We start from the raw sequence: 57,349 nt of genomic DNA on the forward strand, positions 1-57,349 counted from the left end.
GCGGAGTTTCGCACGTCCGTTCGCGAGCACGTCGTCCGTTTCGGCGGCGAATCCCACCACGACCTGCCCCTCCCGGGCCCGGTCGGCGGAGACCTCCGCGAGGACGTCGGGGTTGCGCACGAGGGCCACCGGTTCGGGCTCCTGCCCGTCCTTCTTCTTGATCTTTCCGTCCGCGTAGCGGGCGGGCCGGAAGTCGGCGACGGCGGCGGCCATCACCACCGCGTCGGCCTCGGCGGCGGCCTTGAGGACCGCCTCCCGCAGCTGGAGGGCCGTGCCCACCCGTACGACGTCCACCCCGGCCGGGTCGGGCAGCGCGGTGTTGGCCGCGACCAGCGTGACGCGGGCGCCGCGGGCGACGGCGGTGCGGGCGAGCGCGTAGCCCTGCTTGCCGGAGGAACGGTTGCCGAGGAACCGGACGGGGTCGAGCGGCTCCCGGGTGCCGCCGGCGCTGATCACCACGTGCCGGCCGGCGAGGTCGGGTCCGGCGGCGCCGTCCGCGCGGCCGGCGCCCCGCAGGACGTGGCGGCAGACCTCGTAGATCTCCTCGGGGTCGGGCAGTCGCCCCTTGCCGGTGTCCTTGCCGGTGAGCCGGCCGACGGCGGGCTCGATGACGACGGCGCCCCGACGGCGCAGCGTGGCCACGTTCTCCTGGGTGGCGGGGTGCTCCCACATCTCGGTGTGCATCGCGGGTGCGAAGACGACCGGACAGCGCGCGGTGAGCAGGGTGTTCGTCAGGAGGTCGTCCGCGAGCCCGTGGGCGGCCTTGGCGAGCATGTCGGCGGTGGCGGGCGCGACGACCACCAGGTCGGCCGACTGGCCGATGCGCACGTGCGGCACCTCGTGCACGGTCTCCCAGACCTGCTGGGAGGCCGGGTTGCCGGAGAGCGCGGCCCAGGTGGCCTCGCCGACGAAGTTGAGGGAGGCCGCGGTGGGCACCACCCGTACGTCGTGCCCGGACTCGGTCAGCCGACGCAGCAGCTCACAGGCCTTGTAGGCGGCGATTCCGCCACTGACCCCCAGCACGACCCTCGGCTTGCCCACCACACACTCCCCTTCGCGGAACATCACTGACACCCATGACACACCACAGGCCCGACAGATGTTCTGCCGGGCCTGTGATGAAACGAATTCTCGGTGCTTACTGAGCCGGGGCCTCGATGGCCTCGGAGGTCAGCAGACCCGCGTTGATCTCGCGCAGCGCGATCGAAAGCGGCTTCTCGTGGACGTGGGTGTCCACCAGCGGGCCGACGTACTCAAGCAGGCCCTCGCCGAGCTGCGAGTAGTACGCGTTGATCTGACGGGCACGCTTGGCCGCGTAGATCACGAGGCTGTACTTCGAGTCGGTGGCCTCGAGCAGCTCGTCGATCGGCGGGTTGATGATGCCCTCGGGCGCAGTCATGGAAGAGGACACGCTCTACCTTCCGAAGATGGGTGAAGATTCAAACATCGATCGAAAGAACATCGATCAACGATCAGACAACTTCCATCAAGGCTAGCAGCTCGCGCGCCACGTCCTCGACGGAGGTGTTGACGAGGGTGGTGTCGAACTCCGATTCGGCAGCGAGTTCGACGCGGGCCGCGCCGAGTCGACGCTCGATGACCTCGGCCGACTCGGTCCCGCGACCGGTGAGCCGGCGGACCAGCTCCTCCCAGCTCGGCGGGGCGAGAAAGACCAGCTGGGCTTCGGGCATGGACTCGCGGACGAGTCGGGCGCCCTGGAGGTCGATCTCCAGCAGGACCGGCTCGCCGTTCTCCAGGCGTTCCAGTACCGCGCCGCGCGGTGTGCCGTAGCGGTTGCCCGCGAACTCGGCCCACTCCAGCAGCTCGCCATTGGCGATCAGCTTGTCGAACTCGTCGTCGTTGACGAAGAAGTAGTGGACTCCGTGTCGCTCACCGGGCCGCGGCTTGCGGGTGGTGGCCGACACCGAGAGCCATACCTCGGGGTGAACCTTGCGCATATGCGCGACGACCGTGCTCTTGCCGACCCCCGAGGGGCCGGAGAGCACGGTCAGCCGCGGACGAACCTCTGCTGCCATAGAGCGATTATCCAGCTTCTCGGGACTGCCTGAGAACGCCGGGAGAACTTCGTGCGAAGCCTCAGGCGGGCTTGCCGCCGAACTCACGCTCCAGAGAGGCGATCTGGTTGGAGCCGAGACCTCGAACACGTCGAGACTCGGAGATGCCGAGGCGCTCCATGATCTGCTTGGCGCGGACCTTGCCCACGCCGGGGAGGGACTCCAGAAGAGCGGAGACCTTCATCTTGCCGATGACGTCGTTCTCCTGGCCCAGCTTGATGACGTCATGGAGGGAGGCGCCGGAATGCTTGAGTCGATTCTTCACCTCGGCCCGCTCCCGGCGAGCCGCGGCGGCCTTTTCGAGCGCTGCTGCGCGCTGTTCAGGGGTAAGGGGCGGAAGAGCCACGCCTACGTCACCTCGGATGTCGAACTGTCGGATACGGACCGGCGGGATGCCGGAAGGCATCACACCAGGCGAGCCCCCGAACAGCGGTGGTGCTCGATCGCTGCTCGTTCACTCTGGTCGGAGACTAGCGGCCAAGGCCGCTCCCGTCAGCGAGAACGGACGAAAAGTCCTGGTCAGCCTTCGCCGAACCGTACATCACGGACAAACTACCTCGGTTTTGTCCGGTGAAGGACGTTCGAATTTCGTCAAGCAGTGCGACGTGTCCCGCCCACGGCTCCCCGAACGGCCCCGTTCCGCGCCCCGAGGCCGCCCCGTGGGCGGGGCCGACGTGATCCGCGTCACGTCGGCCCCGCCCACCGCCCCGCCGGGGTTCAGGCCGACGCCACCGCGGTCCGGACCTCGTCCGCGAAACGGGCCGCCGCGGCGCGCAGCGCACCCGCGTCGGGACCGTGCTTCAGCACGCCGCGCGACACGTTCGGCACGACGTTGCGCACGGCGGCCCCGAACACGCCCGGGAGGTCGGCCGCGGTCGCGCCCTGCGCGCCGATGCCCGGGGCCAGCAGCGGCCCGTTGATGTCCAGGTCGAAGGAGGACAGGTCCCCCAGGGTGGCGCCCACCACCGCGCCGAAGGAGCCCATGGGGGTGGCGCCCGCGTTCTCGGCCGCCAGGTGTCCCAGCATGGTGGCGCCGATCGTGCGACCGTCCTCGCGCACCGCGCGCTGGACCTCCGCGCCCTCCGGGTTCGAGGTCAGGGCCAGCACGAACAGGCCGGCGCCCGACGCGCGCGCCAGGTCCACCGCCGGGGCCAACGAGCCGTAGCCCAGGTACGGGGAGACCGTCAGCGCGTCGGAGAACAGCGGCGAGGACGGCGACAGGAAGGTCTCCGCGTACGCGGCCATCGTCGAACCGATGTCCCCGCGCTTGGCGTCCATGACGACCAGGGTGCCCGCCGCCCGGGCGTCCGCGACGGTCCGCTCCAGCACCGCGATGCCGCGCGACCCGAACCGCTCGAAGAAGGCGGCCTGCGGCTTGAAGACCGCGACCTCCTGCGCCAGCGCCTCGACGACCGTGCGGGAGAACTTCTCCAGCCCCGCGATGTCGTCGTCCAGGCCCCAGGAGGCCAGCAGGGCGGCGTGCGGGTCGATGCCGACGCACAGCGGGCCCCGGGAGTCCATCGCCGCGCGCAGGCGGGCACCGAAGGGGGTCACAGAGGTCACAGCGAGGCCTTCCGGGTCTCGGCGCCCACCGCGTCGGCGAGCGAGTCGTACGGGCTGTCCGCGAGGCGGGCGGCCAGGCCGCGGTGAATGGCGCGGGAGTAGAGCGGACCCTCGTAGACGAAGGCGCTGTAACCCTGGATCAGCGTCGCGCCGGCCAGGATCCGCTGCCAGGCGTCCTCGGCGTTCTCGATGCCGCCGACGCCCACGAGGACCAGGCGGTCGCCCACGCGGGCGTACAGCCGCCTGAGGACCTCCAGAGAGCGTTCCTTGACGGGCGCGCCGGACAGGCCGCCGGTCTCCTTCACCAGGGCGGGGGCGGACTTCAGGCCCAGGCCCTCGCGCGCGATGGTCGTGTTGGTGGCGATGATGCCGTCGAGGCCGAGTTCCAGGGCCAGGTCGGCGACCGCGTCCACGTCCTCGTCGGCGAGGTCGGGGGCGATCTTGACCAGCAGCGGGACCCGGCGGTCGGTGACGACCCGGTCCGCGGCCTCCCGTACGGCCGTCAGCAGCGGGCGCAGGGACTCGGTGGCCTGGAGGTTGCGCAGGCCCGGGGTGTTCGGCGAGGAGACGTTCACGACGAGGTAGTCGGCGTGGCGGGCGAGCCGCTCGGTGGAGGCGACGTAGTCCGCCGCGGCCTCCGCCTCCGGGACGACCTTCGTCTTGCCGATGTTCACGCCGACCACGGTCTTGAAGACGGGGTTGCGGGCGGCCAGCCGGGCGGCGACGGCCTGCGAGCCCTCGTTGTTGAAGCCCATGCGGTTGATCAGGGCGCGGTCGGGGACCAGCCGGAAGAGCCGCTTCCTGGGGTTGCCCGGCTGCGCCTGGGCGGTGACGGTGCCGATCTCGACGTGGTCGAAGCCGAGCATCGCCATGCCGTCGATGGCGACCGCGTTCTTGTCGAAGCCCGCCGCGAGACCGAAGGGGCCGTGCATGCGCAGGCCCAGGGCCTCGGTGCGCAGCTCCTTGTGGCGGGGCGCGAGCCGGCCGGCGACGAAGGTCCGCAGCACGGGGGTGCGGGCCGCGAGACGGATCCAGCGGAAGGCCAGGTGGTGCGCCTGCTCCGGGTCCATGCGCTTGAAGACGAGGTTGAAGAACAGTTTGTACATCGTCCGAAATATCCCTTGTGCGCTCATGAAAGGGGGGACACCGGTCGCTGTGCCGGTGCCCCCCTTTCGTACGGGCTGCTAGTCGCGGGCCGCGATCAGGTGTTCCGCGTGCTCCTGGAGCGAGCGCACGCCGACGTCGCCGCGGTTGAGCGCGTCGATGCCCTGGACGGCGGCGGCGAGCGCCTGGACCGTGGTCAGGCACGGGACGCCGCGCGCCACGGCCGCCGTACGGATCTCGTAGCCGTCGAGGCGGCCACCCGTGCCGTACGGGGTGTTGACGATCAGGTCGACCTGGCCGTCGTGGATGAGCTGGACGACGGTCTTCTCACCGTCGGGGCCCTCGCCCTCGCTGAGCTTGCGCACGATGGTGGCGTTGATGCCGTTGCGGCGCAGCACCTCCGCCGTTCCCGAGGTCGCCATCAGCTCGAAGCCGTGGGCGACGAGCTCGCGCGCCGGGAAGATCATCGAGCGCTTGTCGCGGTTGGCGACGGAGATGAAGGCGCGGCCCTTGGTGGGCAGCGGGCCGTAGGCGCCGGCCTGCGACTTGGCGTACGCCGTGCCGAAGACCGAGTCGATGCCCATGACCTCGCCGGTGGAGCGCATCTCCGGGCCGAGGACCGTGTCGACGCCGCGGCCCTGGATGTCGCGGAAGCGCGACCACGGCATCACGGCCTCCTTGACGGAGATCGGCGCGTCGAGCGGCAGGGTGCCGCCGTCCCCGGTCCTGGGCAGCATGCCCTCCTCGCGCAGCTCGGCGATGGTGGTGCCGAGCGAGATGCGGGCGGCGGCCTTCGCCAGCGGGACCGCGGTCGCCTTCGAGGTGAAGGGCACGGTCCGGGAGGCGCGCGGGTTGGCCTCCAGGACGTAGAGGATGTCACCCGCCATCGCGAACTGGATGTTGATCAGGCCGCGGACGCCGACGCCCTTGGCGATGGCCTCCGTGGAGGTGCGCAGGCGCTTGATGTCGTGCCCGCCGAGGGTGATCGGGGGCAGGGCGCAGGCCGAGTCGCCGGAGTGGATGCCGGCTTCCTCGATGTGCTCCATGACGCCGCCGAGGTAGAGCTCGTGGCCGTCGTAGAGCGCGTCGACGTCGATCTCGATCGCGTCGTCGAGGAAACGGTCGACCAGCACGGGGCGGGTCGGGGAGATCTCGGTGGACTCCGCGATGTACGACTCCAGGCGGGTCTCGTCGTAGACGATCTCCATGCCGCGGCCGCCGAGCACGTAGGACGGGCGGACCAGGACCGGGTAGCCGATCTCGTCCGCGATGGCCTTGGCACCCGCGAAGGTGGTGGCCGTGCCGTGCTTGGGGGCGGGCAGCCCGGCCTCCGCGAGGACCTGGCCGAAGGCGCCGCGGTCCTCGGCGGCGTGGATGGCCTCCGGCGGGGTGCCGACGACGGGGACGCCGTTGTCCTTGAGGGCCTGGGCGAGACCGAGGGGGGTCTGGCCGCCGAGCTGGACCACGACACCGGCGATGGGGCCGGCGAGGGACTCGGCGTGGACGATCTCCAGCACGTCTTCCAGCGTCAGCGGCTCGAAGTACAGGCGGTCGGAGGTGTCGTAGTCCGTCGAGACGGTCTCGGGGTTGCAGTTGACCATCACGGTCTCGTAGCCGGCGTCGCTGAGCGCGAAGGAGGCGTGGACGCAGGAGTAGTCGAACTCGATGCCCTGGCCGATGCGGTTCGGACCGGAGCCCAGGATGATCACCGCGGGCTTGGTGCGGGTCGCGACCTCGGACTCCTCGTCGTACGAGGAGTAGAAGTACGGGGTCTTGGCCGCGAACTCGGCGGCGCAGGTGTCGACCGTCTTGTAGACCGGGCGGACACCGAGGGCGTGCCGGACCTCGCGGACGACGTCCTCGCGCAGGCCCCGGATCTCGGCGATCTGGTGGTCCGAGAAGCCGTGCCGCTTGGCCTCGGCCAGCAGCTCGGGCCGGAGCTTGTCGGCGGCCGCCAGGTCGTCGGCGATCTCCTTGATCAGGAACAGCTGGTCGACGAACCAGGGGTCGATCTTCGTGGACTCGAAGACCTCCTCCTGGGTGGCGCCGGCGCGGATCGCCTGCATGACGGTGTTGATGCGGCCGTCGGTCGGACGGACCGCGGTGGCCAGCAGCTCTTCCTTGTCGCCGACCGGGCCGACGAAGGTGAACTGCGAGCCCTTCTTCTCCAGGGAACGCAGGGCCTTCTGGAGGGCCTCGGTGAAGTTGCGGCCGATGGCCATGGCCTCGCCCACCGACTTCATGGTGGTGGTGAGGGTGGCGTCGGCGAGCGGGAACTTCTCGAAGGCGAAGCGCGGGGCCTTGACGACGACGTAGTCGAGGGACGGCTCGAAGGAGGCCGGCGTCTTCTCGGTGATGTCGTTGGGGACCTCGTCGAGGGTGTAGCCGATGGCCAGCTTGGCGGCGATCTTGGCGATCGGGAAGCCGGTGGCCTTCGACGCGAGCGCCGAGGAGCGCGAGACGCGCGGGTTCATCTCGATGACGATGACGCGGCCGTCGACCGGGTCGATCGCGAACTGGATGTTGCAGCCGCCGGTGTCGACGCCGACCTCGCGGATGATCGCGATGCCGATGTCGCGCAGCCGCTGGTACTCGCGGTCGGTCAGCGTCATCGCGGGGGCGACGGTGATCGAGTCGCCGGTGTGGACGCCCATCGGGTCGAAGTTCTCGATGGAGCAGACGACGACCACGTTGTCCTTGGTGTCGCGCATCAGCTCCAGCTCGTACTCCTTCCAGCCGAGGATGGACTCCTCCAGGAGCACCTCGGTGGTCGGGGAGAGCGTGAGGCCCTGGCCGGCGATGCGGCGCAGTTCCTCCTCGTCGTGGGCGAAGCCGGAGCCGGCGCCGCCCATGGTGAAGGAGGGGCGCACGACGACGGGGTAGCCGCCGAGGGTGTCGACGCCGCTGATGACGTCGTCCATCGTGTGGCAGATGACCGAGCGGGCGGACTCGCCGTAGCCGATCTTGGCCTTGACGGCCTCGACGACGCCCTTGAAGAGCTCGCGGTCCTCGCCCTTGTTGATGGCCTCGACGTTGGCGCCGATCAGCTCGACGCCGTACTTCTCCAGCACACCCTGCTCGTGCATGGAGATCGCGGTGTTGAGCGCGGTCTGGCCGCCGAGGGTGGGCAGCAGCGCGTCGGGGCGCTCCTTCGCGATGATCTTCTCGACGAACTCGGGGGTGATCGGCTCGACGTACGTGGCGTCGGCGATCTCCGGGTCGGTCATGATCGTCGCGGGGTTGGAGTTGACCAGGATGACCCGCAGGCCCTCGGCCTTGAGGATGCGGCAGGCCTGGGTCCCGGAGTAGTCGAACTCGGCGGCCTGTCCGATGACGATCGGGCCGGAGCCGATGACCAGGACGGACTGGATATCGGTGCGCTTAGGCACGCTCGGCCTCCATCAGGGATACGAAGCGGTCGAAGAGGTACGCGGCGTCGTGCGGGCCGGCGGCCGCCTCGGGGTGGTACTGGACGGAGAAGGCGGGCTGGTCGAGCAGCCGCAGGCCTTCGACGACCTGGTCGTTCAGGCAGACGTGGGAGACCTCGGCGCGGCCGTAGGGGGTCTCGGAGACCTTGTCGAGGGGCGCGTCCACGGCGAAGCCGTGGTTGTGCGCGGTGACCTCGACCTTGCCGGTGCTGCGGTCCTGGACCGGCTGGTTGATGCCGCGGTGGCCGTACTTCAGCTTGTAGGTGCCGAAGCCGAGCGCGCGGCCCAGGATCTGGTTGCCGAAGCAGATGCCGAAGAGCGGGGTCTTGCGCTCCAGCACGGCCCGCATGACGGCGACGGGGCCGTCGGCGGTGGCCGGGTCGCCCGGACCGTTGGAGAAGAACACGCCGTCCGGGGAGACCGCGTAGACGTCCTCGACGGTGGCGGTGGCGGGCAGCACGTGGACCTCGATGCCGCGCTCGGCCATCCGGTGCGGGGTCATGCCCTTGATGCCGAGGTCCACGGCGGCGACGGTGAACTTCTTCTCGCCGATCGCGGGGACGACGTACGCCTCCTTGGTGGCGACCTCGGCGGAGAGGTTCGCGCCCTTCATCTGCGGGGCGGCCTGCACCTTGGCCAGCAGCGCCTCGTCGCGGACGCCCTCCCAGGCCTCGCCGGAGAAGATGCCGACGCGCATGGCGCCGCGCTCGCGCAGGTGGCGGGTCAGGGCGCGGGTGTCGATGCCGGAGATCCCGACGACGCCCTGCTTGACCAGCTCCTCGTCCAGCGAGCGCCGCGAGCGCCAGTTGGAGGGGACGCGGGCGGGGTCGCGCACGACGTAGCCGGCGACCCAGATGCGGGAGGACTCGGGGTCCTCGTCGTTCACGCCGGTGTTGCCGACGTGCGGGGCGGTCATCACGACGACCTGTCGGTGGTACGACGGGTCGGTGAGGGTCTCCTGGTAGCCGGTCATGCCGGTGGAGAACACGGCCTCGCCGAAGGTCTCCCCCACAGCGCCGTAGGCGCGGCCGCGGAAGATCCGACCGTCCTCCAGGACGAGTACGGCGGGAGCTTTGGCTGCTCCCCTGGTGGAGGTCGTCATCGTTCGGCGCCTTCCGTCGTGATGGATGAGTTCATGTGGTTGATCGCCTCGACCCAGGCGGCGTGTTCGGCCGCGCGGTCGGAGCGGAATCCGGAGTCGATCAGCTTGTCGCCGTGCGCCCATGTGACGACGAGCAGACCGCCCTCGGTGAGTACCTTGCCCGCGATTCCCTTGTCGAGGCGGGCGCCGCGCAGCCGCGCGGCCGGTACGAAGAAGTCGGTGGCACCCGGTCGGACCACGTCGAGGCCCGCGTCGGTGAGCGTGAGCTCCACCCGGCTGCGGACACCCAGGCCGTGGGCGACGATCCGGTCGAGCCACTGCCCGGCGGTGGTCGACCCGTGGTACCGGCCGGTCAGCGCCAGCCGGTGCTCGGGGAGACCGCTCGGGGCGGCGGGGAGTTCCGGCAGATCGCTCTGCAGGGCGCCGCGCCATTTCCAGCCCTGCCGCATCAGCCAGTACACGAACGCGATGAAGACGAGCAGACCGACGACCCACGAGATGCGTGCGCCCCAGTCCGTCACCTCCGCCGACTGTCGTTCGGCGGCCTCGGCGGCCAGTTGGATTACTGCAGGTGTCACGCCAGCGTCCCGTCCACGACCGTTGCCCGGCCCCGCAGGAATGTGTGAGTGACGCGCCCCGGCAGCTCGCGGCCCTCGTAGGGCGTGTTGCGGCTGCGGGAGGCGAAGTGTGCGGGGTCCACGACACCACGGTACGAGGTGTCGACCAAGGTCAGGTTCGCGGGTTCACCTGCCGAGACGGGCCGGCCGTGGTTTTCCAGGCCGCCGATGCGCGCCGGGGCGAAGGACATCCGCTGGGCGACGCCCGCCCAGTCGAGGAGTCCGGTCTCCACCATCGTCTGCTGGACGACGGAGAGCGCGGTCTCCAGGCCCACCATTCCCATGGCGGCGGCGGCCCACTCGCAGTCCTTGTCCTCGTGCGGGTGCGGGGCGTGGTCGGTGGCGACGATGTCGATCGTGCCGTCGGCGAGCGCCTCGCGCAGGGCCAGCACGTCGCGCTCGGTGCGCAGCGGCGGGTTGACCTTGTAGACCGCGTTGTACGAGCGGACGAGCTCGTCGGTGAGGAGCAGGTGGTGCGGGGTGACCTCGGCGGTGACGTCGATGCCGCGGGACTTGGCCCAGCGGACGATCTCGACGGAGCCGGCGGTGGAGAGGTGGCAGATGTGCACGCGGGAGCCGACGTGCTCGGCGAGGAGGACGTCGCGGGCGATGATCGACTCCTCGGCGACGGCGGGCCAGCCGCCGAGACCGAGTTCGGCGGAGACGACGCCCTCGTTCATCTGGGCGCCCTCGGTGAGGCGGGGCTCCTGGGCGTGCTGGGCGACGACGCCGCCGAAGGCCTTCACGTACTCCAGGGCGCGGCGCATGATCACGGCGTCGTCCACGCACTTGCCGTCGTCGGAGAAGACGGTGACGCGGGCGGCGGAGTCGTGCATCGCGCCGAGCTCGGCGAGCTGCTTGCCCTCCAGGCCGACGGTGACGGCGCCGATGGGCTGCACGTCGCAGTAGCCGGACTCCTTGCCGAGCCGCCAGACCTGCTCGACGACGCCGGCGGTGTCGGCGACCGGGAAGGTGTTCGCCATGGCGAAGACGGCGGTGTAGCCGCCGCTCGCGGCGGCGCGGGTGCCGGTCAGGACGGTCTCGGAGTCCTCGCGGCCGGGCTCGCGCAGGTGGGTGTGCAGGTCGACGAGGCCGGGGAGGAGGACCTGGCCCTCGGCCTCGATGACGGTCGCGCCCTCGGCGTCCAGGCCCGTGCCCACGGCGGCGATGGTCTCGCCGTCGATCAGGACGTCCTGCGCCTCGCCACCGAGTACCTTCGCGCCACGGATCAGGATCTTGCTCATTACTTGCTCTCCTCGGTACGGGAAGCGGCGGGGGCGGTGACGGCGGGCTCGGAACCACCGAGCAGCAGGTACAGGACGGCCATTCGGGTGGACACGCCGTTGGCGACCTGCTCGACGGCCGTGCAGCGGTCGGAGTCGGCGACCTCGGCGGTGATCTCCATGCCGCGGTTCATCGGGCCGGGGTGCATCACGATGGCGTGCTCGGGCATCTTCGCCATGCGGTCGCCGTTGAGCCCGTACCGGCGGGAGTACTCGCGCTCGGTCGGGAAGAAGGCGGCGTTCATGCGTTCGCGCTGCACACGCAGCATCATGACCGCGTCGGACTTCGGCAGCACCTCGTCGAGGCTGTACGAGACCTCGCAGGGCCAGCTCTCGACGCCGATCGGGACGAGGGTGGGCGGGGCCACCACGGTGACCTCGGCGCCCAGCGTGTGGAGCAGCTGGACGTTGGAGCGGGCCACGCGGCTGTGCAGCACGTCGCCGACGATGGTGATCCGGCGGCCGTTCAGGTCCTTGCCGAGTCCGGCGTCGCGGCCGACGAGTCGGCGGCGCATGGTGAAGGCGTCCAGCAGGGCCTGGGTGGGGTGCTCGTGGGTGCCGTCGCCGGCGTTGACCACGGCGGAGTCGATCCAGCCGGAGGTCGCGAGCCGGTAGGGGGCGCCGGAGGCGTGGTGGCGGATGACGACCGCGTCCGCGCCCATGGCCTCCAGGGTCAGGGCGGTGTCCTTCAGGGATTCGCCCTTGGAAACCGAGGACCCCTTGGCGGAGAAGTTGATGACGTCGGCGGACAGTCGTTTGGCGGCCGCCTCGAACGAGATCCGGGTGCGGGTCGAGTCCTCGAAGAAGAGGTTGACGACGGTCAGGCCGCGCAGGGTGGGCAGCTTCTTGATCGGCCGGTCCGCGACGCGGGCCATCTCCTCGGCGGTGTCGAGGATCAGGACGGCGTCGTCGCGCGTGAGATCGGCGGCCGAGATGAGGTGGCGCTTCATCCGGGTGCTCCGTAGGTCAGGAGGGCAGGCAGGTGGACTGACTGGCGTGCGGGCAGGGCGTACCGCGGCGTGGACCCCGTGGAGGGCCGCGCGCCGGTGTGGGCTACTGCTGCCCTGCTGCCGGGGCGGTCCGCTGGCCGAGCAGCACGGCGTCACGGCCGTCCTCCTCCTGGAGCTGGACCTTGACGGTCTCCCGCAGCGACGTGGGGAGGTTCTTGCCGACGTAGTCGGCGCGGATCGGCAGTTCGCGGTGGCCCCGGTCGACGAGGACGGCGAGCTGCACGGCGCGCGGACGGCCGATGGCGCCGAGGGCGTCGAGGGCGGCGCGGATGGTGCGGCCGGAGAAGAGCACGTCGTCGACGAGGACCACGAGGCGGCCGTCGATGTCGTCGTCGGGGATCTCGGTGCGGCCGATGGCCCGGGCGGGCTTCAGGCGCAGGTCGTCCCGGTACATGGTGATGTCGAGGGAGCCGACCGGGATCTTGGTGCCGGTGATCTCTTCGAGCTTGGCGGCCAGCCGGCGGGCGAGGTACACACCGCGGGTGGGGATGCCGAGGAGCACCACGTCGTCGGCGCCCTTGGCGCGTTCGACGATCTCGTGGGCGATACGGGTCAGGACACGTGCGATGTCCTGCGCGTCCAGTACGGGGCGCATGTCATCGGGGCTGTGCCGGGTGTCCGGGCTGTGCTGGGTGTCCATGAAAAGGACCTCCTTCTCCGCCTCACGGGACGGACCTTAAAGGACGTCTGATCTACGCGTTCCACGGTACCAGGGCGATTCGGCGCTCCTCGCGCCGGGCCCGGGCCGGGGCCCTTGCGAGGGGGCGACGAAGACCATTCGGCTTGACGCATCCAAGTAACGCTGCGTAACCTCACAGTGAGTTACCAGCCGCGCGGCGGAGCCGCACGTTGTCCATGTCGTCACAGCGTCACAGCGTCCGGGAGCGTTATGTCCAGCGAATACGCCAAACAGCTCGGGGCCAAGCTCCGTGCCATCCGCACCCAGCAGGGCCTTTCCCTCCACGGTGTCGAGGAGAAGTCCCAGGGCCGGTGGAAGGCCGTGGTGGTCGGTTCCTACGAGCGCGGGGACCGCGCCGTGACCGTCCAGCGCCTCGCCGAGCTGGCGGACTTCTACGGGGTGCCGGTGCAGGAGCTGCTGCCGGGCACGACTCCCGGCGGGGCCGCCGAGCCGCCGCCGAAGCTCCGTCTGGATCTGGAGCGCCTCGCGGGCGTGCCCGCCGAGAAGGCCGGTCCGCTGCAGCGCTACGCGGCGACGATCCAGAGCCAGCGCGGCGACTACAACGGCAAGGTGCTGTCGATCCGCCAGGACGACCTGCGCACCCTCGCCGTCATCTACGACCAGTCCCCCTCGGTCCTGACCGAGCAGCTCATCAGCTGGGGCGTGCTGGACGCGGACGCGCGTCGCGCGGTGGCGCACGAGGACATCTAGTCCCGGGGCCCAGGCCCAGCAGAAACGTACCGGCGGCCGCCGGGGTCCCCCTCAGGGGTCCCGGCGGCCGCCGTTTCCGTGTGCTCCCGCCCGTCCCCCGGCCGTGCTCCCGTCCGTCCCCCGGGCTCCGGGGTTCCACGGGGACGGACGGAAGGGCCCGCAGCGCGTGCGCTGCGGGCCCTTCCGTGTGTGCGTGGCCTGTGCGTCAGCTCTCGCTGCGGCGCAGGTTCGGCTTCAGGTCCTTGAACCGGCTCAGCAGTCCGTTCACGAACGAGGGCGACTCGTCCGTCGAGAACTCCTTGGCGAGCTGGACGGCTTCGTCGATCGCCACGGCGTCCGGGGTGTCGTCCACCCAGATCAGCTCGTAGGCGCCGAGCCGCACGATGTTCCGGTCCGCGACCGGCATGCGGTCGAGGTCCCAGTCCACGGCGTAGGTGGCGATCAGATCGTCGATGCGGTCCACCTTGTCGGCGTAACCCTCGACAAGATCCATCGTGTAGGCGTTGACCGGCGACTGGCGGTCGTCCGACCGCGCGTGGCGGATCCAGTCCGCGAGGACCTCGCGCACGGGCACACCGCGCTGATCGGCCTCGAAGAGGATCTGGAAAGCGCGCTTTCGCGCGTTGCTCCGGGCAGCCACGGTTAGCTGTTCACCCGGCCGAGGTAGTCGCTCGTGCGGGTGTCGACCTTGATCTTCTCACCGGTGCTGACGAAGAGCGGGACCGCGATCTCGTGGCCGGTCTCCAGCGTCGCCGGCTTGGTGCCACCGGTGGAGCGGTCGCCCTGGACGCCCGGGTCGGTGTGCTGGATGACCAGCTCGACGGCGGCCGGGAGCTCGACGTAGAGCACCTCGCCCTCGTGGCGGGCCACGGAGGCGGTGAAGCCCTCGATCAGGAAGTTGGCGGCGTCGCCGACGACCTTGCGGTCGACCATCAGCTGGTCGTAGGTCTCCATGTCCATGAAGACGAAGTACTCGCCGTCCATGTACGAGAACTGCATGTCGCGGCGGTCGATGGTGGCCGTCTCGACCTTGGTGCCGGCGTTGAACGTCTTGTCGACGACCTTGCCGGTGAGCACGTGCTTGAGCTTGGTGCGCACGAAGGCCGGGCCCTTGCCGGGCTTGACGTGCTGGAACTCGACGACGGACCAGAGATGGCCCCCGTCGAGCTTCAGCACCATGCCGTTCTTGAGGTCGTTCGTGGAAGCCACGGTTGCGGAATCTCCTGCACTGGAAGACCAGGAAGGCGCGCACGGTCCGGTTGGGCGGACTACAGCGCGAGCAGCTCCTTGGTCGTAATGGTGAGTAGCTCGGGACCGCCGTCCGCCTCGGGGCGCACGACGAGCGTGTCATCGATCCGGACACCTCCCCGGCCCGGGAGGTGAACCCCCGGTTCGACGGTGACCGGCACGCAAGCGTCCAGTTTACCCATTGCCGTAGGTGCAAGCTGCGGGTCCTCGTCGATTTCGAGACCGACACCGTGTCCGGTGGACGGAGCGAGGGCCTCGCCGTGGCCGGCCGAGCCCAGCACGGACCGCGCCGCGCGGTCGACGTCCCGGTAGGCGGCGCCCGGCAGGAGAGCCTCCCGACCGGCCCGTTGGGCCGCGAAGACCAGGTCGTACAGCTCGATCTGCCAGTCGGCCGGGGTGGTGCCGATGACGAACGTGCGGCCGATCTCGCAGCGGTATCCGCGGTAGTTGGCGCCCAGGCAGACGGAGAGGAAGTCGCCCTCCTCCACCCGGCGGTCCGACGGCCGGTGCCGGGAGCGGCCGGAGTGCGGTCCCGTGCCGACCGAGGTGGGGAAGGCCGGGCCGTCGGCGCCGTGGTCCACCAGGCGCCGTTCCAGCTCCAGGGCGAGGTGGCGTTCGGTCCGGCCGACCAGGATGGACTCCAGCAGCTCGCCGAGCGCCTGGTCGGCGATCTCGGCGGCGATCCGCAGACAGGCGATCTCCTCCTCGTCCTTGACGAGGCGCAGCTGTTCCACGGACGTCCCGAGGTCCGTGAGGCGCAGTCCGGGCGCGACCGAGCGCAGGGCCCGGTGGCGGCCGACGGTGATGTGGTGCTCCTCGACGGCGAGCGAGTCGGCCCGCGCGGAGGCGGCCATGTCGGCGGCGGCCACGGCGGGGTCCCCGCCCGGGGCGGAGAGCACGTTCAGCCGGAGTCGGTCGTCCAGGCGGCCCTCGTCGGCCTCCCCGGTGGGCGAGGTGCCGCAGAACAGCACGTCCTCGACGGGTCCGACCAGCAGGACGGCGCCGAGCGGGGACGCCCCGGCGAGGTAGCGGACATTGGCCGGACGCGTGATCAACGCGGCGGCGTTGCCCGCGGCGGCACAGCGGTCGCGAAGCCGGCCCCTGCGGGCCGCGTAGGCGTCTGACATGTCTTCGAGCCTACGAGCGCCCCGCCCATCCGGCCTGGCGAGCGGGTCCGTACGGGCCCGCGGTCCCGGTTCAGGCCTGCGGGGCCCCGATGACGCGGGCCAGGGTCTCGTCGAGCGCGCGGGCGGTGCCCTCGACGTCCAGGTGGGAGTTGTCGATGATCGAAAGCCCGGACCCGTACCAGCCCGCCATCCGCCCGTGGATGCGGGCGACTTCCTCGTCGGAGAGCCGCCGGTTGCCGGAGCGGGCCGCGTTGCGCTCCAGGACGATCTCCAGGCCGGGCAGCAGGACGACCGGCAACAGGGCCGGTCCGACGTGCCGTTTCCACCCGCCCAGGCCCACCACGGGCCGGTCCGGGAAGACCGCGTCGTCGAGGATGCAGGAGATCCCGTTCGCCAGGTAGTTGCGCGCGGCGAATCCGCAGGTGCGGCGGGCGAGCCGGTACTGGGCCTCGGAGTGCTCGTTCCAGCCCGCCTGCGGGTCGGCGAAGCCCGAGCAGACCCACTCCCGGACGTCGTCCAGGCTGATGTGCGCGGTGGGCACGGGCCGGGTGGCCGCCCAGTGGCGGGCGACGGTGGTCTTCCCCGCGCCCGCCGGGCCGATCAGCAGGACGGCGAGGGTGGCGCCGCCGGTGCCGGGGGCCACGGCCGGCGGCAGCGGGATGTGACCCGTCGTCTCCGGAACCGCCTGCTGGGGCGGGACCGGCGGGGGCGGCGGTACGGAACCCGGCCAGCCCTGCCCGGGGGGTATGGGCGGCTGCGAGGGCGTCGCCGGGTGTTGTCCCGACCCGCCCCAGGCGCCGCCTCCCACTCCTTGCTGCATCCGCTGCCACTCCGTCTCGTTCCGGCGACTGATGCGAGAACGTTATATGACCCCGGACCGCCGGCGTCCCACCCCTGCCGTCAGGCGGTCACTTCGTCCGCCAGAGCGCGCAACGCCAGGCGGTACGAACCGATGCCGAAGCCCGCCACGGTGCCGGTCGCCACCGCGGCGATCACGGAGGTGTGCCGGAACTCCTCGCGGGCGTACGGGTTCGAGATGTGCACCTCGATCAGCGGCGCGGTGCGCTGCGCCGCCGCGTCCCGCATGGCGTACGAGTAGTGCGTGAAGGCGCCCGGGTTGATGACCACGGGAATCCTGCCGTCCGCCGCCTCGTGCAGCCAGCGCACCAGCTCGCCCTCGTCGTTGGTCTCGCGGACCTCGACGTCGAAGCCGAGTTCCGCGCCGACCGCGCGGCAGCTCTCGACGAGCCCGGTGTAGGAGGTGGCCCCGTACACGTCGGGCTCGCGGGACCCGAGCCGGCCCAGGTTCGGGCCGTTCAGGACGAACACGCGCCGGCTCACGCCCCGACCTCGCCGTAGGCCGCGAACAGCACCGCGGGGTCCGGCCCCTCCAGGACGGTCGGCTTGGCCAGCCCGTCGAGGACGATGAAGCGCAGCAGGTCGCCGCGGGACTTCTTGTCGACCTTCATGGTCTCCAGCAGCTTGGGCCACTGGTCGCCGCGGTAGGTCAGCGGCAGGCCGACGGAGGCGAGGACCGCCTTGTGCCGGTCGGCCGTGGCGTCGTCCAGCCGGCCCGCGAGCCGGCCGAGCTCGGCGGCGAAGACCATGCCGACGGACACGGCCGCGCCGTGGCGCCACTTGTAGCGCTCGTTCTTCTCGATGGCGTGCGCGAGGGTGTGCCCGTAATTGAGGATCTCCCGCAGCCCGGCCTCCTTGAGGTCGCTGGAGACCACGTCCGCCTTGACCTGGATCGAGCGGGTGATCAGCTCGGCGGTGTGCGGGCCGGCGGGGGTGCGGGCCGCCTGCGGGTCCGCCTCGATCAGGTCGAGGATCACCGGGTCGGAGATGAAACCGGCCTTGATGATCTCGGCGAGACCGCTGACGTAGTCGTTGACCGGCAGCGAGTCCAGCGCCGCGAGGTCGCAGAGCACGCCGGCGGGCGGGTGGAAGGCGCCGACGAGGTTCTTGCCCTCGGCGGTGTTGATGCCGGTCTTGCCGCCGACGGCCGCGTCCACCATGGCGAGCACGGTGGTGGGTACGGCGATCCAGCGCACGCCGCGCAGCCAGGAGGCGGCCACGAAGCCGGCGAGGTCGGTGGTGGCGCCGCCGCCCACGCCGACGATCACGTCGGTGCGGGTGAAGCCGGACTGGCCCAGCGCCTTCCAGCAGTACGCGGCGACCTCGATCGTCTTGGCCTCCTCGGCGTTCGGCACCTGGATGGCGACCGCCTCGTAGCCCTGCGCGGCCAGGTCGTCCCGCAGCGCCTCACCGGTCGAGGCGAGCGCCTCGGGGTGGATCACCGCGACCCGCTTGGCCTTCGTGCCGATGAGGGAGCCGAGCTCGCCGAGCAGCTGCCGGCCGACCAGCACGTCGTACGCGTCGTGTCCGGCGCTCTCGCCGACCTGGATGCGCGTCACCTGGTCTGTCATACGTCCTTCAACTCCAGAGCGTCGAGGACCGCCTGCGCGACCTCTTCGGGGGTGCGGTCGTCGGTGGCCACGACGACGCGCGCGACTTCGGTGTACAGGTGGCGCCTGGCCTCCATCAGCTCGCGCCACTGGCGGCGCGGGTTGACGGCGAGCAGCGGGCGCGCGGCGCCCAGGCCGACGCGCCGGACCGCCTCCTCGACGTCCATCGACAGGTAGGCGACGGGCAGGCCGGCCAGCAGCCCGCGGGTGCCCTCGTCGAGGACGGCTCCGCCGCCGAGGGAGAGGACGCCGGTGTGCTCGGCGACGGCGGCCGCGACGGCCTGCCGTTCCAGCTCGCGGAAGTACGGCTCGCCCTCGTCGACGAAGAGTTCGGAGATCTCCCGGCCGGTGGCCGCGACGATGTCGGCGTCGGTGTCCCGGTAGGGGACGCCGAGGCCTGCGGCGAGGAGTTCTCCCACCGTGGACTTGCCGGACCCCATGGGTCCGACGAGGACGACCAGTGGCCCGGCGGTCACCGGATCTGCAGGTTGTCGAGGTACGAGCGGACGTTGCGGCGGGTCTCGGGGACCGAGTCGCCGCCGAACTTCTCGACGACGGCGTCGGCCAGCACGAGCGCGACCATCGCCTCGGCGACGATGCCGGCGGCCGGGACGGCGCACACGTCGGAGCGCTGGTGGTGGGCCACCGTCGCCTCCCCGGTGGCCACGTCCACGGTGGCGAGCGCGCGCGGCACGGTCGCGATGGGCTTCATCGCGGCGCGTACGCGCAGCAGCTCACCGGTGGTCAGGCCGCCCTCGGTGCCGCCGGAACGACCCGAGGTGCGGCGCAGTCCCTCGTCGGTGGACACGATCTCGTCGTGCGCCTGGGAGCCGGGCACGCGGGCCAGCTCGAAGCCGTCGCCGACCTCGACGCCCTTGATGGCCTGGATGCCCATGAGCGCGGCGGCGAGCCGGGCGTCGAGGCGGCGGTCCCAGTGGACGTGCGAGCCGAGGCCGACGGGCACCCCGTACGCGAGGACCTCGACGACGCCGCCGAGGGTGTCGCCGTCCTTGTGGGCCTGGTCGATCTCGGCGACCATCGCCTTCGAGGCGTCGGCGTCGAGGCAGCGCACCGGGTCGGCGTCGAGCTTGTCGACGTCGGCGGGGGTCGGGTAGACGCCGTACGGGGCCTTGGCCGCCGCGAGTTCCACCACGTGCGAGACGATCTCGATGCCGGCGACCTCCTTGATGAAGGACCGGGCGATGGCGCCCAGGGCCACGCGGGCGGCCGTCTCACGGGCGCTGGCGCGCTCCAGGATCGGGCGGGCCTCGGAGAAGCCGTACTTCTGCATGCCCGCCAGGTCGGCGTGGCCGGGGCGCGGGCGGGTCAGCGGCGCGTTGCGGCCGGTCTCCTTGAGCAGCGAGGGGTCGACGGGGTCGGCCGACATGACCGTCTCCCACTTGGGCCACTCGGTGTTGCCGATCATGACGGCGATCGGGGAACCCTGGGACAGTCCGTGGCGGACGCCGCCGAGGAAGGTGATCTCGTCCTGCTCGAACTTCATCCGGGCACCGCGGCCATAGCCGAGCCGGCGCCGGGCCAGGTGGTCGGCCACCAGCTCGGTGGTGACCGGGACGCCGGCGGGGAGGCCCTCCAGCGTCGCCACCAGGGCCGGTCCGTGCGACTCTCCAGCGGTCAGCCAACGCAACCTGCTCAACGATGCTCCTCATGCTCGCGCCTGGCACAGCGACGGCGCGATCGGGTGCGCGGCCCGGACCCGCCTCACCCGATCCTCCCATGTCCGCGGGGGTATCCCGGTGCCAGGTCCAGGTATCGGACGGGGGATCCGTCAGGTCCCCGCCCTTCGAGGGGGTGTCACGTCCTCACGGGCGGTCCCGGAGCGCCTCTTCGCCCGCAGCGCGCATGGCCGCCAACGGTCCGGGGGCACGGCCGGTCATCTGCTCGACCTGGAGGACGGCCTGGTGGACCAGGAGGTCCAGCCCGCCGAGGAGCGTGCCGCCGCGCTCCGTCCAGGCCGCCGCGAGCGCGGTGGGCCACGGGTCGTACAGGACGTCGAACAGGGTCCCCGCGCCGGCGGGCACCTCCCGGGCCAGCGCGTCGGTGGCGCCCGCCGGGGTGGTGGCGATCACCAGTGGTGCGCCGAGCGCCTCGGCCGCCCGTGACCAGTCGGCCGTGCGGACGTCGACGCCGAGCCGTTCGCCCCACTGCCGCATCTCGTCGGCGCGCTCGCGCGAGCGTACGTACGCGGTGACCTCGCCGGTGCAGACGCGGGAGAGCGCCGCCAGCGCCGAGGAGGCGGTGGCCCCGGCGCCGAGGACGGCGGCGGCGGGCACCTTCTCGACGCCGCGTTCGTGCAGTGCGGCGATGATGCCGGGGATGTCGGTGTTGTCGCCGAGGCGCCGGCCGTCCGGGGTGAGGACGACCGTGTTGACGGCCTCCACCGAAGCGGCGGTGTCGCTGATCCCGTCGAGTAGCGGGATGATCGCCCGCTTCAGCGGCATGGTGAGGGACAGCCCGGCCCACTCGGGGCCGAGGTCGGCGACGAACCCGGCGAGCGTGGCCTCGTCGATCTCGAAGCGGTCGTACGTCCAGTCGAGGAGGCCCAGTTCCCGGTACGCGGCGCGGTGCAGGACCGGGGAGAGGGAGTGCTCGATGGGCGACCCCAGCACCGCGGCCCGCCGTACTGTCGGCTGCAATTCCCTCGCCCCTCACCCACGATTGCGTCCGCACGCACGCGCGCGGGCGACCGGGCCGGTGCCCGGGCGCGAGAGACAGTACAGCAGCCCTTGGGGCGACGAGGACACCCGGTCCCCGCCGTCCGGGGACGGCGGGGACCGGGTGCGAAGGCGTCGCGAACGGTCGGACTACTGGCCCGACTTCTTGCGCTCCCTCTCGTATTCCTCGACGTTGACGTTGTGCTCGTCGTTGGTGACGGCGAACAGCGTCTTGTTCTCGTTGACGGACACGAAGTAGTACCAGGGGCCGGGTTCCGGGTTCGTCGCCGCCTTGAGCGCGTCGGCGCCCGGGTTGCTGATCGGACCCGCGGGCAGACCCACGATCTTGTACGTGTTGTAGGGGTCGGCGATCTGGCGCAGTTCCTTGACCGAACCGACGTCGAGGGTGCTCTGGCCCTTGATGTAGTTGATCGTGGAGTCGAAGTCGAGCAGACCGTTCGTCTCGGTGTTGCCCGGCTTGAGGCGGTTGTAGACCACGCGCGAGATCTTGTCGAAGTCGTGCTGGTACTTGCCCTCGGCCTGGACGAGGCTCGCGACGGTGACGAGTTCGAGGGGGTTCTTCAGGCCCATCTTCGTGGCCTGGCCCTTGACGTCGGCGTTCGCGTACTCCTGGCTCGCCTTGGCGACCATCTGCTTGAGCAGGGCCTCCGGCTTCATGTCCTTGCCCAGGTCGTAGCGGGCCGGGTAGAGGAAGCCTTCCAGCGGGTCCTTGATGTCCTTGTTGGAGTTGGCCCAGTCCGGCAGGCCGAGGTTCTTGGACTCCTTGGTCGCCACGTCCTTCGTGGTGCCGGGCTTGAGGGAGAGCTTCTTGTCGATCAGGGTGTAGATCTCGAAGTTGCGCTTGCCCTCGGGGATCGTGAGCACGTTCAGGGCCGAGGGGTCGAGCATGATCTCGACCGCGGACCTGGCGGACATCTCCTTCTTGAGGGAGTAGACGCCCGGCTGGATGGACTTGCCCTTGGGGTTGGCCTCGGCGGCGGCGGCGAAGGCCTCCGCGCTGGCCACGACGCCCGCCTTCTTGAGGAGCTGGCCCATGAGCATCAGGCCCGCGTTCTTGGGGATCTCCACGTCGACGGTCTCGTCGTTGCCCGTGCCGGCGAAGTCCGCGGCGGAGCTGAACTTGCCCTTGAGGTAGGTGTAGCCGTAGTAGCCGCCCCCGCCGACGACGCCCACGATCACGAGGGCGGCGATCAGGCACGCGGCGCCGCTGCGCTTCGTCGTGTCCTTCGAACGGCCCGACCTGCGCCCGCCGCCCGACCCGTCGGGGTCGCCGCCGGCGACGTCCTCCTCCTCGCGCTCCTCCGTCAGGAGGTCGCCGTCCTGTGCCTCGGCCCCGGGCTCGGGCTCCAGGTGCCGCCGGCCCGGCGGCCGCGGCGGCGGGTAGGCGTCGGGGGTGCTGTACAGGTCGGGGGCCTCGCCGGGGTAGGCGCCCGCGTTCTGCTGGGTGTACGGGTCCACGCCGGCGTACGGGTCCACCGTCGCGGGCCCGGGGACGTACTGGCCCTGGCCGGTGTCCCAGACCTGGTCGCCGTACGGCTGCTGAGGCCCCTGGGGCTGCTGCTGGTGGGGTTGCTGCGGGGGAAGCTGCTGCCCGCCCTGCTGCTGGGCGGGCTGCTGCTGGGGGTATCCCTGCTGCGGGTACTGCTGCTGGTTCGGGTACTGCTGCGGGTCCTGGTACTGCGGGTCCGGGTACTGCGCCTGCGGGTACTGCTGCTGCGCGTACTGCTGCCGGTACTGCGGATCCGCGTACGAGGGCGGGCCGGTCTGGGGGTCCGGATGCTGCGGCGGCTGCTGCTGGTACTGCTCCTGAGCGCCGGTGTCGTAAGGCGTCTGACCCTGTTGGACCGGATGCCCGGTCCACCCCTGGTCCCCGTACAGGGGGTCCTCGGGGTGCCACGGTTCGGGGGTGCGGCCCCGGCCATACTCAGTCATCGATCCCCTAGAGCCGCGAGACGGAGGCAGCGGCTTCGTTGCCGCGGCACCCGGTTCCGCCTCTGAAGTGGTGGGCGACGGCTGTTCGAATGCCGCCACATCGCGCGGAACGTTACCGTATCGCGATCAGACAACCACTTCGACGCACTCGCCGGGCGGATTACCCGATACCCGTTCGGTCTCAAGAGCGGTTTGCAGGATCACGACGGCGGCCGCCTGGTCGATGACCGAGCGCCCCTTCTTCGCGTTCTTCCCGGACGCCCGTAGCCCCTGGGCTGCGGTGACCGTGGTCATCCGCTCGTCCACGAGACGGACCGTCACCGGCTTGATGCCCTTGGCCAGTTCGTTCGCGAAGGCACGCACCTTGACCGCGGCCGGCCCCTCCCGCCCGCTGAGCGAGCGGGGAAGGCCGACCACGACTTCGAGGGGCTCGTACTCCGCGACGAGCTGCCGCAGCCGCCGGTGGGCGAAGGGGATGTCCCGTCCCGGCACGGTTTCCACCGGTGTGGCCAGCACCCCGTCGGGGTCGCACGAGGCAACCCCGATCCGGGCGTCACCGACATCGACGGCCAGCCGGCGGCCGCGGCGCAGTGTCATCGGGCGGTCTCGCCCACGAGCCGCTCGACGGCCGCGACGGCGTCGCCGATGGCGGCCGGGTTCTGACCGCCGCCCTGGGCGACGTCGGGCTTGCCGCCGCCGCCACCACCGAGGGTCTTGGCGGCGGTGCGCACCAGGTCACCGGCCTTGAGGCCGCGTTCGCGGGCGGCCTCGTTGGTGGCGATGACCGTCAGCGGGCGGCCGCCCGCCACGGTGAACAGGGCCACGACGGCCGGGCGGTCGCCCTGCCCCGGCGCCTGGGCGAGCCGGCCGCGCACGTCGAGGACGAGCTTGCGCAGGTCGTCGGCGCCGGTGCCGTCCGGCACCTGGCCGGTGACGAGCGCGACGCCCCGTACGTCCTGGGCGCCGGCGGCGAGACCGGCGGCGGCCTGGAGGACCTTCTCCGCGCGGAACTTCTCGATCTCCTTCTCGGCGTCCTTCAGCTTGCCGAGCATGGAGGCGATCTTCTCCGGCAGCTCCTCCGGACGGCCCTTGACCAGCTCCTGGAGCTGGGCGACGACCGTGTGCTCCTTGGCGAGGAAGTTGTACGCGTCCACGCCCACGAGGGCCTCGACGCGGCGCACGCCGGAGCCGATGGACGACTCGCCGAGCAGCTTCACCAGGCCCAGCTGGGCCGTGTTGCCGACGTGCGTGCCGCCGCACAGCTCCTTGGAGAAGTCGCCGATGGTCACGACGCGCACCCGCTCGCCGTACTTCTCGCCGAACTCGGCGATGGCGCCCTGCTTCTTCGCCTCGTCGATGCTCATGATCTCGGCGGTGACGTCCAGCTCGCGCGAGAGCACGTCGTTGATCTTCTGCTCGACGTCGGTGAGGACCGTGCCGGGGACGGCGTTCGGGGAGCCGAAGTCGAAGCGGAAGCGGCCGGGCGAGTTCTCGGAACCGGCCTGGGCGGCCGTCGGGCCGAGGGCGTCGCGCAGCGCCTGGTGCGTCAGGTGCGTGGCCGAGTGGGCGCGGGCGATGGCCCGGCGGCGGTTGACGTCGATGGCGGCGTACGCCGAGGCGCCCACCGTCACCTCGCCGACCTGGACGGAACCCTTGTGCACGGAGACGCCCGGGACGGGCTGCTGTACGTCGCGGATGACGACGACGGCGCCGGAGTCGAGCTTGATCCGGCCCTGGTCGGCGAGCTGGCCGCCGCCCTCGGCGTAGAAGGGGGTGCGGTCGAGGACGATCTCGACCTCGTCGCCCTCGGAGGCGGCGGGCGCGGAGACGCCGTTGACCAGCAGGCCGACGATCGTGGACTCGCCCTGGTTGGTGGCGTAGCCGGTGAACTCGGTGGCTCCGGCGCCGTCGGCGATCTCCCGGTAGGCGGACATGTCCGCGTGGCCGGTCTTCTTGGCCTTGGCGTCGGCCTTGGCGCGGTCGCGCTGCTCCTGCATCAGGCGGCGGAAGCCGGGCTCGTCCACGGAGAGGCCCTGTTCGGCGGCCATCTCCAGGGTGAGGTCGATCGGGAAGCCCCAGGTGTCGTGGAGCAGGAACGCCTTGTCGCCGGAGAGGACGGTGCCGCCGGTGGCCTTGGTCTCGCTCACGGCGGTGTCGAGGATGTTCGTGCCGCCCTTGACGGCCTTCAGGAAGGCGGCTTCCTCGGCGAGGGCGACGGTCTCGATGCGCTTGCGGTCGGTGACCAGCTCCGGGTACTGCTGCCCCATCGTGTCGATCACGACGTCCACGAGCTCCTGGACGACGGGACCGGTGGCGCCCATGAGGCGCATGTTGCGGATGGCGCGGCGCATGATGCGGCGCAGCACGTAGCCGCGGCCCTCGTTGCCGGGGGTCACGCCGTCACCGATGAGCATCACCGAGGTGCGGATGTGGTCGGCGACCACGCGCATCGAGACGTCGGTGCCGTGGGCGGCCCCGTACTGGACGCCGGTGAGCTCGGTGGCCTTGTCCATGACCACGCGCAGGGTGTCGGTCTCGTACATGTTCCGCACGCCCTGCAGGATCATGGCGAGACGTTCGAGGCCGAGACCGGTGTCGATGTTCTTCGACGGCAGGTCGCCGAGGATCGGGAAGTCTTCCTTCCCGTCGCCGGCGCCGCGCTCGAACTGCATGAAGACCAGGTTCCAGATCTCCACGTAGCGCTCGTCGTTGACGGCGGGGCCGCCCTCGACGCCGAACTCCGGGCCGCGGTCGTAGTTGATCTCCGAGCACGGGCCACAGGGTCCGGGGACGCCCATGGACCAGAAGTTGTCCTTCTTGCCCAGGCGCTGGATGCGCTCGGCGGGGACGCCGACCACGTCGCGCCAGATCGTCTCGGCCTCGTCGTCGTCGAGGTAGACGGTGATCCAGAGCTTCTCGGGTTCGAGGCCGTAGCCGCCGTCCGCCACGGAGCCGGTGAGCAGCTCCCAGGCGTACTTGATGGCGCCTTCCTTGAAGTAGTCCCCGAAGGAGAAGTTGCCGCACATCTGGAAGAACGTGCCGTGGCGGGTGGTCTTGCCGACCTCTTCGATGTCCGGGGTGCGGACGCACTTCTGCACGCTCGTGGCCCGCGGGGCCGGGGGCTTGGTCTCGCCGAGGAAGTACGGCTTGAAGGGGACCATGCCCGCGTTGACCAGCAGCAGAGTCGGGTCGTCCGCGATGAGCGACGCCGAAGGGACAACGGTGTGACCGCGCTCCTCGAAGAAGCTCAGCCAGCGGCGGCGGATTTCAGCCGACTCCATCAGTGGTCCTCATTCCGGTTGTACCCGGCCGCCGAGTGGTTCGTGCGGTGGGTGGTCTGGTCGTTCTCCAGGGCCCGCAGCCGTCGCGGCCCGGGGAGGGCGGTGACGTTGTCGGGCCGGTCGGGGTCCTGGTGGAGCCCCAATGCGTCGTTCAGCTCGTCCTCGCGCTGCGTCATTCCCGCCTTGACGTCGAGGGCGAAGTCCTTGAGGCGGTGACCCGCCTCCACCGCCTTGTCGGCGGCCTGCGCGGCGAGGCTCTCCGGTGTCAGCTTCTTCAGCTGTCGGTTGACCTTGGTGGTGGCCCACACGCCGGCGGCGGCGCCGGCGGTGAACCAGAAGGCTCGGCGGAACATCGGAGGTCTCAGCCCTTCTGCTTCCGGCGCCGGGGCGTCGGCACCGTACGGCCGACGATCACGGTACGTCGGGATGTCTTCTTCGGCGCGCCGTCCGTGTTCTTGCCCAGCGCCTTGCGGACCCCGTAGCCGAAGGCGGCGACCTTGACCAGGGGGCCGCCGAAGGTGGAGGCGACGGTCGAGGACAGCGCGGAGGCGTTGGAGGTGACTTCCTGGACGTCGCTCGCGATGGCGTCGACCCGGTCGAGCTGGGTGCGGGCGGAGCGGACGGTCGTGGAGGCGTCGGCCAACAGCGGGACCGCCTGTTCGGTCACGTCGGCCACCATCTTGGTGGTCGCCTTCAGGACCTGGGCCAGCCTCACCAACACCACGGCGAGGAAGGAGACCAGAATGGCCCAGAAGACGGCCACGAGGATCCCGGCCACCTCTCCACCGGACACTTCGCACCACTCTCTGCACATCGATCGCCACGTATAAAGGTCGTCGTCCGACCCTATCGCGCCGGAGATCCCCGCCCGTACCGGAATTCCGGAGCCTCGGAGTCCGCCTTGTACGGGGCGCGTCCGGACCAGTACTCTCCGTGTCCCATGCGACAGAGACCCCTTCGAAACAGGACCTGGGGCAATCTTCCCTCGGAGCTGAGCGAGTTCGTCGGCCGGGGTGACGAACTCGACGGGTTGGAACGGCTCCTCGGGACCTCGCGACTCGTGACGGTGACCGGGGTCGGGGGCGTGGGCAAGTCCCGGCTGGTGCTGGCGGCCGCCCACGAGCTGGAGGCGTCCGGAACCCCGGCCGAGCAGGAACGCTACTGCGACGGCGTGTGGTGGGCGGAGCTCTCCTGCGTGCGGGATCCGGCATACCTGGAGTTCACCGTCGCCGAGGCGCTCGGCCTGACCGACCACACCACCCGACCGCTGCGGACCGTCCTGACCGAGCACCTGGCGGAGCGCCGACTGCTGTTGGTCCTGGACGGGTTCGAGCAGCTGGTCGACGAGTGCGCGGTCCTGGTCCGGGAGCTGCTGCGCCGCTCCCCCGGTCTGCGGGTGCTGGCTGCGGGGCGACGTCCGCTGGAGGTGGACGGGGAGCTGGTCTTCCCGTTGGCCCCGCCGGTCGCCGAGGAGGCCTTGGCGCTGCTGGCGAGCCGGGCGTCGGCCCTCGACCCGGCCTTCGAGGTGACGGACGCCAACCGGGCGGCGCTGATCGGGCTGTGCGAGCGGCTCGACGGGATCCCGCTGGCGCTGGAGCTGGCGGCGGGCCGGCTGCGCGCGCTGGCTCCGGAGCAGGTGTCGGCCCGGCTGGCGGACCGGTTCGCCCTGCTGACGGGCGGGGCGCGCGGGGCGTTGCCGCGACACCGGACGCTGCGTACGGCGATCGGCTGGAGCCACGAGCTGTGCACGCCGCCGGAGCGCCTGCTGTGGGCGCGGCTCTCGGTCTTCGCCGGGCAGTTCGACCTCGACGCCGCCGAGTACGTGTGCGCCGGTCGGGACCTGCCGGTGGAGTCCGTGCTGGACCTGGTCGGGGAGTTGCTGACCCAGTCGCTGTTGGTGAAGGAGGAGACCCCGGCCGGGGTGCGCTACCGGATGCTGGAGACCGTGCGGCTGTACGGCGCGGGCTGGCTGGAGTCGCTGGGCGACGCCGGGCGGCTGCGGCGACGGCACCGGGACTGGTACATGGGGCTGGCGACCTGGTGCGAGCTGGACTGGTTCAGTCCGCGTCAGCGGGAGGTGGCCGCGCTGGTGGAGGCCGAGCTGCCGAACCTGCGGCTGGCCCTGGAGTGCTGCCTCGACGAACCGGAGGAGCTGCATCTGGGCCAGTACCTGACGGGCACCCTCTGGTTCTACTGGGCGGGCTGCGGCCGGCTCACCGAGGGCCGGCACTGGCTGGACCGCACGCTGGAGCACGTTCCGGGCCCGGAGTACGAGAACTCGCGGCTGAAGGCGCTCTGGGTGCTGGGGTACGTCGCCGCCCTCCAGGGCGACCCGGTGGCCTCGATGAGCGCCCTGTACGAGTGCCGGGACGGCGCGGCCCGCACCGGGAACCCGGTGGCCGCGGCGTACGCGGTGCACCGCCTGGGCTGTCTGGCCCTGGTCTCGGACGACATGACGCGGGCCCGGGAGCTGTTGGGCACGGCGTTGGAGCGCTACCGGGAGGCCGGTGAGCTGAACAGCAACGTGTTGATGTGCCAGGTGGAGCTGGCGATGTCGCTGGCCTTCCTGGGGGAGCCGGCCGGCGCGCTCTCGTTGTGCGAGGAGGTCCGGGAGATCTGCGAGGAGCGCGGGGAGCTCTGGACGAAGGCGTACGCGCTGTACGTGCTGGCGTACGCGGCGCTCGACGCCGGGGACACGGGGCGGGCGCGGTCACTGCTGACCGAGTGCGTGGAGATCAACCACGCGTTCCGGGACCTGGTGGGGTTGGTCCTCGCGATCGAGCTGCTGGCCCTGGTCACGGTGACGGAGGGGCATCCGACGGAGGCGGCGGTGCTCCAGGGCGCGGCCGAGCCGATGTGGGACGGGGTCGGGCTGCGGCTCTTCGGCTCGGGGTACTTCAACGCGCCCCGGCTGATGTGCCTGGAGCGCGCGGGCGAGCTGATCGGCACCGAGCACTACGCGGCCGGCGCCCGGCACGGGCGGGCCCTGTCCTCGGAAGCGCTGGTGGAACGGGCGTTGCGGGGGCCGCAGCCTGCTCCCGCGGCCGCGCTGCCGAGGCCTCGTACGATGCCCACCCGGACGGCGGGCCGCGCGGGGGCGGGCGCGGACAACAGGAAGCCCGCCGGCTCCCCCAAGGGGGAACCGGCGGGCTGACCAGCCTGTGAGGCTACGTCCGCCGAATCAGCGGGCGTAGTACTCGACGACGAGCTGCTCGTCGCAGATGACCGGAATTTCCTTGCGGTTCGGGTCGCGGTCCAGGCGGAAGGCCAGGGCCTTCAGGTTGACCTGCAGGTAACGGGGGGTCTCGCCCTCGCCTGCGTAGCCACCCTCGCGGGCAACCTGGAACGGAACCTTCTCGCGGCTGCGCTCGCGCACCGTGATGACGTCGTCCGGGCGGACACGGAACGACGGCTTGTCGACCTTGCCACCGTTGACCTCGATGTGGCCGTGAACGACCATCTGGCGGGCCTGGTAGATGGTGCGGGCGATGCCCGAACGCAGAACCAGGGCGTCGAGGCGACGCTCGAGCTCGACGACAAGCGCCTCGCCCGTCTTGCCTTCGGCCTTCTTGGCGCGGTCGTACGCGCGGGCCATCTGACGCTCAGAGATGTCGTACTGAGCGCGCAGACGCTGCTTCTCCAGCAGACGAACCTTGTAGTCCGAGTTCTGCTTGCGGCCACGGCCGTGCTCGCCCGGCGGGTAGGGGCGGGCCTCGAAGTACTTGACGGCCTTCGGGGTCAGCGCAATGCCGAGGGCACGCGACTTCTTGACCTTGGGTCGCTTCTGGTTCACGTGGAACCTACCTCCATGTAAGTTAGGTGAGGCTTACCTTAGCGAGGAGGACGTAATGTCTCGACCACATGGGATCCCCCTGCCCAGTGCGCGTCGAAGTTCAGATTCCAACGAAACGGAATCTGCTTTCGACGACGATAAGCAAGGTCAGCCGCGTCCCAGGGAAGGCGTTCGGCAGCTCACCGGAGCCGAACGCGTACGAACCCTCGTAGAGTCCAACGCCTCAGTATCCCTCACGCTCCCGGGTGCTTTCGACCAGGAGGAGTTCGGGACAGGGCTGCCGGCCGCTCGGACCGTCACCCCGGACGGGGACGTGATTCTCCTTGTTTCAGGGGAATCCGCGGCTGCCAGGGCAGCCGCTCACGCCCAGGACGACGACCTCACCGCCGTGATCGAGATCACGGATGTGGCGCCGGTGTCCGTGCCCCATCGTATCCGAGGCCGCGCGTGGCTCGCCGGGTGGCTGACGCCGGTGCGCGGGGACGACCGACCGGCCTGTGCCGCGCTGCTCGCGGAGCGCCGTCCGGTGGGCGAGCTGCTCGGCATGTCCGAGTCCCTGGACGCCCCGTACTCGGGCCGCCCGGCCTGGATGATGCTCCGCCTGGAGGTCGGCGAGGTCTCGGTGGACGACCTGTGGGGCGCGGAGCAGGTGGACCCGGACGACCTGGCGGCGGCGGAGCCGGACCCGATGGTCGCCCACGAGACGGAACTCCTCCAGCACCTCTCCGCCGCCCACGGCGACCGGATCGCGGACCTGTGCGGGCTGCTCGGCACACGCGAGGCGCAGGGCATGAAGGCGGTCCCGCTGGCCCTCGACCGGCTGGGGCTGCGCGTGCGCTTCGCGGGCGGCGACCCCTCCCGCGCCTTCGACGCCCGCTTCGACTTCCCGGAGCCGGTATCGGACATCTGCGGTCTGCGCCGGGCGATGCACACGCTCTTCTCGGCGGCCGGTCACCCCTGAGGGCAGGTCGCCAGCATCTCGACGAGGGCGGCCTTCTCCGGCGGGGTCACGGACAGCCCGTACGTCGCCTTGATGCCGGTGTAGCGCCGGGCGTACTCGCACCGGTACGCCCGCCGCGGCGGCTTCCACTTGTCGGCGGTCCTGCTGCCCTTGTCCTGGTTGGTCTGCTTGTCCACGGCGAGCAGGACGTTCAGGTCGTTGGCGTACTCCAGCCTGCGTCGCGGCGTCCACGCGTGGGCCCCGCCCCGCCAGGCGGCGCCCAGCGCGACGACGTGGTCCGTCTCGATCCCGGAGGCGCGGCGGTAGGTGTAGGGGATCTCCTTGCCGGTGTACGGGTCGTGCAGTACTCCGGAGAGCACCACACACGGGTTGCGGTCACCCTCCCGGAGTTCCTTGAGGTCCCGGCGCAGCACGTCGTCGCGGGTGTCGCAGCCGTTGCGGCCGCCGAGGGCGTCGGTCTCGTCCGACCAGTAGCGGCCGAAGTTCTCCCGCTTGTAGGTCTGCCAGTTCCTGCCCCACTCGACCTTGAGCCCGGCCAGCCGGTCGGCCGCCTCCCGCGCGGTCGGCGGGAAGCCGGGGCTCGTGAGCGGCGCCCCCGAGACGAGCGCCGCGATGCCGGCGGGGCTCTTCTCGCCGTCCCCGTGGTGGCATCCGGCGGCCAGCAGCACGGCCGCGACGGCGATGAGCGGAGCCCGACGTCCCATGCCCCGGAGCCTAGGCGGCTGCCCGGCGCGGCGACCGCTACGACCCGCGCAGGCGCTCGCGGACCTTCTCCACCACGTCCGCGTACCGCGCCTCTGCGCCGTACCGGGTCGGCTCGTAGTACCGCTTGCCGTGGATCTCGTCCGGCGCGTACTGCTGCGCGGCGATGGCGCCGGGAACGTCGTGCGGGTAGACGTACCCGACGGCGTGACCGAGCTTCGCCGCCCCCTTGTAGTGGCCGTCGCGCAGGTGCGTCGGGACGGAGCCCGCCAGCCCGGCCCGTACGTCGGCCAGCGCGGCGCCGATCGCGGTCGTGGCGGTGTTCGACTTGGGTGCCAGGGCCAGCGCGATCGTGGCGTGCGACAGGGTCAGGGCCGCCTCCGGGAAACCGATCATGGCCACGGCCTGGGCCGCGGCCACGGCCAACGGCAGGGCGGTGGGGTCCGCCAGACCGATGTCCTCGCTCGCGGAGATCATCAGGCGCCGCGCGATGAACCGGGGGTCCTCCCCCGCGTCGATCATCCGTGCCAGGTAGTGCAGCGCCGCGTCCACGTCGGAGCCGCGGATGGACTTGATGAGGGCGCTCGCCACGTCGTAGTGCTGGTCGCCGTCCCGGTCGTAGCGCACGGCCGCCCGGTCGACCGCCTCCTCGACGGTTTCGAGGGTGATCTCCTCCTCGCCCTTGGCGATGGCCGATCCGGCCCCCGCCTCCAGCGCCGTCAGGGCCCGCCGGGCGTCGCCGCCGGCGATGCGCAGCAGGTGGGCCTCCGCGTCGGCCGACAGGGTGACGGCCCCGCCCAGGCCCCGTTCCTCCTCCAGCGCCCGCTTCATCAGGGCGCTCAGGTCGTCGTCGGTCAGCGGTTCCAGCGTCAGCAGCAGGGAGCGCGACAGCAGCGGGGAGATGATCGAGAAGTACGGATTCTCCGTGGTGGCCGCGATGAGGGTCACCCAGCGGTTCTCCACGGCCGGGAGCAGGGAGTCCTGCTGGGCCTTGCTGAAGCGGTGGATCTCGTCGAGGAAGAGGACGGTCTCCTTGCCGTACCCGCCGGCCGCGCGTCGGGCGCCCTCGATGACGGCCCGGACCTCCTTCACGCCCGCCGTGATCGCGGACAGTTCCACGAACCGCTTCCGCGTCGCCTGACTGACCACGTACGCGAGGGTGGTCTTCCCGATGCCGGGCGGTCCCCAGAGGATCACCGACGAGGCTCCGGCCGGTCCCCCGGCGCCCTCGCCGACGAGGCGGCGCAGCGGCGAGCCGGGCTTCAGCAGGTGCTGCTGGCCGACGACCTCGTCCAGGGTGCGCGGACGCATCCGGACGGCGAGCGGAGAACTCGACGGGTCCTTCTCCTGGCGGTCCTCGGCTGCGGCGGTGAAGAGATCTGGTTCCACACGGGAAGCCTATGCGAGCCCACCGACACGGCCGTCGGGCTCAGGAGACCTCCGAGGGCTCAGGAGGTCCAGAAGTCCCACCAGCGGGTCAGGATCAGCATGCCGATGATCCCGACGTGCAGCACGGGCACGACCCACGTGAACTCGTCGAAGAAGGCCTTCAGCCACCCCGGGGCGGGCAGCAACCCCTGGCGGACGTTGTGGGAGGTGACGTACCAGAACATGACGATGGTGGCGACCCAGGCCAGGCAGCACCACAGGCACAGCGAGTTGATGTTGTACAGCGACTGGTACATCAGCCAGGTGCAGAAGACGACGCCGAAGAGGGTGCCGGCGTTCAGGGTGAGCCAGTACCAGGGCCGGAAGCGGGCCCCGGCGAGCAGGCTCATCCCGACGCAGATCACGATCGCGTAGGTGACCAGCCCCAGCATCGGGTTGGGGAACCCGAAGACGGACGCCTGGTCGCTCTTCATGATGTTGCCGCAGGAGACGATCGGGTTGAGGCTGCACCCCGGCGTGAAGTTCGGGTCCTCCAGCAGCTTGAACTTGTCGATGGTGATCACCCAGGCGGCGAGCAGTCCGGCCGCTCCCGTGATCACCAGAAGGAGCGCCAGGGCCCGGCTGCCGCCGTGGGTCCGGGCGGCGTCCGCGTCAGCACCTGTTGTCGTCATACCCGCCCGCTCCACATCTGCAAGGTCGTCAAGGACCGGCCATTGTGCCGTACGGGGCTGTGCGCCCACCGTTCGATGGGCGTAAGGAGGCCGGCCCGAGGGGCTCCGGGCCCTGCCCGCGTCCCGGGAACACACGAGGGGGCGGGGCCGGGGAAGCGGTCCCCGGCCCCGCCCCCTCGGGCGGCCTCGGTCAGGCCAGGCGCGCCCGGACGGTGTCGACGAGGTCCGCGACGGCGACGGCCGTCTGCTCCCCGGACTCCATGTCCTTCAGCTGGACGACGCCCTCGGCGAGGTCGCGCTCGCCGGCGACGAGGGTCAGCACGGCACCCGACCGGTTGGCGTTCTTCATGTGGCTCTTGAGGCCCTTGGATCCGTACGAGAAGTCCGCCGCGACGCCTGCCTTGCGCAGTTCGGTGACGGCCCCGAACAGCAGCTTGCGGGCCCCGTCGCTCAGGGCGACCGCGAAGACGCTGGTCGCGGGCGGGATGTCCAGCTCGATGCCTTCGGCCTCGAGTGCCAGGACCGTGCGGTCCACACCCAGCGCCCAGCCGACCGAGGGCAGCGCGGGACCGCCGATCATCTCGGACAGGCCGTCGTAGCGGCCTCCGCCGCCCACCGCCGACTGTGAGCCCAGACCGTCGTGGACGAACTCGAAGGTGGTCCGCGTGTAGTAGTCGAGGCCGCGCACCAGCTTCTCGTCGTCCTCGAAGATCACGCCGGCGGCGGTGATCAGCTCACGGACCTCCGCGTGGTACGCCTTGCACGCCTCGCACAGGTAGTCCCGCAGCAGCGGCGCGCCGACCAGCTGCTTCTGTACGTCCGCCCGCTTGTCGTCGAGGACGCGCAGCGGGTTGATCTCCGCCCTGCGCAGGGTCTCCTCGTCCAGGTCCAGCCCTCGGAGGAACTCCTGGAGGGCCTCCCGGTAGACGGGACGGCACTGCGCGTCGCCCAGCGAGTTCAGCAGGATGCGGAAGTCGCGCAGGCCCAGCGAGCGGTACGCCTGGTCGGCGAGGATGATCAGCTCGGCGTCCAGCGCCGGGTCCTCGGCGCCGATCGCCTCGGCGCCGACCTGCGAGAAGTGGCGGTAACGACCCTTCTGGGGGCGCTCGTAGCGGTAGTACGAGCCGGAGTACCAGAGCTTGACCGGCAGGCCGCCGGCCTTGTGCAGGTTGGCCTCCAGCGCCGCGCGCAGCACCGAGGCGGTGCCCTCCGGGCGCAGCGCCAGGTTGGCGCCGCCCTTGGTGGTGAGGGTGTACATCTCCTTCGTCACGATGTCGGTGGACTCACCGACACCGCGGGCGAAGAGGTCCACGTCCTCGAAACCGGGGGTCTCGACGTATCCGTAGCCCGACTTCCGCAGCGGGCCGGAGATGGCCTCGCGGACCGCCAGGTACTTGGCCGAGTACGGCGGGATCAGGTCGTACGTGCCCTTGGGGGCCTTGAAGGTGCTCACGAAAGTCTCGTCACATTCCTCGTCGTGGAGCGGCGGTGCCGTCTGCGCGGTCCGGGCCGCCGGCGGCGACTTCCCGCAGGTACGGGTTGGTCGCGCGTTCGCGCCCGATGGTGGTCTGGGGACCGTGGCCGGACAGCACCACCGTCGAGTCGTCCAGCGGCAGGCACACGCGGGCCAGCGACCGGAGCATCTCGGCGTGGGAGCCGCCGGGCAGGTCGGTGCGTCCGACGGAGCCGGCGAAGAGCAGGTCGCCCGAGAAGAAGACCGGCGGGATGTCGGCCGCCTCGGGCATCCTGAACGTCACCGACCCCTCGGTATGCCCGGGCGCGTGAGCCACGGAGAAGTCCATCCCGGCCAATCTCAGGGCGGCGCCGTCGGCCAGTTCCCGGACGTCGTCCGGCTCGCCGATGGTCAACTCGCCCATGAGCGGCATCCCGATGGACCGGCCGAGGGCCTTCTCCGGGTCGCTCATCATGTAGCGGTCGGCGGGGTGGATCCAGGCCGGCACGTCGTGCGCTCCGCACACCGGAACCACCGAGGCCACATGATCGATGTGGCCGTGGGTGAGGACGACCGCGACGGGCTTGAGCCGATGCTTCCTCAGCGTGTCCTCGACGCCCTGGGTGGCCTGGTGGCCCGGGTCGATGATCACGCACTCCTCACCGGCGGCGGGGGCGACCACATAGCAATTGGTCCCCCAGGCCCCGGCGGGGAACCCGGCAATCAGCACGTTCGTCCTCAATCGTCGTCCGATGGGAGCCACGGAAGCGGCCGCGGATGGAAATACCGCTGCTCAGAGCCTACCGGCGCCGCTCATTACACAGCGAACCCATATACGGTACGGCCTAGCCCAGCCCGGACAGCGGTACCAGAGACGTACAAGGAGACGACCGGTGGTCACGAGCGATCAGCGTCGGCGACAGCTCGCCAGGGAGAAGTACGAGCGCCAGCAGGCGAACCGGGCCGCGGCCCGGCGCAAGGCGCGCCGCAACATGGCGGTGATCGGTGCGGCGGTGGCCGTGGTGGCCGCCACGCTGATCGGCCTGGTGGTGGGAGGCGTCTTCGATTCGAAGGACACGAAGGCGACCGACCCGACGGACACTCCGTCGTCCTCGCCCTCGCCCAAGCAGTCGCCGCCGGCCATGGCGATCGACCAGAAGGCGAAGTACACCTTCGACCTGAAGACGAACGCGGGCGCCATCAAGTTCGAGATGGACGCGGCGAAGACCCCGCAGACCGTCAACTCGTTCAAGTCGCTCGCCGACAAGGGATTCTTCGACAAGACCAAGTGCCACCGCCTGGTGACCGGCGGGATCTTCGTGCTCCAGTGCGGCGACCCCGAGGGCACCGGGACGGGCGGCCCCGGCTACACGATCCCCGACGAGAACCTCGACTCCCTCGGCAAGCCGAATGCCCAGGGTCAGGTCGTCTACCCGGCCGGCACGGTGGCGATGGCGAACACGGGTCAGCCGGGCAGCGGCGGCAGCCAGTTCTTCCTCGTCTACAAGGACAGCCCGCTGGCTCCCTCGTACACGCCCTTCGGCAAGATCGACGCGGCCGGCCTGAAGGTCCTGGAGGGGATCGCCAAGGCGGGAACCGCCGACGGGGCCCAGGACGGGGCCCCGAAGAACGGTGTGACCATCGAGAAGGGCGTCGTCACCAAGAACTGACCGAGGACCGAGCGACGGCGGCCCGAACCCGGCCGGCCCACCGCCCGCGCGTCGATATTCCGTCGTGCGGGATGCGGACAGCCGGCCCGGCGGTCGCCTATGTTGGCGTTGTGCAGGGCGGGCGCGGCCCGCCCCAGGAAACTGTGGACGATGCCCAGGGGGTGAACCCCTCGCAAGGCATCAGGTGGAGGAGGCGCTGTGAGCAGCGACCCGTGGGGCCGAGTCGACGAGACCGGCACCGTGTACGTGCGTACCGCCGAGGGCGAGCAGGTCGTCGGCTCGTGGCAGGCCGGCACCCCTGAGGAGGCCCTGGCCTACTTCGAGCGCAAGTACGAGGGCCTGGTGGTCGAGATCGGCCTCCTCGAACGGCGGGTGCGGACCACCGATCTGTCCGCCAAGGACGCCCAGACGGCGATCGACCATCTGCGGACGCAGCTGGACGAGCACCACGTCGTGGGTGACCTCGACGCTCTGCGCGTCCGGCTGGACAAGCTGGTCGCGACCGTGGAGTCGCGGCGCGAGGAGCGCAAGGTCCAGAAGGCCCGGCAGGCGGACGAGGCCCGTGCGGCCAAGGACGCCCTGGTCGTCGAGGCCGAGGAGCTGGCGCAGAGCGACCAGTGGCGCAGTGCCGGTGAGCGGCTGCGCGCCCTGGTGGACATCTGGAAGGGCCTGCCGCGACTCGACCGCAAGTCGGACGACGAGCTGTGGCACCGCTTCTCCCACGCCCGCTCCGCCTTCTCCAAGCGTCGCAAGGCGCACTTCGCCTCGCTCGACGCGCAGCGCGAGGACGCCCGCAAGGCCAAGGAGAAGCTGGTCTCGGAGGCCGAGTCGCTGTCGAAGTCGACGGACTGGGGTCCGACGGCCGCGCGCTACCGCGAGCTGATGGAGAGCTGGAAGGCGGCGGGTCGGGCGCAGCGCGAGTCCGAGGACGACCTGTGGAACCGTTTCCGCGGTGCGCAGGACGTCTTCTTCGCCGCTCGCAGCGAGGTCTTCGCCGAGCGCGACGCCGAGCAGACGGAGAACCTGAAGCTCAAGGAGGAGCTGGCCGACGAGGCCGAGAAGCTCGTCCCGATCACGGACCTGAAGGCGGCCCGTGCCGGCTTCCGCTCCCTGAACGAGCGCTGGGAGGCCATCGGCCACGTACCGCGCGACGCCCGTCCCAAGGTCGAGGGTCGGATGCACGCCGTGGAGCGGGCCATCCAGGAGGCCGAGGAAGGCGAGTGGCGGCGTACGAACCCGGAGGCCCGGGCGCGTGCGGCCGGTCTGACGGGGCAGTTGCAGGCGGCGGTCGACAAGCTGCGCGGGCAGATCGACGCGGCGCGGGCCTCGGGCAACAACGCGCGGGCCGACAAGCTCTCCCGGGAGCTGGAGGGCCGTCAGGCGCTGCTGGACCAGGCACTCAAGGGCCTGGAGGAGTTCGGCGGCTGACGCCGGCTCGACACGTGGACACGGGCACCACCGGAATCCTCCGGTGGTGCCCGTTCGGTGTTCGGCCCCGGGCGCCGCGGGCTACGGCCGGCGGGCCGAGGTGACGCGGTAGACGTCGTAGACGCCCTCGACGCCGCGTACGGCCTTCAGGACGTGCCCGAGGTGCTTCGGGTCGCCCATCTCGAAGGTGAACCGGGAGGTGGCCACCCGGTCGCGCGAGGTCTGCACGGCCGCCGACAGGATGTTGACGTGCTGGTCCGACAGGACCCGGGTGACGTCGGACAGCAGTCGTGACCGATCCAACGCCTCGACCTGGATGGCGACGAGGAAGACGGAGGACTGGGTGGGCGCCCACTCGACTTCCAGCATCCGCTCGGGCTGCTGGGAGAGGGAGTCCACGTTGACGCAGTCCGCGCGGTGCACGGACACGCCGCTGCCCCGCGTGACGAACCCGATGATGGGGTCGCCCGGCACCGGGGTGCAGCAGCGGGCCAGCTTGACCCAGACGTCGTCCACGCCCTTGACGACCACGCCCGGATCGGCGTTGGCGCGGCGCTTGGACTTGCCGCGCGCCGGCGGGATGCTCTCCTCGATGTCCTCGTTGGCGGCCTCCTCGCCGCCGAGGGCCTGCACCAGCTTCTGGACGACGCCCTGCGCGGCCACGTGGCCCTCGCCGATCGCCGCGTAGAGGGAGGAGATGTCGGGGTAGCGCATCTCGTGCGCCAGGGTGACGAGCGAGTCTCCCGTCAGGATCCGCTGGATGGGCAGGTTCTGCTTGCGCATGGCCCGCGCGATGGCGTCCTTGCCGTGCTCGATCGCCTCGTCGCGGCGCTCCTTGGAGAACCAGGCCCGGATCTTGTTGCGGGCCCGCGGGGACTTGACGAAGCCCAGCCAGTCCCGGGAGGGTCCGGCGCCCTCGGCCTTGGAGGTGAACACCTCGACCAGGTCGCCGTTGTCGAGGGTCGATTCGAGCGGCACCAACCGCCCGTTGACCCGCGCCCCTATCGTGCGGTGACCGACCTCGGTGTGCACGGCGTACGCGAAGTCCACCGAGGTGGCGCCCGCCGGCAGCGCTATGACATCGCCCTTGGGCGTGAAGACGAAGACCTCGTTGCGGGAGAGGTCGAAGCGCAGCGAGTCCAGGAACTCGCCCGGGTCCTCGGTCTCCTTCTGCCAGTCCAGCAGCTGCCGCAGCCACGCCATGTCGTTGACGGTGTCCTGGCCCGCGCTGCCCTTGGCCGCCTGCGGCACGTCGGTGCGCACCTTGGAGGTGCCGGCGACGGTCTGCTGCTTGTACTTCCAGTGGGCGGCGATGCCGTACTCGGCGCGGCGGTGCATGTCGAACGTGCGGATCTGGAGTTCGACCGGCTTGCCGCTGGGCCCGATGACCGTCGTGTGCAGCGACTGGTACATGTTGAACTTGGGCATCGCGATGTAGTCCTTGAACCGGCCGGGGACCGGGTTCCATCGCGCGTGCACGGTGCCGAGGGCCGCGTAGCAGTCCCGGACGGTGTCCACCAGGACCCGGATGCCGACCAGGTCGTAGATCTCCGCGAAGTCGCGACCGCGCACGATCATCTTCTGGTAGACGCTGTAGTAGTGCTTGGGCCGGCCGGTGACGGTGGCCTTGATGCGGGCCGCCCTGAGGTCGGTCTGCACCTCGTCCGTGACGACGGTGAGGTACTCGTCGCGCTTGGGCGCCCGCTCCGCGACCAGACGCACGATCTCGTCGTACATCTTGGGGTAGAGGATCGCGAAGGCGAGGTCCTCCAGCTCCCACTTGATCGTGTTCATGCCCAGCCGGTGGGCCAGGGGCGCGTAGATCTCCAGCGTCTCGCGGGCCTTCTTCTCCTGCTTCTCCCGCTTGAGGTAGCGCATGGTGCGCATGTTGTGCAGGCGGTCCGCGAGCTTGATGACCAGGACCCGGGGGTCCTTGGCCATGGCGACGACCATCTTGCGCACGGTCTCGGCCTGGGCGGCCTCGCCGAACTTGACCCGGTCGAGCTTGGTGACCCCGTCGACGAGCAGCGCGACGGCGTCGCCGAAGTCGCGTCTGAGCTGGTCCAGCCCGTACTCGGTGTCCTCGACCGTGTCGTGCAGCAGGCCCGCCATCAGCGTCGCGGGGTCCATGCCCAGCTCGGCGAGGATCGTGGTCACCGCGAGCGGGTGCGTGATGTACGGGTCGCCGCTCTTGCGCTTCTGGCCCCGGTGCCAACGCTCCGCGACCTGGTACGCCTGCTCGATCTGACGCAGCGTCGCCGACTCGATCTTCGGGTCGTTGCCGCGGACTATGCGGAGCAGGGGTTCCAGTACCGGGTTGTACGGGTTGGAACGCTGTACGCCGAGGCGCGCGAGCCGGGCGCGCACCCGGTTGGAGGACCCGGCCGGCTTCGCCGGAGCGGGCTTGACCGGCGGGGCCGGCGGGGGCGTGGCTGCGGCCGCCGCGGCCTCCTCGGGCTGCGGGTCGGGCTGCGCGGCGGAGATTGGCTGGACCTCGTCTGGCAAGAGCGCTCCTCAAGCGGATCCGGTGCCCCGGTCAGGTCCGGATAACCCATGGTAGCGAGGGTTGCGCCGGCTCGTTCCCCTCGGCCCCGGCTCCCCCGCCGCCGCCCGGGCACGCCCGGATCCGCCGGCGTTCGCACGCGAGGGGACCGCGGTGGAGTGCGCCGCGCGCCCCCGCAAAGCCGGAGCGGGCGGTGTACCGGGTCGCCCCGGTACACCGCCCGCTCCGTGTGACAGAAGGGTCAGACCACGATCAGCGCGTCCAGCGGAGCGCCGTCGAGGCCCGGCTCCAGCCGGGCGCGGCCCGGCAGGAACGACAGTTCCATCAGGACCGCCACGCCGGCGACCTCGGCGCCGGCGCGCCGGATCAGCGAGAGCGAGGCGTCGGCCGTGCCGCCGGTCGCCAGGACGTCGTCGATGACCATGACCCGGTCACCGGCCGACAGGTCCTCGGCGTGGACCTCGATCTCCGCGGTCCCGTACTCCAGCTCGTACGACTGCGAGAGCGTCGCTCCGGGCAGCTTCCCGGCCTTGCGGACGGGCACGAAGCCGATCCCGGCCTGGACGGCCACCGGGGCCGCCAGGATGAATCCGCGCGCCTCCAGCCCGACGATCTTCGTCGCGCCGTACCGGGCCGCGAGGTCCACCAGCGCGTCCGTCAGGGCCGCGAAGGCCTTCGGGTCGGCCAGCAGCGGGGTGATGTCCTTGAACATCACTCCCGGCTTCGGATAGTCCGGGACGTCCTTGATCCGGCTGAGCAGCAGCTCGCGGACCTCGGGTGCGCACGCGGTCATCGGCGCCGCCGTCCGTGGCCCTCGGCCTGGCCCTGGGCCACGACCTGCGGGGAGCCCTCGGAGGCCTGGCCCCCGTCGACGGACTCGCCCTTGGCCGCCGCGGCGGCCCGCTTGGCGAGCACCCGCTTCTTGAGGGCCTTCATGGACGGCTCGCGCTCCTTCAGGTCCACGACCAGCGGGGTCGCGATGAAGATCGAGGAGTACGCGCCGGCCGCGAGACCGACGAACAGCGACAGCGAGATGTCGTTGAGCATGCCCGCGCCCAGGAAGCCGCCGCCGATGAAGAGCAGGGCCCCGACCGGGAGCAGCGCCACGACGGTGGTGTTGATCGAGCGGACCAACGTGCCGTTGATGCTGCGGTTGGCGACCTCGCTGAAGGTGTAGCGGGTCTGCTTGGTGATGTCCTTCGACCCCTCCTTGAGACCGTCGAAGACGACGACGGTGTCGTAGAGGGAGTAACCGAGGATCGTGAGCAGACCGATCACGGTGCCCGGCGTGACCTCGAACCCGACGAGCGCGTACACCCCGACGGTGATGGTGAGGTCGTGGATCAGCGCGACCAGCGCGGCGACCGCCATCCGCCACTCGAAGGCGATGGCGAGGTAGATCACCACGAGGACCATGAAGATGGCGAGGCCGGTCCAGGCCTTGTTCGCGATCTGCTCGCCCCAGCTCGGGCCGACCAGGTCCGCGTTGATGTCGCCGGCGGGCACCTTCAGCTCGGCCGCCAGGTCCTTCTTCACGTCGGCGGCGGCGGCGGTGTCCAGACCGGAGATCTGGATGCGCATGCCGCCGGTGCCGAGCTCCTGGACGATCGCGTCGTGCCCGGAGGCCTTCTCCGCGATCTCCGTCGTCTGGGCGACGGAGGCGGCCGGCTTCGGGGTGGTGAAGACGGCACCGCCCTTGAATTCGATGCCCATGTTGAGGCCCTGAACGGCCAGGGCCACGATCGCCGTGATGGTGATCAGGATGGAAACGCCGTACCAGAGGAAACGCTTGCCGACGAAGTCGTAGCCGACCTCACCGCGGTACAGCCTGGCGCCGAGATCTCCCAGCTTCGACATCTCTCACGCCTCCTTCGAGTCGACGGGGGCGGACACGGTGGCGGCACCCGCACCGGTACCGGTGCGGGACCGGCGCAGCGGGGGCTTGGCGCCGAGCCGCTTCGGGTCCAGCCCGGACCACGGGTGGCCGCTGGAGAAGAACGTCGTACGGGCCATCAGGGTCATGATCGGCTTGGTGAAGAGGAACACCACGACCACGTCGAGCAGGGTGGTCAGACCCAGCGTGAAGGCGAAGCCCTGGACCTTGCCGACGGTGACGATGAACAGCACCGCGGCGGCGAGGAACGACACGAAGTCGGAGACCAGGATGGTGCGCCGGGCCCGCGGCCAGGCGCGCTCCACGGCCGGGCGCAGGGTGCGTCCCTCACGGATCTCGTCACGGATGCGTTCGAAGTACACGATGAACGAGTCCGCCGTGATGCCGATCGCGACGATGGCACCACAGACGGCGGGCAGGTTCAGCGCGAACCCGATGCCCTTTCCGAGCAGCGCCATGATCGTGTAGGTGAGGATCGCGGACACCAGGAGACTGACGATCGCGATGAACGCCAGGCCCCGGTAGTAGACCAGCAGGTAGATCACCACGAGGAGCAGGCCGATGGCGCCGGCGATCAGACCGGCCTTCAGCTGCTCGCCGCCGAGCGCGGGGGTGACGGTGGTGACGCTGTCCTCCTGGAAGGAGAGCGGCAGGGCGCCGTACGAGAGCATGTTGCCCAGGTCCGTGGCGGACTCCTGGTTGAAACCACCACCGGAGATCTCGGCGCTGCCGCCGGTCAGCGCCTGGCTCACGGACGGGTCGGAGATCACCGAGCCGTCGAGCACGATCGCGAACTGGTTCTGCGGCATCTGCTTGGTGGCGAGCTCACCGGTGATCTTGGCGAACTTGTCCGCGCCCTTGTCGGTGAACTGCATCGTGACGATCCACTCGCTGGTCTGCGGGTTGATCTCGCCCTTGGCCTTGTCGATGTCCTGACCGTTCACGGCGGCCGGGCCGAGCACCCACTTGCCGCGGTCGCCACAGGCGACCATCGGGTCCTCGGGCTTGGCGCCCTTGCCGGCCTCGGCGCGCTGCGCCGGGTCGGCGCAGTTCAGCGCCGCGAACTTGGCCTGCAGGTCGGCCACGGCGGCATCGGCGCCCGACGGGACCGGTGCCGGGGTGGTGGCCGGGGTGGTGGCCTTGTTGTCGTCTGCCTTCTTCGACCCGCTCGCCGACGGCGTGGGAGAGGGGGCGCTCGGGGCCTTGAGGCCCTCGCTGAGCGCGCGGCCCTGGGAAGTGGCGCTGGACGACGGGGTGGCCGACGGCTTGCCGTCTTGGGCCTTGGGGGCGCCGGAACCGCTCGCGGAGGGCTTCGCGGACGGACTGCCGGAGGGCTTCGCGGACGGGCTGCCGGACGGCTTCGGCGTGGCGTTGGGCGTGGCCGGCTCACTGGGGGTGAATGCCAGGACCGGGCGGAAGTAGAGCTGGGCGGTGGTACCGACCTGCTCGCGCGCCTGCTGCTCGTTCACTCCCTTGGGGATGTTCACGATGATGTGGTCGCGGCCCTGCGTCTGGACCTCGGCCTCCGACACGCCGAGACCGTTGACACGGCGGTCGATGATGCCGACCGCGGTGTTCATGTTGGTCTCGTTGATCGCGTCCGGCTTGCCGGGCTCGCTCTTCGCCTTGAGCGTGATGCTCGTACCACCGGCGAGGTCGATGCCCAGTCGGGGAGTCGTCTGCTTGGAGAGGAACATCCCCGCGGTGAGCGCCACCATCGCGATCAGGATGATCGCCAGGGCACGCCCCGGCCTCCCCTGAGCCCCCGTGGGCCGCCGGCCCTTCTTCGGTGCTGCCACCTTGTCGTATCTCCCTGTCCAACCGCCCCGCGCCGGGTCAGCACGCGGACGGCCACGAAATGTGTGGTGGGGACCCCTGCCCCCCGCAGAAGTGTCACTCACGGGAACCGCGGCGGCCGCCGATCAGGCGCCTCCGCGGTTCCCGGCCGAGCGCTACTTCGCGCCGGCCTCGCCGTCGGTCTTGCCGTCCTTCGGCTCGTCGGCGGGCCCGTCGCCGGGCTCGTCCTTCTTGCCCAGGTCGAGCTTGGGAGCCTCGTCCTCGTCCTTCGACAGGTCGGTCTTCGGCGTCTCGCCCGCGGTCAGCGAGGAGGCGTCGTCCGGGACGACCGGCGTGTCGATGGTCAGATCATCGGTGGCGCCGTGGACGATGCGGTTGTACTCGGCGTCCTCCAGCACGGCGCCGATGGAGTTCTTCGCGTAGATGGCGTGGACGCCGGGGGCCACCTCGAGGGTGACGGTGTCCTCACCGATCTCCTTCACGGTGGCGTACATGCCACCGATGGTGCGGACCCCGGTGCCGGGCGTCATTTCGTTGCGCATCTGCGCGGCCGCCTGCTGCTTCTTCTTGGCGGAGCGGGTCATCAGGAACATCGCCCCGATGAGCACGATGAACGGGAGGAGTGTCACGAGATTCACGGGACGGAGATCCTTCGCACGACCGTACGGGAGACGGCCTTCTTCTACGGGGGTGGGCATGCCGACCCGAAGGGTCGGCATCGGCGGAGTCTAGGCGAGTCCGCACCGATGGAACAACGCCCAGCATGGCACCGCAGTTCCTGGGCGGTCGAACCTCCGCGCCGTCAGGCCCTGAACAACCCCTGTTGTCCGCTTGATCCACTACCGCCCTGCTGGGGCGGTACGAGCCCCAGGTGGGCCCATGCGGCGGGGGTCGCGACCCGGCCCCTGGGCGTCCGTGCCAGCAGCCCTTCGCGCACCAGGAAGGGCTCGGCGACTTCCTCGACGGTCTCCCGCTCCTCCCCGACGGCCACGGCGAGGGTGGACAGGCCCACGGGTCCGCCGCCGAACAGCTTGAGCAGGGCCTCCAGCACGGCCCGGTCGAGCCGGTCGAGCCCCCGCGCGTCCACCTCGTACAACTGGAGGGCGGTGCCGGCCACCTCGCGGTTGATCACTCCGTCGGCCCTGACCTGGGCGTAGTCCCGGACTCGGCGCAGGAGCCGGTTGGCGATGCGCGGCGTGCCCCGGGAGCGGCCGGCGATCTCCGCGGCGCCGGCGGTGTCGATCTCCACGTCGAGGAGGCGGGCCGAGCGGTGAATGACCCGTTCGAGTTCCTCGGGTACGTAGAACTCCATGTGTCCGGTGAAGCCGAAGCGGTCGCGCAGCGGCGGGGGCAGCAGTCCGGCCCGGGTGGTGGCACCGACGAGGGTGAAGGGCGGCAGCTCCAGCGGGATGGCGGTCGCGCCCGGGCCCTTGCCGACGATCACGTCGACGCGGAAGTCCTCCATGGCCATGTACAGCATCTCCTCGGCGGGCCGGGACATGCGGTGGATCTCGTCGAGGAAGAGGACCTCGCCCTCCTGGAGGGAGGACAGGATCGCGGCGAGGTCGCCGGCGTGCTGGATGGCGGGACCGGAGGTGATCCGGATGGGTGCCCCCATCTCGGCGGCGATGATCATGGAGAGGGTGGTCTTGCCGAGGCCGGGCGCGCCCGAGAGCAGGACGTGATCGGCGGTGGCCCCGCGCTGGCGGGCCGCCTTGAGGACGAGGTCGAGCTGCCGGCGGACCTTCTCCTGGCCGACGAACTCTCCGAGGTCCTTGGGCCTCAGGGCCGCCTCGACGGCGGTGTCCTCGCCGCCGGCCGCCGCCGCGACAAGACGGTCGGTCTCGGCTGCGTCGGTCTCGTCGTCCCAGTTCACGGTGTCAGTCTGCCTTCTCGGTCGGTGCGGTGGTCATCGTGGCCCTGTGGGCGGCCCGGTACGGGGACGCCACCCGGGGCCCGTACCGCGTGTGGGCGGCCCGCCGTACGGACTCCCCCGGTCGGCCGGACCGGCGGGGCGCGGCGGTCGGGGTCGGGTCGCGCGGCGGTCGCGGTCGGCCGCCGCCGGCCGGGGTCGCCGGTGCGGGCGGCGGGTCCGGGGCCGCGTCGACGGGGTTCGTCGCAGGGGTGCGTCGCGGGGTCAGCGCGCCCGGTTCAGGGACTGGAGGGCGGCGCGCAGGAGTTGCGGCACTGGGGCCGAGCCGCCGGCGGCGATGGCCTCCTCGGCCTGCGGGGTGACGGCCGAGACCGCCTCCTCCGCCTCCCGCGAGGCGTACCCCAGCCCGATCAGCGCCGCCGCGAGTTGCTCCGTCCACGGCGCGGGTCCGCCGGCGGCGGCCCGCTGGGCCCCGACCAGGCCGCTGGTGCCCAGCGGTGCGCCCAGCTTGTCCTTGAGCTCCAGCAGCAGCTTCTGCGCCCCCTTCTTGCCGATGCCGGGCACCGCCATCAGGGATTTCTCGTCGCCCGTGGAGACGGCCAGCCGGAGCGCGTCCGGGGTGTGCACGCCCAGCATGGCCTGGGCCAGCCTCGGCCCGACCCCGCTGGCGGTCTGCAACAGCTCGAAGACCTGTCGCTCGTCGTCGTCGGCGAAGCCGTACAGCGTCAGCGAGTCCTCCCGTACGACCAGGGAGGTCGCCAGCCGCGCGGGTTCGCCCAGCCGGAGCCCGGAGACGGTGTTCGGCGTGCAGTGCACGGCCATGCCCACGCCCCCGACCTCGATCACGGCGAGGGTGGGGGCGAGGGCGGCGACCTGGCCACTGACGAAGGCGATCATCGGGTACGGCCTTTCCGGGCGGAGACGGGGGCGGAGCCGCGCGCGGCGGTCGCGGCGTGCAGGGCGACCGCCTGCTGGAGGCGGTTCTGGGCGGGGGCCCGCCAGATGTGGCAGATGGCGAGGGCCAGGGCGTCGGCGGCGTCTGCCGGTTTCGGCGGCGCGTCGAGCCGCAGCAGGCGGGTGACCATGGCTCCCACCTGTGCCTTGTCGGCGCGACCGCTGCCGGTGACGGCGGCCTTGACCTCGCTGGGGGTGTGCAGGGCGACGGGCAGCCCGCGGCGGGCGGCGCAGAGCATGGCGACCGCGCTGGCCTGCGCGGTTCCCATGACGGTGCTGACGTTGTGCTGGCTGAACACCCTTTCCACCGCGACGAGTTCGGGGCGGTGTTCGTCGAGCCAGCTTTCGATGCCCTGCTCGATGGCGACGAGCCGCAAGCCGATCTCGGCATCGGCGGGCGTCCGTACGACCCCCACGCCCAGCATCCTCAGCGGGCGACCCGCGACGCCCTCGACCACCCCGATACCGCAGCGGGTCAGCCCCGGGTCCACACCGAGCACTCGCACGTCCCCTCCTCCTTCACGCTGGTGTGCAGGCTACCGGCCGGCACCGACAGCGGCGTGACGGCACGGGACGGGTCGCTCTGTTCGGCGGCCGGTGCGAGGAGCGGCCCGGGGATCGAGCGGCTCGGGGATCGAGCGGGCCGGGGATCGAGCGGGCCGGTGAAACGACCAACGAAACGGCCCGCCGGATGCATCCGGCGGGCCGTTCACGTCTGTTGCGGCGAGAGCCCGCGGCTCAGGCGTCGACCTTCTCCATGACCTCGTCCGATACGTCGAAGTTGGCGAAGACGTTCTGCACGTCGTCGCTGTCCTCCAGCGCGTCGATCAGCTTGAAGATCTTGCGCGCGCCCTCTTCGTCCAGCTCGACCTGCATGGTCGGCAGGAAGTTGGAGTCGGCCGAGTCGTAGTCGATGCCGGCCTGCTGGAGCGCGGTGCGGACCGCGACCATGTCGGTGGCCTCGCTGATGATCTCGAAGCTGTCCCCGAGGTCGTTGACCTCTTCGGCTCCGGCCTCCAGGACCGTCTCCAGGACGTCGTCCTCGGAGAGCTCGCCCTTGGGCAGGAGGACGACACCCTTGCGGTTGAACAGGTACGAGACCGAGCCCGGGTCGGCCATCGAGCCGCCGTTGCGGGTCATGGCGACACGCACGTCGGACGCGGCACGGTTGCGGTTGTCGGTGAGGCACTCGATGAGCACCGCGACGCCGTTCGGGCCGTAGCCCTCGTACATGATCGTCTCGTAGTCGGCGCCGCCGGCCTCGAGGCCGCCGCCGCGCTTGACCGCGGAGTCGATGTTCTTGTTCGGGACCGAGCTCTTCTTGGCCTTCTGGATGGCGTCGAAGAGCGTCGGGTTGCCATCGATGTCGGCGCCGCCCATGCGGGCCGCGACCTCGATGTTCTTGATCAGCTTCGCGAAGAGCTTGCCGCGCTTGGCGTCAACCACGGCCTTCTTGTGCTTCGTCGTAGCCCATTTAGAGTGGCCGGACATCTGCCTGTCTCCTTCGCGTCACCAACAGTGTTCGCCTCAGATCCTACCGGGACGCCGTCACAGCCCCGCGCGCACCATGTCGACGAAGTACGCGTGAACGCGGTCGTCGCCGGTCAGTTCCGGGTGGAAGGACGTGGCGAGCACGTTCCCCTGCCGTACCGCGACGGTGTGACCGTCGTACGTGGCGAGCACCTCGACCGAGGCGCCGACCGACTCTACCCACGGGGCGCGGATGAAGACACCCTCGACCGGGTCGCCGGCTATGCCCGCGAAGTCGATCTGTGCCTCGAAGGACTCGTTCTGGCGCCCGAAGGCGTTGCGGCGGACGATCATGTCGATGCCGCCCAGCGTCTCCTGGTCCTCGCGGCCGTCCAGGAGCTTGTCCGCGAGCATGATCATGCCGGCGCAGGTGCCGTAGACCGGCATCCCGGCCCGCACGCGCTCGCGCAGCGGCTCCAGCATGCCGAACAGGACGGCGAGCTTGGACATGGTCGTGGACTCGCCGCCGGGGATCACCAGGGCGTCGACGTCGGCGAGTTCCTCGGGACGCCGGACCGGCCTGGCCACGGCGTCCGCCGCGGCCAGGGCGATCAGGTGCTCCCGTACATCGCCCTGAAGTGCCAGGACACCAATGACGGGGGTGCTGCTCATGCTTGTTACCAGCCCCGGTTGGCGTAGCGCTCGGACTCGGGGAGGGTGTCGCAGTTGATGCCGACCATGGCCTCGCCCAGGTTGCGCGAGGCGTCCGCGATGATCTTCGGGTCGTCGTAGAAGGTGGTGGCCTTCACGATGGCGGCGGCGCGCTTGGCCGGGTCGCCGGACTTGAAGATGCCCGAGCCGACGAAGACGCCCTCGGCGCCGAGCTGGCGCATCAGCGCGGCGTCGGCCGGGGTGGCGACGCCACCGGCGGAGAACAGCACGACCGGGAGCTTGCCGAGCTCGGCGACCTCCTTGACCAGCTCGTACGGGGCGCGCAGGTCCTTGGCGGCGGCGAACAGCTCGTTGTTGTCGAAGCCGCGCAGGCGGGCGATCTCGTTCTTGATCTGGCGCAGGTGGCGGACGGCCTCGACGACGTTGCCGGTGCCGGCCTCACCCTTGGAACGGATCATGGCCGCGCCCTCGGCGATGCGGCGCAGGGCCTCGCCCAGGTTGGTGGCGCCACAGACGAAGGGGGTGGTGAACGCCCACTTGTCGGAGTGGTTGACCTCGTCGGCCGGGGTCAGGACCTCGGACTCGTCGATGTAGTCGACGCCGAGGGACTGCAGCACCTGCGCCTCGACGAAGTGGCCGATGCGGGACTTGGCCATGACGGGGATGGAGACGGCCTCGATGATCTCTTCGATCATGTTGGGGTCGGACATCCGGGCCACTCCGCCGTCCTTGCGGATGTCGGCGGGGACCCGCTCCAGGGCCATGACGGCCACGGCGCCGGCGTCTTCGGCGATCTTCGCCTGCTCGGCGTTGACCACGTCCATGATCACGCCGCCCTTGAGCTGCTCGGCCATGCCGCGCTTGACGCGGGACGTGCCGATCGCGGACTCAGCGGACTGCGGGGTGGAGGGAAGCGTGCTCACGGATTGACCTCACTCGAAGGAAGACGGGTGCTGCGGTGGTACTGCGGTGAGCAAACCCCCCACGACCAGTCCACTGCAAGGGCCAATGAGGAGCCGGTGGCTCCTTCCGATTTGGCCATTGGGTACAAGTGGGGCCGCTACGGCCGTTCCGCAAGATCCACCGGAGGCTCGTCGTCCATCTCGAAGGCGAGCGGGAAGGGGGCGTGTCCGGCCAATCGGAACCAGCGGACCTTGCGGTGCCTGCGCAGCGCGCGGGCCGCGCGTACCGCGTCGTTGTGGAAGCGGCGGGCCATCGGCACCCGGCGGACGGCGGCCGCCAGCTCCTCGGTGGCCTCCGCGCCGCCGGGAGCGGCCTTCAGCACCTCGACCTGGTCCACGTCGGCGAACACCGCGCGCAACGCCTGGCTCAGTTCGCTCTCGGCCACCTCACGGTGCTCCTCCTCGGCCTGCCGGGCCCCGTGCGCGGCCTCGTACAGCACCAGCGACGAGGCCGGGTCGAGCACCCCCGAGGTGGCCACCTCCAGCACCACCGACGCCCGCCGCACGAGCTGCGCGTCGAGGGCGGCCCGGGCGGCGTCCATCCGCGAGTGCAGGCGGTCGAGTCGACCGGCGGTCCAACTGAGGTAGACCCCGATGACGCCGAGGCCCAGGGCAATCCAGACAAGGGTTTCGATCACGGGCCGCGACTCTACCTTTCGCGGGCCGCCGGGCCGGGCCCGGCCCGGCGGCGGCCCCCGGCGGCCGGCGGACGCCATGGAGACGGCCCGGCACCCTCGGGTGCCTCGACGACGCGGCGAGGAGCGGTGCGGTGTGGTGCCGGGCGGCGTGGGTCAGACAGGATCCGAGAGCCGGCCCGGTCAGTCCCGCGAGAAGCCCAGCCGTGCGCGCAGGCCGACGCGTTCGTCCTCCGCGACCGCCGTCGCGCCGTCGGTCACCGTTTCGTAGACGGCCAGGATGTCCGCTCCCACCGTCGACCAGTCGAAGCGCCGCACGTGCGCGGAGCCTCGGGTGCTCAGTTCCGCCCGGCGTTCCGGGTCCCGCAGGAGGGCGATGGCGCCTGCGGCCAGGGAGTCGGCGTCCTCGTTGGTGAAGAGGTCGCCCGCGCCTCCCTGGTCCAGTACCTGCGCGAAGGCGTCCAGGTCCGAGGCCAGCACCGCGGCCCCGGCCGAGAGGGCCTCGACGAGGATGATGCCGAAGCTCTCGCCGCCGGTGTTGGGGGCGACGTACACGTCGACGCTGCGCAGCAGTCGCGCCTTGTCCTCGTCCGAGACCATGCCGAGGAACTCGACGCGGGAGCGGAGGTCGGCCGGCAGCGAGGCCACGGCTTCCTCCTCGTCGCCGCGGCCGGCCACGAGCAGCCGTACGTCCGGGCAGGCCTCCACGATCTTGGGGAAGGCCGCCATGAGCACGGGCAGGCCCTTGCGGGGCTCGTCGATCCGGCCGATGAAGCCGAGGGTCTGGCCGCCCCACTCGGCCTTGGGTTCGGCCTTGGCGAAGAAGTCCACGTCGACCCCGTTGGGGATGACGACGGCGTCCCCGCCGAGGTGTTCCACGAGGGTCCGGCGCGCGTACTCGCTCACCGCGATGCGGGCGCTGATCTTCTCCAGCGCCGGCTGGAGGATCGGGTACGCGGCGATCATCGCGCGCGAGCGGGGGTTGGAGGTGTGGAAGGTGGCCACGATGGGGCCCTGGGCCGCCCAGCAGGACAGCAGGCCGAGGGACGGTGAGGCGGGTTCGTGGATGTGGATCACGTCGAAGACGCCGTCGTGCAGCCAGCGCCGTACGCGGGCCGCGGACAGGAAGCCGAAGTTCAGCCGGGCCACCGACCCGTTGTACGGCACCGGGACCGCTCGTCCCGCCGAGACCACGTAGGGCGGCAGCGGGGTCTCGTCGTCCGCGGGGGCCAGTACCGACACCTCGTGGCCGCTGCGGATCAGGTGTTCCGCGAGGTCACGGATGTGGAACTGGACGCCGCCCGGTACGTCCCACGAGTACGGGCACACGATGCCGATCTTCACTGCGCGCGTTCCTCCAGGTCGTCCAGCCACAGCCGCTGCAGCATGTGCCAGTCCTCGGGGTGCTCGGCGATCCCCTCGGCGAACACGTCGGCGAGGGCCTGGGTCATGACGGCCGTCTTCTCGACCCGGGTGCCGTTCTTCGGCACGGCCACCTCGGAGTGGATCCGGCCGAACAACTTCGGGGTGTCCCCGTAGTACAGGGTGGCCGGGAGCAGCACCGCGCCCGTCTGCTGGGCGAGGAGCGCCGGTCCCGCCGGCATGCGCGCCGTGGAGCCGAAGAAGTCCACCTCGACCCCGGAGGCCGACAGGTCCCGGTCGGCGACCAGGCAGACCAGTCCCCCGGAGCGGAGCCGCCGGGCCAGGGTGCCGAAGGCGGCGCCGCCGCTGTGCGGGAGCACCTCCATGCCGAGGCTCTCCCGGTAGGCCACGAAGCGGTCGTACAGGCTTTCGGGCTTGAGCCGCTCGGCGACCGTGGTGAGCGGCACGCCGATGTGGCCGGTGGCCCAGGCGCCGGCGAGGTCCCAGTTCGCGAGGTGCGGCAGGGCGACCACGACCCCGCGTCCGGTGGCCAGCGCCTCGCGCAGGATGTGGTCGTCCTTCATCTCGACGTCCGTGCCGAACCGCTTCGGGTCCATCGTGGGCAGCCGGAAGGATTCCATCCAGTACCGCATGTACGAGCGCATGCCGGCCCGCGACAGTTCCCGCAGGGCTTCGGGGGTCGCGTCCGGGACCACCCGGGCCAGGTTCGACTCCAGGCGCAGCACGCTCTTGCCGCGCCGCTTCCAGGCGTAGTCCGCGATCCGGCGGCCGAGGGCCACCGCCGCGGGCTCGGGGAGCTTCTTCACGCCCGCCCAGCCGAGCCCGTAGAGCCCGTCGACGAGCTTGTCCTGTGCGGCGCCCATCAGGCGGCCCCGCCTTCGGCCGCTGCCGCGTCGGCCTCCGCGGCCTCGCGGCGCACGGTGACCACCCGCTGGATCAGCGTGACGAGGGAGCCCACCGCGACCAGCCACAGGGCGATCGGCAGGAGCACCCCGATCCAGGAGGGGACGCCGAAGGTCTGGAGCCCGGACAGGCCGGCCGCGACGAGGGTGATCACCAGGCGCTCGGCGCGTTCGACGAGCCCGTTGACGGCCACCGGCAACCCGATCGACTCGCCGCGGGCCTTGGTGTAGGAGACCACCTGGCCGCTGGCCAGGCAGAAGATCGACACGGCGCAGAGCGCGTTGTGGTTCCCGGAGCCCGCGTACCAGAGCGCGAGTCCGCCGAAGATGGCCGCGTCGGCCACCCGGTCGAGCGTCGAGTCGAGGAACGCCCCCCACCGGCTGGAGACGCCGGCCTGGCGGGCCATGTTCCCGTCGACCAGGTCGGAGAAGACGAAGAGGGTGATGGTGATCGTGCCCCAGAAGAACTCGCCCCGGGGGAAGAAGACCAGCGCGCCGGCCACCACTCCGGCGGTGCCGATCAGGGTGACGGCGTCCGGGCTCACCCCCCGACGGAGGAGAAATGCGGCGAACGGCGTGAGAACACGCGTGAAGAATGCACGCGCGTACTTGTTCAGCATGGCCTTCCCGGAGGGTCGCTGGGCCGCACGGCCACAGCGGCCACCGGCTGGCCCATCGTAGCCGGCGCCTCGCGCCCCGGGTGCCGCGCACCCACCGGTTCGCCCCGGACAATCCCCGCGCCGGCTCCACGTCGGCTCCGCGTCGACCGCTCGTCGTGCTCCGGACGGCTCCGGGTACGACGTATGGACGTGGTGTGACACCGGTGCAAAGCTCGAAGGACCCCGATCACCCTCCTCACCGCGACACCGGGAGGCACGAGCATCATGGGAGCCACATCACACCAAGCCGGGGCCGCCGGCAGGGCGCTGACGGCCGACCGGCCCACTTCCGTACGGAACGTCGTGTTGGTCGGCCACAGCGGCGCCGGCAAGACCACGCTGGTCGAGGCCCTGGCGCTGACCGCCGGGGCCGTCAATCGAGCCGGCCGGGTCGAGGACGGCTCGACCGTCTCCGATCACGACGAGATCGAACATCGTCGCCACCGGTCCGTCCAGCTCTCCCTCGTCCCCGTCGAATGGGGCGGGATCAAGATCAACATCCTGGACACTCCGGGATACGCCGACTTCGTCGGTGAACTCAGGGCCGGTCTGCGCGCCGCGGACGCGGCCCTTTTCGTCGTCTCGGCCGCCGACGGGATCGACGGCGCCACCCGCATGGTCTGGGACGAGTGCGAGGCCGTCGGCATGCCCCGGGCCATCGTCGTCACCCACCTGGAGGCGGCCCGGTCCGACTACGCCCAGATGACCGGCGTCTGCGGGGAGATCTTCGGCGCCGAGGACCCGGACGCCGTCGTACCGCTCTACCTGCCCCTGCACGGGCCCGCGGGGCCGGACGGGCACGCCCCCGTCACCGGGCTGCTCGGCCTGCTCTCGCGGCGCGTGTACGACTACGGCTCCGGGGAACGCGTCGAACGCGACCCGGACCCGGCGGAACTCGCCCTCATCGCCGACGCCCGCTCCCGCCTGATCGAGGGGATCATCGCGGAGAGCGAGGACGAGAGCCTCATGGACCGCTATCTCGGCGGCGAGGACATCGACCTCAAGACGCTCGTGGACGACCTGGAGCGGGCCGTCGCCCGGGGCACCTTCCACCCCGTGCTGATGGCGGCCCCGGCGGCCGAGGGAGCCCGTCAGGGCCTCGGGACGGTGGAACTCCTCGAACTGGTCACCGGCGGCTTCCCCACCCCCGCGGAACGCGCGCCGCTCGCCGTCACCGCCCCCGACGGTTCCGCCCGCCCCCCGGTCACCTGTGATCCCGAGGGGCCCCTCGTGGCCGAGGTCGTCAAGACCTCCTCCGACCCCTACGTCGGCCGCGTCTCCCTCGTCCGCGTCTTCTCCGGCACCCTGCTCCCCGAGGCGACGGTGCACGTGTCCGGCCACGGGCTCGCGGACCGCGGGCACGAGGACCACGACGTGGACGAGCGGACCGGGGCCCTCTCCTCCCCCTTCGGCAAGCACCAGCGGCCCCTCGGCCGGTGCATCGCCGGCGACCTGGCCTGCGTGGCGAAGCTCACCCACGCCGAGACGGGCGACACCCTCTCCGCCAAGGACCGGCCCCTCCTGATGGAGCCCTGGTCGATGCCCGATCCCCTGCTGCCCCTCGCCGTCGAGGCCCACGGCAAGGCCGACGAGGACAAGCTCTCGCAGGCGCTGGCCCGTCTGGTGGCCGAGGACCCGACGCTGCGGCTGGAGCAGAACCCGCACACGCGTCAGCTCGTCCTGTGGTGCCTGGGCGAGGCCCACCAGGACCTGGTGCTCGAACGCCTGCGGACCCGCTACGGGGTCCAGGTGGACCCGGTCCACCACAAGGTCAGCCTGCGCGAGACCTTCGGCGCCGAGGCAACCGGCCGCGGTCGCCACGTCAAGCAGTCCGGGGGCCACGGCCAGTTCGCCATCTGCGAGATCCGGGTCGAACCGCTGCCGGCCGGCAGCGGCGTGGAGTTCGTCGACAAGGTGGTCGGCGGTTCGGTGCCCCGCCAGTTCATCCCGTCCGTGGAGAAGGGCGTACGCGCCCAGGCCGCGCGCGGGGTCGCGGCCGGATACCCGCTGGTGGACGTACGGATCACCCTGCTCGACGGCAAGGCGCACTCGGTGGACTCCTCCGACGCCGCCTTCCAGACCGCGGGCGCGCTCGCCCTGCGCGAGGCCGCCGCCGAGGCGACCATGCACCTCCTGGAGCCCGTCGCGGAACTCGACGTACTGGTGCCCGACGAGTTCGTCGGCCCGGTCATGAGCGACCTCGCGGGGCGCCGAGGTCGCGTCGTCGGCTCCGACCAGGCCGGGCCGGGTCGGACGCGGGTGCGCGCGGAGATCCCGGAGATCGAGATCGGCCGGTACGCGGTGGAGTTGCGGTCCGTGTCGCACGGCACGGGCGGGTTCCGTCGCAGCTACGCCCGCCACGAACCCATGCCACCACAATTGGCGGAAAAGATTCGCGAACAGGCCGAGAAAGGAACGTAGTTGACATAGCGCTGCGGCGACCGCCCACCCAACCGGCTTGCGGTGGGCGGTATTTCCCTGTCCCATGACCATGGGGCAGGCTGCGCCGATAGGCTTTTCGGCGGCGCGGGGCAGGACGACGGCAGGCGCGAGCCGGCAGTGGGCACAGGCGCACGGTGATGGGGGCAACGGTGGCGGACGACGGTTTCGACTTCAGGCCCGGGGCGCAGGTTCCGCTCCAGGGAGGCGGTGGGCAGACCGCCGCGACCAACGCACTGGCGTCCGCCGCGTACCGCGACGGCAAGCTGGAGGAGATCCTCAAGGCCAACAACGACCTCCACGAGTCGAAGGTCAAGGCCCCCAAGATCTCCCTCTTCGAACCCAATCTGGGCGAGGCCTTCTGCCGCGCGGTCGAGGTGCGCACCCTCGGCGCCGGCCGCAAGCCGCTCATCCAGTCCTTCGGCGCCGACCCGCAGACCGTCGTCGAGCACTGCCTGGCAGCTTCCCGCATCCGCAAGGAGCGCGACCGCAAGCTGCGCATGATCGTGCTGGTCTGCGGGGTGATCTTCCTGCCCGGGCTGCTGCTGTGGCTGGGCCTCTTCCAGCTCCGCAAGTCCCTGGGCAAGGGCGAGGGCAAGCGGTCCTGGCTGGTCACCGCCCTGCTCGTGGGCGTCGCCGTCGTGGTGGCGGTGTTGATGTTCCGGTTGCCCTTCACCGGGTTCCTCGGGATATACCTGCGGGCGATGATCATCGCGCCGGCGTTGGGCTGGTTCCTGGCCCGGCGGATCTGCGAGGCCACCGCCGTCGACATGCGTTCCCGCTGGGACGGACTGCTGGGCGGCGGGGGCGTCGCC

At 71.0% G+C, this 57,349-nt stretch carries 54 protein-coding genes (2 of these 54 cut by a window edge); 7 read left to right on the forward strand and 47 right to left on the reverse strand.

The window, feature by feature from the left end; genetic code table 11:
- The 12 genes from coaBC to pyrR form a co-directional block, all read right to left on the reverse strand.
- Positions 1-1,041 carry the 5' portion of a bifunctional phosphopantothenoylcysteine decarboxylase/phosphopantothenate--cysteine ligase CoaBC gene (gene coaBC, locus ADK55_RS07150; protein WP_053676613.1) on the reverse strand. The gene continues 189 nt to the left of window position 1, outside the view, so the window shows 1,041 of its 1,230 coding nt (coding positions 1-1,041); its start codon is at positions 1,039-1,041; the stop codon falls past the left edge of the window.
- 97 nt (positions 1,042-1,138) lie between these two features.
- A complete protein-coding gene (gene rpoZ / locus ADK55_RS07155) occupies positions 1,139-1,411 on the reverse strand; it encodes a DNA-directed RNA polymerase subunit omega (protein ID WP_030879741.1) in 273 nt (90 codons plus the stop codon).
- A gap of 61 nt (positions 1,412-1,472) precedes the next feature.
- Complete coding sequence (gene gmk / locus ADK55_RS07160; protein WP_053676614.1) at positions 1,473-2,036, reverse strand: guanylate kinase; 564 nt, start codon at positions 2,034-2,036, stop codon at positions 1,473-1,475.
- A 61-nt stretch (positions 2,037-2,097) separates the two neighbouring features.
- Positions 2,098-2,421: an integration host factor gene (locus tag ADK55_RS07165; RefSeq protein ID WP_053676615.1), complete on the reverse strand. Its 324-nt coding sequence runs from the start codon at positions 2,419-2,421 to the stop codon at positions 2,098-2,100.
- A gap of 371 nt (positions 2,422-2,792) precedes the next feature.
- Positions 2,793-3,638, reverse strand: a complete 846-nt coding sequence (gene pyrF / locus ADK55_RS07170; protein ID WP_053676616.1) for an orotidine-5'-phosphate decarboxylase — start codon at positions 3,636-3,638, stop codon at positions 2,793-2,795.
- A complete protein-coding gene (locus ADK55_RS07175) occupies positions 3,635-4,744 on the reverse strand; it encodes a quinone-dependent dihydroorotate dehydrogenase (protein ID WP_053676617.1) in 1,110 nt (369 codons plus the stop codon). The genes pyrF and ADK55_RS07175 overlap by 4 nt, the downstream gene beginning before the upstream one ends.
- Before the next feature lie 78 nt (positions 4,745-4,822).
- The gene (carB, locus tag ADK55_RS07180; RefSeq protein WP_053676618.1) at positions 4,823-8,131 is read right to left on the reverse strand and encodes a carbamoyl-phosphate synthase large subunit; all 3,309 of its coding nucleotides are present in this window, start codon (positions 8,129-8,131) and stop codon (positions 4,823-4,825) included.
- Positions 8,124-9,272, reverse strand: a complete 1,149-nt coding sequence (carA, locus tag ADK55_RS07185) for a glutamine-hydrolyzing carbamoyl-phosphate synthase small subunit (protein WP_053676619.1) — start codon at positions 9,270-9,272, stop codon at positions 8,124-8,126. The genes carB and carA overlap by 8 nt, the downstream gene beginning before the upstream one ends.
- Positions 9,269-9,850: a hypothetical protein gene (locus tag ADK55_RS07190; RefSeq protein WP_063839465.1), complete on the reverse strand. Its 582-nt coding sequence runs from the start codon at positions 9,848-9,850 to the stop codon at positions 9,269-9,271. The genes carA and ADK55_RS07190 overlap by 4 nt, the downstream gene beginning before the upstream one ends.
- Positions 9,847-11,133, reverse strand: a complete 1,287-nt coding sequence (locus tag ADK55_RS07195) for a dihydroorotase (RefSeq protein WP_053676621.1) — start codon at positions 11,131-11,133, stop codon at positions 9,847-9,849. Before ADK55_RS07195 ends, ADK55_RS07190 begins: the two co-directional genes overlap by 4 nt.
- Positions 11,133-12,122, reverse strand: a complete 990-nt coding sequence (locus ADK55_RS07200) for an aspartate carbamoyltransferase catalytic subunit (RefSeq protein ID WP_053676622.1) — start codon at positions 12,120-12,122, stop codon at positions 11,133-11,135. The genes ADK55_RS07195 and ADK55_RS07200 overlap by 1 nt, the downstream gene beginning before the upstream one ends.
- A 103-nt stretch (positions 12,123-12,225) precedes the next feature.
- Complete coding sequence (gene pyrR / locus ADK55_RS07205) at positions 12,226-12,822, reverse strand: bifunctional pyr operon transcriptional regulator/uracil phosphoribosyltransferase PyrR (protein ID WP_053676623.1); 597 nt, start codon at positions 12,820-12,822, stop codon at positions 12,226-12,228.
- A 249-nt stretch (positions 12,823-13,071) separates the two neighbouring features.
- Here pyrR and bldD point away from each other — a divergent pair, with 249 nt between their 5' ends.
- Positions 13,072-13,572, forward strand: coding sequence for a transcriptional regulator BldD (bldD, locus tag ADK55_RS07210; RefSeq protein ID WP_007263032.1), 501 nt, complete (start codon positions 13,072-13,074; stop codon positions 13,570-13,572).
- 205 nt (positions 13,573-13,777) lie between these two features.
- Here bldD and nusB read toward each other — a convergent pair whose 3' ends face one another.
- The 14 genes from nusB to ADK55_RS07280 all read right to left on the reverse strand — a co-directional run bounded on the left by nusB (position 13,778) and on the right by ADK55_RS07280 (position 27,138).
- Complete coding sequence (gene nusB, locus ADK55_RS07215) at positions 13,778-14,212, reverse strand: transcription antitermination factor NusB (RefSeq protein ID WP_053676624.1); 435 nt, start codon at positions 14,210-14,212, stop codon at positions 13,778-13,780.
- 2 nt (positions 14,213-14,214) lie between these two features.
- On the reverse strand, positions 14,215-14,781 hold the full coding sequence (gene efp / locus ADK55_RS07220; RefSeq protein WP_053676625.1) for an elongation factor P: 567 nt from the start codon (positions 14,779-14,781) through the stop codon (positions 14,215-14,217).
- Between the two features lie 59 nt (positions 14,782-14,840).
- The gene (locus ADK55_RS07225) at positions 14,841-15,947 is read right to left on the reverse strand and encodes an aminopeptidase P family protein (protein WP_053676626.1); all 1,107 of its coding nucleotides are present in this window, start codon (positions 15,945-15,947) and stop codon (positions 14,841-14,843) included.
- A 70-nt stretch (positions 15,948-16,017) separates the two neighbouring features.
- On the reverse strand, positions 16,018-16,767 hold the full coding sequence (locus tag ADK55_RS07230) for an AAA family ATPase (RefSeq protein ID WP_078998590.1): 750 nt from the start codon (positions 16,765-16,767) through the stop codon (positions 16,018-16,020).
- Positions 16,768-16,847: 80 nt separating this feature from the next.
- Positions 16,848-17,288 (reverse strand): type II 3-dehydroquinate dehydratase, encoded by a 441-nt coding sequence (gene aroQ / locus ADK55_RS07235; RefSeq protein ID WP_053676627.1) that lies wholly within the window; start codon positions 17,286-17,288, stop codon positions 16,848-16,850.
- On the reverse strand, positions 17,285-18,376 hold the full coding sequence (gene aroB / locus ADK55_RS07240; protein ID WP_053676628.1) for a 3-dehydroquinate synthase: 1,092 nt from the start codon (positions 18,374-18,376) through the stop codon (positions 17,285-17,287). Before aroB ends, aroQ begins: the two co-directional genes overlap by 4 nt.
- The gene (locus ADK55_RS07245) at positions 18,373-18,891 is read right to left on the reverse strand and encodes a shikimate kinase (RefSeq protein WP_053676629.1); all 519 of its coding nucleotides are present in this window, start codon (positions 18,889-18,891) and stop codon (positions 18,373-18,375) included. Before ADK55_RS07245 ends, aroB begins: the two co-directional genes overlap by 4 nt.
- Complete coding sequence (gene aroC / locus ADK55_RS07250; RefSeq protein ID WP_053676630.1) at positions 18,888-20,072, reverse strand: chorismate synthase; 1,185 nt, start codon at positions 20,070-20,072, stop codon at positions 18,888-18,890. Before aroC ends, ADK55_RS07245 begins: the two co-directional genes overlap by 4 nt.
- Before the next feature lie 166 nt (positions 20,073-20,238).
- On the reverse strand, positions 20,239-21,072 hold the full coding sequence (locus ADK55_RS07255; protein ID WP_078998591.1) for a shikimate dehydrogenase: 834 nt from the start codon (positions 21,070-21,072) through the stop codon (positions 20,239-20,241).
- Positions 21,073-21,240: 168 nt separating this feature from the next.
- A complete protein-coding gene (mltG, locus tag ADK55_RS07260; RefSeq protein WP_053676632.1) occupies positions 21,241-23,043 on the reverse strand; it encodes an endolytic transglycosylase MltG in 1,803 nt (600 codons plus the stop codon).
- 126 nt (positions 23,044-23,169) lie between these two features.
- Positions 23,170-23,640, reverse strand: a complete 471-nt coding sequence (ruvX, locus tag ADK55_RS07265) for a Holliday junction resolvase RuvX (RefSeq protein WP_053676633.1) — start codon at positions 23,638-23,640, stop codon at positions 23,170-23,172.
- Complete coding sequence (gene alaS, locus ADK55_RS07270) at positions 23,637-26,324, reverse strand: alanine--tRNA ligase (RefSeq protein ID WP_053676634.1); 2,688 nt, start codon at positions 26,322-26,324, stop codon at positions 23,637-23,639. Before alaS ends, ruvX begins: the two co-directional genes overlap by 4 nt.
- Positions 26,324-26,677: a DUF6167 family protein gene (locus ADK55_RS07275; RefSeq protein WP_053676635.1), complete on the reverse strand. Its 354-nt coding sequence runs from the start codon at positions 26,675-26,677 to the stop codon at positions 26,324-26,326. The genes alaS and ADK55_RS07275 overlap by 1 nt, the downstream gene beginning before the upstream one ends.
- A gap of 8 nt (positions 26,678-26,685) precedes the next feature.
- Positions 26,686-27,138: a DUF948 domain-containing protein gene (locus ADK55_RS07280; RefSeq protein WP_078998593.1), complete on the reverse strand. Its 453-nt coding sequence runs from the start codon at positions 27,136-27,138 to the stop codon at positions 26,686-26,688.
- Between the two features lie 126 nt (positions 27,139-27,264).
- On the opposite strand from ADK55_RS07280, the gene ADK55_RS07285 reads away from it, so the two are divergent.
- The gene (locus ADK55_RS07285; RefSeq protein ID WP_053676637.1) at positions 27,265-29,478 is read left to right on the forward strand and encodes an ATP-binding protein; all 2,214 of its coding nucleotides are present in this window, start codon (positions 27,265-27,267) and stop codon (positions 29,476-29,478) included.
- Between the two features lie 27 nt (positions 29,479-29,505).
- Here the strand turns inward: ADK55_RS07285 and rpsD are convergent, their stop codons facing one another.
- Complete coding sequence (gene rpsD, locus ADK55_RS07290) at positions 29,506-30,117, reverse strand: 30S ribosomal protein S4 (RefSeq protein WP_030294564.1); 612 nt, start codon at positions 30,115-30,117, stop codon at positions 29,506-29,508.
- Between the two features lie 55 nt (positions 30,118-30,172).
- Here rpsD and ADK55_RS07295 point away from each other — a divergent pair, with 55 nt between their 5' ends.
- The gene (locus tag ADK55_RS07295; RefSeq protein ID WP_107089116.1) at positions 30,173-31,078 is read left to right on the forward strand and encodes a DUF2470 domain-containing protein; all 906 of its coding nucleotides are present in this window, start codon (positions 30,173-30,175) and stop codon (positions 31,076-31,078) included.
- Here the strand turns inward: ADK55_RS07295 and ADK55_RS07300 are convergent.
- The 5 genes from ADK55_RS07300 to ADK55_RS07320 form a co-directional block, all read right to left on the reverse strand.
- Complete coding sequence (locus tag ADK55_RS07300) at positions 31,069-31,782, reverse strand: HNH endonuclease family protein (RefSeq protein ID WP_053676638.1); 714 nt, start codon at positions 31,780-31,782, stop codon at positions 31,069-31,071. The two genes, ADK55_RS07295 and ADK55_RS07300, sit on opposite strands and share 10 nt — an antisense overlap.
- Before the next feature lie 37 nt (positions 31,783-31,819).
- Positions 31,820-33,169 carry a replication-associated recombination protein A gene (locus tag ADK55_RS07305; protein WP_053676639.1) on the reverse strand — a complete coding sequence of 450 codons (1,350 nt, stop codon included), beginning with the start codon at positions 33,167-33,169 and terminating at the stop codon, positions 31,820-31,822.
- Positions 33,170-33,228: 59 nt separating this feature from the next.
- Positions 33,229-33,840, reverse strand: coding sequence for a vitamin K epoxide reductase family protein (locus ADK55_RS07310; protein WP_053676640.1), 612 nt, complete (start codon positions 33,838-33,840; stop codon positions 33,229-33,231).
- A gap of 190 nt (positions 33,841-34,030) precedes the next feature.
- Positions 34,031-35,293 carry a histidine--tRNA ligase gene (gene hisS, locus ADK55_RS07315; protein WP_053676641.1) on the reverse strand — a complete coding sequence of 421 codons (1,263 nt, stop codon included), beginning with the start codon at positions 35,291-35,293 and terminating at the stop codon, positions 34,031-34,033.
- 10 nt (positions 35,294-35,303) lie between these two features.
- Positions 35,304-36,023, reverse strand: coding sequence for an MBL fold metallo-hydrolase (locus ADK55_RS07320; protein ID WP_053676642.1), 720 nt, complete (start codon positions 36,021-36,023; stop codon positions 35,304-35,306).
- 163 nt (positions 36,024-36,186) lie between these two features.
- Here ADK55_RS07320 and ADK55_RS07325 point away from each other — a divergent pair, with 163 nt between their 5' ends.
- Entirely contained in the window at positions 36,187-36,963 is a 777-nt protein-coding gene (locus ADK55_RS07325; RefSeq protein WP_053676643.1) for a peptidylprolyl isomerase, read from the forward strand.
- A gap of 198 nt (positions 36,964-37,161) precedes the next feature.
- Positions 37,162-38,391 (forward strand): DUF349 domain-containing protein, encoded by a 1,230-nt coding sequence (locus ADK55_RS07330; RefSeq protein ID WP_053676644.1) that lies wholly within the window; start codon positions 37,162-37,164, stop codon positions 38,389-38,391.
- Positions 38,392-38,472: 81 nt separating this feature from the next.
- Here ADK55_RS07330 and ADK55_RS07335 read toward each other — a convergent pair whose 3' ends face one another.
- The 15 genes from ADK55_RS07335 to pgsA all read right to left on the reverse strand — a co-directional run bounded on the left by ADK55_RS07335 (position 38,473) and on the right by pgsA (position 54,056).
- A complete protein-coding gene (locus ADK55_RS07335; RefSeq protein ID WP_053676645.1) occupies positions 38,473-40,896 on the reverse strand; it encodes a RelA/SpoT family protein in 2,424 nt (807 codons plus the stop codon).
- 239 nt (positions 40,897-41,135) lie between these two features.
- A complete protein-coding gene (locus ADK55_RS07340; RefSeq protein WP_053676646.1) occupies positions 41,136-41,687 on the reverse strand; it encodes an adenine phosphoribosyltransferase in 552 nt (183 codons plus the stop codon).
- Positions 41,684-42,751, reverse strand: coding sequence for a protein translocase subunit SecF (gene secF, locus ADK55_RS07345; RefSeq protein ID WP_053676647.1), 1,068 nt, complete (start codon positions 42,749-42,751; stop codon positions 41,684-41,686). Before secF ends, ADK55_RS07340 begins: the two co-directional genes overlap by 4 nt.
- A gap of 3 nt (positions 42,752-42,754) precedes the next feature.
- Positions 42,755-44,587 (reverse strand): protein translocase subunit SecD, encoded by a 1,833-nt coding sequence (secD, locus tag ADK55_RS07350; protein WP_078998594.1) that lies wholly within the window; start codon positions 44,585-44,587, stop codon positions 42,755-42,757.
- Between the two features lie 153 nt (positions 44,588-44,740).
- Entirely contained in the window at positions 44,741-45,223 is a 483-nt protein-coding gene (gene yajC, locus ADK55_RS07355; protein WP_053676648.1) for a preprotein translocase subunit YajC, read from the reverse strand.
- Positions 45,224-45,387: 164 nt separating this feature from the next.
- Positions 45,388-46,461, reverse strand: a complete 1,074-nt coding sequence (gene ruvB / locus ADK55_RS07360; RefSeq protein WP_053676649.1) for a Holliday junction branch migration DNA helicase RuvB — start codon at positions 46,459-46,461, stop codon at positions 45,388-45,390.
- Positions 46,462-46,722: 261 nt separating this feature from the next.
- Positions 46,723-47,355, reverse strand: a complete 633-nt coding sequence (ruvA, locus tag ADK55_RS07365) for a Holliday junction branch migration protein RuvA (protein ID WP_053676650.1) — start codon at positions 47,353-47,355, stop codon at positions 46,723-46,725.
- Positions 47,352-47,918, reverse strand: a complete 567-nt coding sequence (gene ruvC / locus ADK55_RS07370) for a crossover junction endodeoxyribonuclease RuvC (RefSeq protein ID WP_053676651.1) — start codon at positions 47,916-47,918, stop codon at positions 47,352-47,354. The genes ruvA and ruvC overlap by 4 nt, the downstream gene beginning before the upstream one ends.
- Before the next feature lie 232 nt (positions 47,919-48,150).
- The gene (locus ADK55_RS07375; RefSeq protein ID WP_053676652.1) at positions 48,151-48,903 is read right to left on the reverse strand and encodes a YebC/PmpR family DNA-binding transcriptional regulator; all 753 of its coding nucleotides are present in this window, start codon (positions 48,901-48,903) and stop codon (positions 48,151-48,153) included.
- 57 nt (positions 48,904-48,960) lie between these two features.
- Positions 48,961-49,554 (reverse strand): pyridoxal 5'-phosphate synthase glutaminase subunit PdxT, encoded by a 594-nt coding sequence (gene pdxT, locus ADK55_RS07380; protein ID WP_053676653.1) that lies wholly within the window; start codon positions 49,552-49,554, stop codon positions 48,961-48,963.
- A gap of 5 nt (positions 49,555-49,559) precedes the next feature.
- Positions 49,560-50,477: a pyridoxal 5'-phosphate synthase lyase subunit PdxS gene (pdxS, locus tag ADK55_RS07385; protein ID WP_053676654.1), complete on the reverse strand. Its 918-nt coding sequence runs from the start codon at positions 50,475-50,477 to the stop codon at positions 49,560-49,562.
- Positions 50,478-50,614: 137 nt separating this feature from the next.
- A complete protein-coding gene (locus ADK55_RS07390; RefSeq protein ID WP_053676655.1) occupies positions 50,615-51,154 on the reverse strand; it encodes a hypothetical protein in 540 nt (179 codons plus the stop codon).
- 180 nt (positions 51,155-51,334) lie between these two features.
- Complete coding sequence (locus tag ADK55_RS07395; RefSeq protein ID WP_053676656.1) at positions 51,335-52,495, reverse strand: glycosyltransferase family 4 protein; 1,161 nt, start codon at positions 52,493-52,495, stop codon at positions 51,335-51,337.
- A complete protein-coding gene (locus ADK55_RS07400; protein WP_053676657.1) occupies positions 52,492-53,397 on the reverse strand; it encodes a phosphatidylinositol mannoside acyltransferase in 906 nt (301 codons plus the stop codon). The genes ADK55_RS07395 and ADK55_RS07400 overlap by 4 nt, the downstream gene beginning before the upstream one ends.
- A complete protein-coding gene (pgsA, locus tag ADK55_RS07405; RefSeq protein WP_053676658.1) occupies positions 53,397-54,056 on the reverse strand; it encodes a phosphatidylinositol phosphate synthase in 660 nt (219 codons plus the stop codon). Before pgsA ends, ADK55_RS07400 begins: the two co-directional genes overlap by 1 nt.
- A 264-nt stretch (positions 54,057-54,320) precedes the next feature.
- Between pgsA and ADK55_RS07410 the strand changes: the two genes are divergently transcribed.
- Together ADK55_RS07410 and ADK55_RS07415 are read left to right on the forward strand one after the other, a co-directional pair.
- Positions 54,321-56,516: an elongation factor G-like protein EF-G2 gene (locus tag ADK55_RS07410; protein ID WP_053676659.1), complete on the forward strand. Its 2,196-nt coding sequence runs from the start codon at positions 54,321-54,323 to the stop codon at positions 56,514-56,516.
- Between the two features lie 158 nt (positions 56,517-56,674).
- A protein-coding gene (locus tag ADK55_RS07415; RefSeq protein ID WP_053676660.1) for a hypothetical protein crosses the window boundary here: on the forward strand, positions 56,675-57,349 show its 5' portion. It continues 990 nt past the right edge of the window; the window shows 675 of its 1,665 coding nt (coding positions 1-675); its start codon is at positions 56,675-56,677; its stop codon lies off the right edge, out of view.

Source organism: Streptomyces sp. WM4235 (assembly GCF_001279725.1).
In the GTDB taxonomy this organism is placed as follows: domain Bacteria; phylum Actinomycetota; class Actinomycetes; order Streptomycetales; family Streptomycetaceae; genus Streptomyces.

Excerpts from the sequence above, each read along its gene's own strand:
- gmk (WP_053676614.1), bottom strand. The coding sequence starts at position 2,036 with ATGGCAGCAGAGGTTCGTCCGCGGCTGACCGTGCTCTCCGGCCCCTCG.
- ADK55_RS07175 (WP_053676617.1), bottom strand. The coding sequence starts at position 4,744 with ATGTACAAACTGTTCTTCAACCTCGTCTTCAAGCGCATGGACCCGGAG.
- carA (WP_053676619.1), bottom strand. The coding sequence starts at position 9,272 with ATGACGACCTCCACCAGGGGAGCAGCCAAAGCTCCCGCCGTACTCGTC.
- ADK55_RS07195 (WP_053676621.1), bottom strand. The coding sequence starts at position 11,133 with ATGAGCAAGATCCTGATCCGTGGCGCGAAGGTACTCGGTGGCGAGGCG.
- ADK55_RS07200 (WP_053676622.1), bottom strand. The coding sequence starts at position 12,122 with ATGAAGCGCCACCTCATCTCGGCCGCCGATCTCACGCGCGACGACGCC.
- pyrR (WP_053676623.1), bottom strand. The coding sequence starts at position 12,822 with ATGGACACCCAGCACAGCCCGGACACCCGGCACAGCCCCGATGACATG.
- bldD (WP_007263032.1), top strand. The coding sequence starts at position 13,072 with ATGTCCAGCGAATACGCCAAACAGCTCGGGGCCAAGCTCCGTGCCATC.
- ADK55_RS07225 (WP_053676626.1), bottom strand. The coding sequence starts at position 15,947 with ATGTCAGACGCCTACGCGGCCCGCAGGGGCCGGCTTCGCGACCGCTGT.
- ADK55_RS07230 (WP_078998590.1), bottom strand. The coding sequence starts at position 16,767 with ATGCAGCAAGGAGTGGGAGGCGGCGCCTGGGGCGGGTCGGGACAACAC.
- aroB (WP_053676628.1), bottom strand. The coding sequence starts at position 18,376 with ATGACAGACCAGGTGACGCGCATCCAGGTCGGCGAGAGCGCCGGACAC.
- mltG (WP_053676632.1), bottom strand. The coding sequence starts at position 23,043 with ATGACTGAGTATGGCCGGGGCCGCACCCCCGAACCGTGGCACCCCGAG.
- ruvX (WP_053676633.1), bottom strand. The coding sequence starts at position 23,640 with ATGACACTGCGCCGCGGCCGCCGGCTGGCCGTCGATGTCGGTGACGCC.
- alaS (WP_053676634.1), bottom strand. The coding sequence starts at position 26,324 with ATGGAGTCGGCTGAAATCCGCCGCCGCTGGCTGAGCTTCTTCGAGGAG.
- ADK55_RS07275 (WP_053676635.1), bottom strand. The coding sequence starts at position 26,677 with ATGTTCCGCCGAGCCTTCTGGTTCACCGCCGGCGCCGCCGCCGGCGTG.
- ADK55_RS07280 (WP_078998593.1), bottom strand. The coding sequence starts at position 27,138 with ATGTGCAGAGAGTGGTGCGAAGTGTCCGGTGGAGAGGTGGCCGGGATC.
- ADK55_RS07285 (WP_053676637.1), top strand. The coding sequence starts at position 27,265 with ATGCGACAGAGACCCCTTCGAAACAGGACCTGGGGCAATCTTCCCTCG.
- ADK55_RS07295 (WP_107089116.1), top strand. The coding sequence starts at position 30,173 with ATGTCTCGACCACATGGGATCCCCCTGCCCAGTGCGCGTCGAAGTTCA.
- ADK55_RS07300 (WP_053676638.1), bottom strand. The coding sequence starts at position 31,782 with ATGGGACGTCGGGCTCCGCTCATCGCCGTCGCGGCCGTGCTGCTGGCC.
- ADK55_RS07310 (WP_053676640.1), bottom strand. The coding sequence starts at position 33,840 with ATGACGACAACAGGTGCTGACGCGGACGCCGCCCGGACCCACGGCGGC.
- ADK55_RS07340 (WP_053676646.1), bottom strand. The coding sequence starts at position 41,687 with ATGACCGCGTGCGCACCCGAGGTCCGCGAGCTGCTGCTCAGCCGGATC.
- secF (WP_053676647.1), bottom strand. The coding sequence starts at position 42,751 with ATGTCGAAGCTGGGAGATCTCGGCGCCAGGCTGTACCGCGGTGAGGTC.
- ruvA (WP_053676650.1), bottom strand. The coding sequence starts at position 47,355 with ATGATCGCCTTCGTCAGTGGCCAGGTCGCCGCCCTCGCCCCCACCCTC.
- ADK55_RS07375 (WP_053676652.1), bottom strand. The coding sequence starts at position 48,903 with ATGTCCGGCCACTCTAAATGGGCTACGACGAAGCACAAGAAGGCCGTG.
- pdxT (WP_053676653.1), bottom strand. The coding sequence starts at position 49,554 with ATGAGCAGCACCCCCGTCATTGGTGTCCTGGCACTTCAGGGCGATGTA.
- ADK55_RS07400 (WP_053676657.1), bottom strand. The coding sequence starts at position 53,397 with ATGGGCGCCGCACAGGACAAGCTCGTCGACGGGCTCTACGGGCTCGGC.
- pgsA (WP_053676658.1), bottom strand. The coding sequence starts at position 54,056 with ATGCTGAACAAGTACGCGCGTGCATTCTTCACGCGTGTTCTCACGCCG.
- ADK55_RS07410 (WP_053676659.1), top strand. The coding sequence starts at position 54,321 with ATGGGAGCCACATCACACCAAGCCGGGGCCGCCGGCAGGGCGCTGACG.